Origin of the sequence: Parasaccharibacter apium (genome assembly GCF_002917995.1) — a bacterium.
Taxonomy (GTDB): Bacteria; Pseudomonadota; Alphaproteobacteria; order Acetobacterales; family Acetobacteraceae; genus Bombella; species Bombella apis.
Map to the genome: position 1 here is coordinate 1 of NZ_LMYH01000017.1, position 56,346 is coordinate 56,346.

The window sequence follows — 56,346 nt, forward strand, 5'->3', positions numbered from 1 at the left end:
GTCGAGCAGCAGCGTCCCGGCTGTCGTGACATTGCTCAGCTGGGCATTGTGGGCCTCCAGCGAGCCGGTGCTGGTGTTCGTGACCGTTCCGGTGACGGCTGAACCATCCTGGAGGGTGGAGTGGCCGCCATTGACAAGTGCCCCGGCAAGGGAGCCTGTCAGGGTCAGGTCACCACTCTGCCCGACGGTTGTGTCGCCGGTATAGGCCTGATGGTTCGTGAGGGTTTCTTTCCCCCCGTCAAGGGCCAGTCCGCCCTTGCCGGAGAGGATACCGTTATAGGTGTCATGGGCATTGGTGAGATGCAGGGCACCATCCAGCGTGCCGTTGCCGTTTCCTGCGAGAGAACCGACAGAGGCGTTTTTGTCCGTGACGGTCAGACTCTGGCCATCATGGGTGAGGGTACCGCCGATGGTGCTGTTGTCGAGCGTCAGGGACCCGTTGCCAGTATTGGTGGCATCTCTTGAAACTGTACTGAAGGCCCCCAGTGTCATGGAGCCTTGGTTGTCGGCAGAGCTGATCGTTCCGCTGTTCTGGAGGGTGAAGCTGGCCCCAGCAGCATTGATGACATGGCCAGCGGTAGTTCCGCTATCCAGCGTGGCTGTTCCGGCGTTGTTACTGACATCACCCAGCCTTGAGTTGTAGGTGGTGAGTGTGCCGGAATTCGTGGTCTGCCCGTTTACCGTGGTGTGGTCGAGTTTCATCGTGCCCGCATTGTCGGCGGAAGCGAGACTGTTGTTGACTGTCGTGCCGTCGGAATGTTGGCTCTGCTGGGTTGTGAAGGTGGCTCCCTTGGCGTTGGTGATGGCCCCTGCCGTCGTGCCGGTGAGGACCGTCTCCCCGGCATGGTTGTCAATGTCCTTGGTCTGGCTTTCATTCAGCGTGGTGGTGCCATCATTGTTGATGACCTTGCCCAGAATGGCATTTTGCGACGTGAAAAGGTGTGTATTGGTCGTCGTCCCGCCGATGCTGACTTGGCCTGCGGTGTTGGCATTGGGGTTGACGTAGGTATCACCCTCGTTTCTGAGGTCCCCGGTGATGCTGCCTTTCAGGGTGAAGGAGCTGTTCTGGCCGATATGGGTTTCACCTTTATAGGTGTTGTGGCCATTGAGATACTCACCCGTGCTCTGGATGTCGTTTTTGCCGCCCCCGAGGATGGTCAGGCCACCCGTGCCGGTGATGGTACCGTTATAGCCATCATGCCCACCGGTGAGTGTCAGGGTGTCATTGAGCGTGATTTTGGCGTCACTGTTCGTGCCTGCAAGCGATTCAGCACTGGCGCCGCCTTGACCGATGGTAATCTGGCCACCATCAGAAGCAAGGGTGTGGGCAATGGTTGTTCCCTGGTCGAGCAGCAGCGTCCCGGCCGTACTGGTATTTGTGGCAGCCCCCAAGGCAGCACCATGTGCTTCCAGAGAGCCCTGATTGGTGTTTGTGACCACTCCGTTGACAGCGGAACCGTTCTGGAGAGTGGAGTGGCCGCCATTGACAAGTGCCCCGGCAAGGGAGCCTGTCAGGGTCAGGTCACCACTCTGCCCGACGGTTGTGTCGCCGGTATAGGCCTGATGGTTCGTGAGGGTTTCTTTCCCCCCGTCAAGAGCCAGCCCGCCCTTGCCGGAGAGGATACCGTTGTAGGTTTCATTGGCATTGGTGAGATGCAGGGCACCATCCAGCGTGCCGTTGCCGTTTCCTGCGAGAGAACCGACAGAGGCGTTTTTGTCCGTGACGGTCAGACTCTGGCCATTATGGGTAAGGGTACCGTCGATGGTGCTGTTGTCGAGCGTCAGGGACCCGTTGCCAGTATTGGTGACATCTCTTGAAACTGTACTGAAGGCCCCCAGTGTCATGGAGCCCTGGTTGTCGGCAGAGCGGATCGTTCCGCTGTTCTGGAGGGTGAAGCTGGCTCCAGCAGCATTGGTGACATGCCCGGCAGTGCTGTTGCCATCCAGCGTGGCTGTTCCGGCGTTGTTGCTGATGTCACCCAGTTTTGAGGCAGAGGTGGTGAGTGTGCCGGAATTCGTAGTCTGCCCGTTTACCGTGGTGCGGTCGAGTGTTGTTGTGCCGGCCTCGTTGGTAAGGTCCTGCGTGGTGCTCTGATGCAGGGTTGTGGTGCCACTCTTGTTGCTGACATTGCCCAGGATGGCACTCTGTGCGGTGAGCTGGTTCGTGTTGGTTGTTTTCCCGCCGACACTGGCCTTGCCTGCCGTTGTTGCGTTGGGGTTGATGTAGGTCTGCCCATCGTTGTTGAGGTCCCCGGTGATGCTTCCCTGCAGGGTGAGGTTGGCATTGGGGCCGACATGGGTTTCACCTTTATAGGTGTTCTGGCCGTTGAGATATTCGCCACTTCCCCCGGTGATGTTCAGGCCACCATTGCCGGCGAGGGTGCCGTTATAGCCGTCATGACCATTGGTGATGGTCAGGGTGTCATTGAGGGTACCCGTGCTTTTACTGCTGCCAGAGAGAGAGCCGACACTGGCCCCACCTTCACCAATGGTGAACTGGCCATCAGAAGCAGCCAGCGTGCCAGAGGCGGTTGTCCCCTTGTCGAGCAGGATCTGCCCGGCCGTACTGCCGTTGGTGATGTCCGCCAGTTTTGCGTCATGTGCCGTCAGCGTGCCGCCATGGTCGTTCGTTACTGTCTTCGTTATCTCGGCACCGTTCTGGAGAACGGACGTGCCGTTATTGAACAGCTGGCTGTCGAGCTTTCCGCCATCCAGGGTCAGGCCTGCCTGCTGGGCGACGACCGTATCACCTGTGTAGGTATTCTGCCCGGTGAGTGTTTTTTCCCCGGCAAGGATTTTCAGGCCGCCGGTTCCAGAGATGACACCATCATAGCTGTGCTGTGAATCAGCCTGCGTCAGGGACAGGGAGTGGTCACCAAGAGCCACATCACCGCCACCCCGGATGTCGGTCAGATTCTGGTCATTGGCGGACTGGCTGATGTCCAGCTTTGCCCCCTTGTTGACATCAACAAAGGAGGAGTTGGTAATGGTACCCTGGCCAGCGAGGGCAAGGGTACCGTTGTTGACGGTCGTGGAGCCGGTGTAGCTGTTGTTGCCTGTCAGTGTCTGGGTGCCCGTTCCCGTTTTGACAACGGATCCCTTGTGGTTGCCAGCATCCCATATGATGGCGGAAAGAGTGTCGTCCTTGTTGAGGGCACCGACTGTCAGTGTCTGGTCGCCCAGAGACACGTTGCCATTGCCGGACAGGGAGCCGATGGACACACCATTGGTCGCTTTCGTGATATCAACAGTGGCCCCATCGCTGTTGTTCTGGACTGTGGCCTGGTCTGCTGTTGCATTGTCCGCAAAGAACACATGCCCGGCATTGCTGATGGTGGATTGAGAGGCCGAGCTGTCGTTCCTGAAGGTGACGCTGGCGTTGTTCGTGTTCGTGATGTTGGCCGTGTCGGCAACGCTTCTGTTGTTGAAATACAGGGCGCTGTTGTCATTGATGACGACGTTGCGGTTGCCCATGGAGGCAGATTTGTCCTGCCCGCCATTCATGTTGACGATGGCCCCTGCCGTGATGTTCAGGTCGCCACCTTTTGTTGTGCTGTCAGAGGTGCCAAATGGGGTTTTGTCATTGGCATTGACAACGACATTGGACCCACCAATACCCCAGTTGCCCTGGATGTCCGTCCTGCCCAGATAGGTGTTGTCGGCATTGAGGTTGAGCACCGGCACAGTGCCGCTCTGGGGGCCGCCAGCATTCTGCAGGGCCGTGCTGAGCCCGGAATTGTCCGTGGTGCTCCTGATGGCTATGTTGGCCCCCCGGGGACCAACGATGGAGCCATTGTTGTCGTAAGTATGACCATTGAGGTCAATGGTGGCGCCGTTATATCCCAGAACAGTATTGCGGTTGGCGTTGGTGGCGAGGTCCTGGCCGATCCGCAGCGTCCCCCCGCTGATGCCCAGAGTGCCGTTCTGGGCGCCCAGGCTGGCATCGGAGGTGATTTCCAGCACACCATTGGTGATGACGGTTCCGCCATTGTAGCTGTTGTTGCCGTCCAGAACGAGCGTACCCGTATCCGTTTTTACGAGGGTCGTCGGGTTGCTGGGATCATCCTTGATGGGTGTCTTGATGATGGCAAGGTTGGTGTCACCATAGCCTGAACCATCCCCCACACGGATTGTGGAGACAAGTCCTGACTTGTTGACCAGGGTACCGTTGTTCTGCTCGTACTGCTTGATGTCAGCATCAGTCTGGGTGCCAGACTGGCCTGTGCTGTCGGTGATGTAGAAATACCGGTTGAGCTTGTCCGGGTGCTCCTTGTCCGTATAGCGGTTGCCATACAGTGTGATGGAGCTGTTTCCATCCTTGGGGATGACGGAATAGGAGGACGGGCGGGCATTCTGGCTGAACTGCATGCCAGCCACATCGACATTGCCATCCACCGTCACGTTCTGGGCAGCGTTTTTGCTCTGTTGGATGGCATCATCGGAAGGCTGGCCAAAAATGGCGTATTCCTTGCCCTGCCAGGCGGAACTCTGGCTGCCGTTGGCCGTGGTCCAGTTGGTGGCGCTGTTTGCCCCCTGGGACCAAGTACCATCGCCTGCCCGTATCTGGCCATCAGCAGTTGTCTTGCTGCCATTCCAGAACGCCAGATTGTCCCCGGCATTGGCTGTGACCAGATTGACCTGATGGTTGCCTGTCTGAAGGTAGCTCGTACCCTTGGTGTCTGGCGACAGGAAGGGCTTGCCAGTCTCATCTCCCGTGAACTGATATACATTCAGGGTTGGATTGCTGGTTGTCAGCTGCTTTGCGTAGCGGAAGAGAGTCTGGACACCGGAGCCCTGCTGTGAGGAGAGGTCAACCGCCTTGACTGTTCCGCCCAGATCCAGGTTGCCACCGACATAGATGGATCCATTGGAAAGTCTGCTGGAGCCATTGTCCTGGAGACCGCTGAAATCGGATGTGCCCCGGGTTGTGAGATCATTGCCGATGGACAGGGTCTGCCGGTAGGCAGCAGGCGTGCCGGGGTTGATGCTCCCACCCTGTTCGATTGTTGTCGTGCTGCCTGAGGAACCGATGGTGCCCGTGCCATCCAGCTTGCCGCCGTTGCTGACAGTGACCTGCGGCGTACCGATGACAGCACCGTACACATGCAGCGAGCTGCCATTGTTGACGGTCGTGCTGCCTGTGTAGTCGAACTGCTTGCTGTCATACATGTCAACGATACTGGCATTGGCGACGAGGCTGGTATTGCCGGTGATGGTGCCGTTGAAGCCCTGTTTCTGACCCGAAACATTTAGGGTTGCTCCATCCCCCTTGAAGGTCGCTCCATTTGTATCATTGGAGCCACTGTTGGTGATGTTGAGCGTGTTGCTGCCTAGATTGACGACAGCGCCATTGTTGCCCCACATGATGGACTGGACATCAACCGGGTGTGAGGCCTGCGAAATGTCAAAGGTTGAAGGGCCGGAAACATCCCGGTTGTTCAGCTGGACACGGGTGTTGGCGAGGTTGCCATTGCCCGTCAGGGCAAGGGTGGCCCCGTTGTTGATGCTGGTATCACCGCTGTAGGTCTGGGCATTTGTCAGGGTCTTGGACCCACCGTCAACGGTCAGGCCGCCCGTCCCGGAGATGACGCCGTCATAGGGGCTGCCAGCCTTGGCTGATGAGAGGGTGAGTCCGTTCTGGCCGAGAGTGACATTGCCTGCACCGGACAGGTCCTGCACCGTGACGTTGGAGCTGCTCCCGCTGATGTCGAACGTGGTGTTCTTGCCCACGGTGACACCGCTGGAATTGGCGATGCTGCCATTGCCGGAGAGAGCCAGCGTCCCCTGCGTGATGTCTGTTGCCCCGGTATAGCTGTTGGCGGCGGAAAGGACAGTCGTCCCCGCACCAGCCTGCTCTACGGAGAGGGGGGTGTTTCCTTTACCATCCGTAATGGTGTCTGTGACTGTATCAGTCTCTCCAGCAGCAGGGGAAAAGGTGCGGACAGTACCGCCTTGCTGGGACTGTGCCGTATCATCCGAACGTGCAGGTGTGCTGATGATGGAGAAGGACGATACGCTTGCCAGAAGCAGCGCAATCCTGGCCGATACCTTCATGGAAGAAGATGCCTTCCGCCCATAGGCTGGCACCTGTTCTGAGGGGGCCAGTGTGACAGATGTCGTTTTCCCGTACGAAAAGTTGAGGTCTGTCATTGTGATCGCACCTTCCTGTAGATGTTGCACACGCTGCTCTGTCCGTCTGATGAGATGTACGGACGGGACGTACAGATCATGACTGAAGTAGACTGGGTTTACTCTTACTTAAGGAACACTTTAAAGAAATTCAAGATACAATTTTGTTAAATCCAAACAACTTGTTGGGATAAGTAATTTTATAGTGGATGCAATATGTGGTTGTAGTGAAGAAGTTTTTGTAAAATTGGCATTTAAGAGAATATATACATTGCTAATTAAAAATTTTATTTGATATTTAGCCTTCATAAAGTCTGCATGAATGGTTTTCCATGGATATTTTGCGTTATTTGTAAGGCGTATCGAGCAGAGCGACCCGGCACTCGGCCTCATGGGTTCTTTTGTGCGTTTTTTTCACGGAGACTCCATCATTCTACAGAGATAGTATTCTGATACCAGCAGGAAGGCAGTCAGAGATCATGCCGACTGCAGGTCGTGATGTAGGTGGAATATTTGTCTTTTTCATGGCTTTTATAAACCATGCATTGGAAAATTGTCCTTGTGTCGGGGAGAGCCGAATGGAGGCCGGGGCATGTTGGTGCTTGCAGGCGTCTCGGGCAGGGGGTCAGGGCAAGCTGGTCTGCAACCAGGCTTCTTCGGCTTTGTTCAGGGGGCTGTTGCGGCGGACAGCGAGTGAAATGGTGATGCGGATGGTCGGGTCCTGCAACGGGCAGCAGTACAGCCCGTCATTCTGGGCCGGATTGTGGAAGGCCGCCGGAATGATGGTGACGCCGACACCCGCCTGAACCATGGTCAGCAGGAGGGTTGTGTCACCCGTGCGCCCGGTGACATGGGGTGCGGCCCCGTGACTGGCAAAGGCCTCCGAGATGAAACGGTTTATCTTGAAGTTCTCATTCATGAGGACGATCTTCTCGTCCAGAATGTCCGTGAAGGAGCAGCTCTCCCGGCCTGCGAGCCGGTGTGAGTCGGCTATCAGCAGGCAGAGTTCTGCCTCTGCAAAGGGGATGGTGCGCAGCTGCCTGTTCTGGACAGGCCCTATGAGGGCGGCGATGTTCGTGTGATGGCCGAGAAGCTGGGCCACCAGCCTGTCGGAGGGATGTTCCTCGATGTTCAGCACGACATCGGGATAGAGGCTGCAGAACTGCCGGATGATGGGACGGAAATAGATCGCCCCCAATATGGGTGGGAGTGCCAGATGGACCGTCCCCTTCAGGGGGCCTGAATCATCCGCCATCGCCCGGTGAAGATTCTGTTCGGCCTCAAGTAGACGTTCAGCATGAAGAAAGAAGGTCTTGCCCTTTTCCGTCAGGGTGATGGTCTTGTGGGACCGCTCGAAAAGGCGGACGTCCAGTTTGTTTTCCAGAGAGCGTATGCCCATGCTCAGGGAAGGCTGGCTGATGTGCAGCTGGTCACTCGCACGGCTGAAGCTGCCCTGTGTGGCAACGGCCATGAAGTAGTGGAGTTCCCGGAGAGTCAGTTGGGGGTATGGCATAGGGAAAAGGCTATAGTCTGTATAGAAATATAATATTATCATATTGAAGATGGGCTGGATAGGCTTTCCTCAGAGGCACGGACTGACGTGCCAATGATGAAAGGAACGTACGATGGCAAAGGTTGTCGATTATCTTCTGGACCAGCTCTCCCGGCTGGGTGTGGAGCATGTCTTCGGTGTCCCGGGTGACTATGCCTTCCCGATCAATGACGCCATCACGGCCAGGGCGGACATGCGCTGGATTGGGTGCTCCAACGAACTGAATGCCGCCTATGCGGCCGATGGCTACGCCCGCATACGGGGGATTGCGGCCCTGAACACGACCTATGGCGTTGGCGAGCTGAGTGCCATGAACGGCGTTGCCGGGGCATATGCGGAGCATCTGCCGGTCATCCATCTGGTTGGCCTGCCCAAGCGGGCCGTGCTGGATGAAAAGCGGCTTGTGCATCATACCCTGGGCAACGGGCAGACCACGGCCTTTTATGATGCTGCCGGTCATGTCGTCTGTGCCCGTACCATTCTGGATGGCCAGAACTGCGTGCAGGAGCTGGAACGTGTTCTGGCCACGCTGCGCCGGGAGCGGCGGCCGGTCTATATTGGCATCCCGTTCGATGCAGCTCATGATGATGTGGTCATGCCTGATGGTGACATGGCCCTTCCGGAAGTGCGGAGCGGGAAACAGGCCGCCATCGTGGCACGGCGCATCATGGCCGAGCTGGAGCGCAGCACGTCTCCCTGTGTCCTGCCGGGTATCCTGACGGCCCGGTTTGGCTGCCGGGAGGCGATGAGACGGTTCCTCAGCCGGTCCGGTCTGCCCCATGCCACCATGTTCATGGACAAGGGCGTGGTGGATGAACAGGCTGAAGGGTTTGTGGGGATGTATGGCGGGCATCTCGTGCAGGAAGATGTCGCCGACTTTGTGGAGCAGGCCGATCTCGTCCTGACGCTGGGTGCTGAAATGACGGATTTCAACACCGGGCTTTTCACCCAGAAGCTGGACCCGGAGCGCATCATCAGTGTCATGGCGCATGAGGTGCGCTTTGGTGATGGTGCCGTTCATGCTGTCGATCTGGCTGATGTGATCGAAGCCTTGGCCGATCTGGCCGATACCGTATCCTGCCCCGCCGGTCCCGGCTATCTGGGGATGGAACTGCCCCCTCGGCAGGCTGACGAAGGGGATGATGGGGTGATCAGAACCCATACCTTCTATGCCGCCATACGGGATCATCTCCGGGCTGGGGATATCGTCGTGAGTGAGACGGGGACGGTCGCCATGGGCATGGGCTTCATCCGTCTGCCTGAAGGGGTCGACTATGAGGAGCAGAGCCTGTGGGGGTCCATCGGCTGGGCCACGCCGGCGGCGTTCGGCATGGCCATCGCAGCCCCTCACAAGCGGATCATCCTGCTGACCGGTGAAGGGTCACATCAGCTGACGGTACAGGCTCTCGGTGAGTTTGCCCGTTTTGACTGTCATCCGCTCATCCTTGTCCTGAACAATGATGGCTATCTGATCGAGCGTCTGCTCTGTGATGACGGGGAACGTTATTACAATGACATTGCCAGCTGGGATTACACGGCTCTGGCCCGTGGGTTCGGCGGCAAGGACTGGCAGTGCGAGCGCATCAGCACACCCAAGGCTCTGCGTCAGGCTCTGGACGCTGTCAGGCCGGGGCAGGGTACCTATCTGGAGGTCGCCGCACCCCGTTATGATGCTCCCGTCATGGCCGAGGCTCTGGGCGAGATGCAGTAAGGTCTCGTTCTGAAACCGGGTGGGCAGGCGCACTCCGTGTCTGCCCACCAAGGGGAAGAACGGTACGTCAGGATGATGTCCAAGAGATGCCTGTCAGGCCAGATTGTTCAGAGTTTTCATGAAATGTCTGGCGTCCCGTACGGGATTCGAACCCGTGTTGCCGCCGTGAGAGGGCGGTGTCCTAGGCCTCTAGACGAACGGGACTAAAGGCGTGAGCCCTCTCTAGAGGGAACGGCGGGGAAGTGCAAGAGGGAAAGATACCTTTTGTAAAAAAAGGTTTTCCAACCAGTCCCGAAAGGGGGGGGGGAAGCCGCCCAGAGGCGGCTTCCCCGGATGGGGCGGTGCCGTTACTGGTCAGCCGCCAGGATGGGGCCGAGCGGTCGCCCACCCAGAAGATGGACGTGGAAGTGCGGCACTTCCTGTCCACTGTCGCGACCCACATTGCTGATGAGGCGGAACCCGCTGGGGATGAGGGACTGCTCGGCGGAAATTTTGTCCACCAGTTTCCAGAAATCCAGAATCTCTTCATCGCTGGCACGGGAGATGAAGTCGTGCAGGTCCGTGTAGGCGCCACGGGGGATCACCAGAACATGGATCGGGGCGAGGGGAGAGATGTCGTAGAAAGCGAAAGAATGTTTGCTGTCGCAGACACGTTCAGCGGGAATCTCTCCCCGCAGTATCTTGGCGAAGACATTGTTGGGATCGTAAGCGGGGGTAGCGGTCGGCATAAGATGGGTTCCTCCTCTTCCTCCATGATTGGGGAGTGAGGTGGGGGGAAGTCAAGGGAGGGGGAGGCAACCCACCTATGAGCCGTGCCTTCAGAAGGCCGGTTTCGGCCGGGAGGCTTTTTCCTCGATGCCGCTCGTGCCTTCACGGCGTTCCAGCTCGGCCCAGACATCCGCCGGATCAATGCCCGCATCAACCCACATCACGATCAGATGATAGAGGACATCCGCACTTTCGCTGATGAGGCCCTGCCTGTCGCCCTTGATGGCCTCGATGACACATTCGACGGCTTCTTCGCCAAATTTCTGGGCAATCTTGCTCCGCCCCCGAGCCATGAGACGGGCCGAATGGCTGACGGATGGTGAGGCTCCCTTGCGGGCCAGAACCGTATGGTAAAGTCGTTCCAGAACCTCTTTGCGGCCTGTCTCACGGGAGGGGGTATTATTCTGGGCCATATGTTTCCTGTCCTTTGTCATGCCAGTCCCTAGCGGCCCAGCCTGACGGGCAGCCGGGCATCGTGCAGGGCCTGTTTGACCTCACCGATCCTGAACTGGCCGAAATGGAACACGCTGGCGGCCAGCAGACCGCTGGCACCCGCCCGGGCTCCTTCCACGAAATGGGCCAGTTCCCCCACACCACCGGAGGCGATGACGGGAACGGAAACACGTTTGCAGATGGTTCCCAGCAGATCAAGGTCAAAGCCGGACCGTGTACCGTCACGGTCCATGCTGGTGAGCAGGATTTCTCCGGCTCCCCGTGTGGCCATCTGCTCGGCCCAGGCGACGGCATCCAGTCCGGTTGGTTCCCGTCCGCCCTTGGCGTAGACCTCCCACCCGCCATGGCCATCGGAGCGGGCATCTATCGCCACGACGATGCACTGGCTGCCAAACCGTTCCGCTGCTTCATTGATGAGCTCTGGCGTGCGGATGGCGGCGGAGTTGATGGCACACTTGTCGGCACCGCTCAGCAGAAGTCTGCGGATGTCCGCACAGCGTCGCACGCCACCACCAACGGTGAGGGGCAGGCGGACTTCGGCGGCGGTACGTTCGACAACGTCAAGAATGGTGTCCCGATTGTCCGAGCTGGCCGTGATGTCCAGAAAGGTCAGCTCGTCCGCTCCGGCGGCATCATAGAGGCGGGCCTGTTCCACCGGGTCTCCGGCGTCCCGCAGGGAGACGAAATTGACCCCTTTGACGACCCGTCCGTCATGGACGTCGAGACAGGGGATGACACGTAGCTTCAGCATGATCCCTCCAGTACGGACAGGGCTTCCGGCAGATTGATGCGGCCATCATACAGGGCGCGCCCCACGATCACGCCGGTGATGCCGGGTGTTTCATCGGCCGCCTGTCGCAGGGCCCGGAGATGGTCCAGCGTGCCCACGCCGCCGCTGGCGATGACGGGGATGGAGACATGGCGGGCCAGCTCGACCGTCTGATCAATGTCCAGACCTTCCAGCATGCCGTCCCGGGTGATCTCGGTGAAGATGATTCCGGCGACGCCTGCCTCTTCCATCCGGCGGGCGAGGTCGGTGGTGGTCAGCTCGGAGACTTCGGCCCAGCCTTCGGTGGCAACACGGCCCTGCCGGGCGTCGATCCCGGCGATCACGCGGCCCGGCCAGGCACGGGCGGCCTGCCGGACAAGGCCGGGGTCTTTCACGGCGGCAGAACCAAGGATGACCCGGCTGACACCGGCTTCCAGCCAGCGTTCAATGGCTTTCATGTCCCGCAGCCCTCCGCCGAGCTGGACAGGAAGAGATGTGGTGGCGATGATGTCCTCCACAGCCTTCACATTGGCCGACCGGCCCGCAAAGGCGCCGTCCAGATCGACAATGTGGAGGTGGCGGCACCCGGTCTGTTCGAACAGCTTGGCCTGGGCAGGAGGATTGTCGGAATAATGGGTGGCAGCATTCATGTCCCCCTGCCGCAGGCGGACACAGGCCCCGCCCTTGAGGTCGATGGCCGGGTAGAGGGTCAACGGTTTGCGGAGGATTCCGCCTGGTGCGGGGCCATGGTGTGGCACGGAGAGCGGTGTGCCGGCAGGCTGCCACTGCATGGCTCTTTCTTCAGGGACGAGGAGTTTTGAGAAGAATAGTCCGCGCACTGTCCGGTCTCCGATTCGTGCAAAATAGGGGTGTGTGCCCCAGTGGGTGAAGTTGAATGAGGTGAGCAGGGTTATGGCGTCGTGCAGTGTTTCACGCACACGGCAGTCCAGTACCTTGGCGCCCCGGGTCAGTGCCCTGTTGATGATGGCCTCCATGAGGAGGGCGCCCAGACCTTTTCCCCGCTCGTAAGGAACGATGAAAAAGGCGGTGATGGTGGCGCTGGCACCGTATATTTCGGACCGGGACGTGGCATGAGCGAGAACAGCCGCCCCGCAGATGCTGCCATCCGGTGCCCGGACGATGAAGACGTCCCGGTCCGGTACCAGCAGGAGGCCCTCGAAGAAACGCCTCAGGACGGCACTTTCAGGGGGCGTGTGCCAGTCGAACACGCCCTCGGCCAGAATGGCGGCCACGGTGCTTTCCATCAGGCTTTCGAGGTCATCCTCGCTGATGGTGTGGCCCAGCCGTTCGGCCCGGTAACTGTCTGGAGGCTGGTTCCATGGCCGTCCCTGCATCAGCCAGGCTGCCATGTCAGGAAGTTGCCCAGGATGGTCAGACCTACATCCTGGCTTTTTTCCACGTGGAACTGTGTGCCGCAGCGGTTGCCCCTGGCCACGATGGCCGGAATGGTCATGCCGTAATCCGCCGTGGCGATGGTTTCTTCTGCCCGGGCGTCCACCAGGGCATAGGAATGGACAAAATAGCCGTGATTTCCCGGCTCAAGCCCTTCTGTCAGCGGATGGGCACCGGGTGTGAAAGAGAGAGTGTTCCACCCCATGTGCGGCAGCCGGAATCCCTGTCGGGTACTGTCATCCATGGGAGCGATGTGGCCATCAATCCAGCCCAGCCCTTCCGTGCGGCCATGTTCCAGCCCGTACTGGGCCATGAGCTGCATCCCCACGCATATGCCGAGAAAGGGCGTGCCTTCTGCTGTTGCCTTTTCCAGCAGGGGGCGGAGAGCGCCCTCGTCCAGCCCTTTCGCACAGTCGGCAAAGGCACCCTGGCCAGGCAGGATGAGACGGTCGGCAGCAAGGATGTCAGCCTCGTTGCGGGAGATGGCGATGTCGGCTTCCAGCCCTCGCAGGGCTGCGGCCCTTCGTGCTGCCTGTGCAGCAGAAGCCAGGTTGCCGCCATTGTAGTCGATTACAACAACACGCATGAACACTCTCCATACTGCAAGCTGCCCGGTCCTGTTTCAGGCAGGTGGGGGAGACAAATCAAGGAAAAACCGTGAGGGAGCCTTACAGCACCCCTTTGGTGGATGGAATCTGCCCGGCGCTGCGGGGGTCGCGGGAGAGCGCCATGCGCAGGGCCCGGGCGAAGGATTTGAAGGCACTTTCGGCAATGTGGTGGGCATTGGTTCCGGCACGGCCATTCATGTGCACGGTGATGCGGGCGGACATGCAGAGAGCACGGAAAAACTCTTCCACCATTTCCGTGGCCATGGCGCCGATCATCTCACGGGGGAAGGTGATGTTCCAGGCTAGGAAGGGGCGGCCTGAAATGTCCACAACCGCTTCACAGAGCGCTTCATCCAGAGGGACAAGGGCAGAGCCGAAACGTTCGATGCCCCGCTTGTCGCCGATGGCCTTGTGGAGGGCCTCTCCCAGCGTGATGCCCACATCCTCGATGGTGTGGTGGTCATCAATATGGAGGTCGCCTTTCACCTGTACGGTGAGGTCCAGCCCGCCATGCCGGGCCAGGGCATCCAGCATGTGGTCGAAGAAGCCGATGCCTGTCTGGATGCTGTTCTTCCCGTGTCCGTCAATGGCGAGGGAAAGGGTGATGTCGGTCTCGCCTGTCTGGCGATTCAATGTGGCGGTTCGTGATGTCTGAGTCGTCATGTCTTTCTGCTATACCAATATGGGCTGCTTTCCAAACTTGCTTATTGTGACGCTGTGGGTGAGACTGTCCAGTTAACAGACCATGACAAGATTTTCAGGAGAGCCGTCATCATGGCGCAGGCTTCATCCGTTTCCCCGCTTGATGTGTTGCTGGAGCGTTCCTCGACAGGCGATCTGGTCGCTCCGGTTCCGCAGGGAGAGGTGCTGGCCCGCATCCTCTCCGCCGGGCTGAGGGCTCCGGATCATGGGCATCTCTGCCCGTGGCGGTATGTGGTGATTGCTGGCGATGCCCGCCCGGCCTTTGCCGGACATGTTGTTGCCGCCGTGGCCCGGCAGGAGCCTGATGCCCCGGAGAAGAAGCGTGAGAAGCGGCGCAGGCGTTTTTCCGAGACGCCGATGGTCATTGCACTGGGGATGCATCTCCGGCCGGAGCACAAGGTTCCCGTCATGGAGCAGGAAATGGCTGTGGCCGCCGGGGCCATGAATGTCCTCAATGCCCTGCACATGGAAGGATTCGGAGGGGTATGGATCAGCGGGAGGTTCTGTGAGGACCGGTCCCTGCTCAGCCAGCTGGGGCTGGAGGCCCCGCACCGGCTTGCGGGGTTCCTGCTTGTCGGTACGCCAGAAAAGCCGGAACGGGCCCATGTCCGCCCGGATGTGGGTGATCATGTGGCTTTCTGGGATGGGCAGACACCTGTCACATTCGGTGCGGATGGCAGGCAACGCTGAGGACGGGGACGGGCTGCTTGCCGGGGCATGCCTGGTAGGTTAAAGCCGTGACCAGGGAGAACTGGGGGACAGGGGCTGCATCATGACACGACATGGTAATGATCATCAGGCAGAGGGGCCAGAGCAGAAGGGGGGGGCCGCCTGTGATGTGGTGATCGCTGGTGGTGGTCCTGCCGGTCTGGCGGCCGCCCTGTCTTTTGCCCGGGAAGGCTGGCAGGTGAGCGTGGTGGAAAAAGCTCCCTGCAGCGTGCTGGAGGCTCCGTCCTTCGATGGGCGGGAAATTGCCCTGACCCACCATACCGTGCATTGGCTGAAACAGCATGGCGTTTGGGACGAGATTCCGGCAGAGGCCATCTGCCCTCTTGATGTCGCCCGGGTAGAGAGTGGCAGTCTGGGCGGCCCTCCTCTCATTTTCCATGCGCCGGATGGGGGAGGGGCTGCCTCGTCCGATGCGGGGCCAGAAGGGGAACCGCTGGGCTTCCTGGTGGCCAATCATCTCATCCGTCGTGCCCTTCATCGTGTCGTGAGCCGGACAGAGGGCATCACCCTGCTCTGCCAGACAGGCGTGACAGGGTATCAGACCGGGCGGGATGCCGTGCAGGTCCGGCTGTCGGATGGGCGGGCCATGCAGGCCCGTCTTCTGGTCGGGGCGGATGGCCGCTTCTCCCAGATACGGGAGCTGGCCGGGATCGGGGCCATCGTGCATGATTTCGGCATGAGCATCCTTGTCTGCCGGATGCGGCACCTTACACCGCATGACAATACGGCCCTGCAATGGTTTGATGAACGCCAGACGATCGCCCTCCTGCCGGTCGCCCCGGATGGGGGTATGGGCGATATTTCGTCTCTGGTGCTGACCCTGCCGCCGGATGATATTGCCCGACTTCGTGTAGCGGCTCCGGATGATTTCAATGCCGAGATCACCCGTCGGACGGATGAACGGCTCGGCCTCCTGCGGGTGATGAGCGACCGTATCACCTACCCGCTCAAGGCCGTCTATGCCCATCGCTTTCAGGCTCCCCGTGTGGCCCTGATTGGTGATGCTGCCGTGGGTATGCACCCCATTACGGCACATGGTTTCAATTTCGGCATCCGGGGGCAGGAAACATTGGTGCAGGAGTTGAGCGCTGGACCTGGGGACCCGGGTGATGCGGCGTCGCTCCAGCGTTTTGAGCGGCGACATCGCAAGGCAACTTTCCCGCTCTTTACGGCGACCAATGCCATTGCTGTGGCCTACACCCGGGATGATGGACCATTCCCTCTGGCCCGCCGGGCCGGACTTATGCTGGCCAACCGTCTGGCCCCTTTCAAGAAGGCCGTGACACGGATGCTGATGGACCCCGTGTGAGGTTCATGCCTGTTCAGGGGATCAGCTTCCCTCTGTGGGGATGGTTTATTTTTAATTAACAAAATGACTTGCCTGATATGGCTTTCCACGGTGATACTGGTCGTGGGAGCAATCCGGTGAAGGAAGCTGTCCCATATGACAATGTGGGATGAACGGATCGGGACAGCCCAGTGTATCTGATTGTCAGGTTCCAGAAGCTGGCAGTTGCGTCATGTGTGGAGTACAGGGTGAGTTGTGATGTATGACGTCCTTATTATTGGTGCGGGATTTGCTGGACTGACACTGGCCTATCAGCTCAGGAAAAAGTCCAGTGACCTGCGCATTGCCATTGTGCATGATTCTTCCTTTCCCCTCGATGACATATCAGACAAGGTCGGTGAGTCCTTCAATGAAATAGGGGCTGTTTATTTTGATCAGATGCTCGGGCTGAAGGAATTCATGAAGGAGCGTTACCCGCGGAAGCTGGGAATGCGTTTTTTCAAGATCAATGAATCATCCTATCAGGAAATGGGTTACAATAATTTCACTCCCAACCATGCCTTTCATTTCGAGCGTGGGAAGCTTGAGAATGATCTTTTTGACCTTGTCAAAGACAAGGTGGATTTTTACCTGAACCATAAATATCTTGATTTCGAAACGGTTGATGGTGAAAAGCACGTTCATGTTCTGGACAGGAATGATAAAAGTTCCAGAACACTGAAAGCGCACTGGCTTGTTGATGCTGCCGGGCTGAAGAAGCTGCTGGCCCGTAAATTCGACCTCACACACAGGTTGCCACTCAACCATTCGTCTGTCTGGTTCCGGGTTGGGGGTGGTGTCAATGTGGATGATTTTCTGCCACTGACCAGCGACAACCCTTTCACGACGGAGAATCGGTCATGGAGCTCCATTCATCTGGAAGGTGTAGGATACTGGGTATGGATCCTGCGTCTTTCCGAGAACGTGACAAGTGTCGGCATCATTTTTGATGAGAACATGTACGAGTTCCAGGATCTCGCCACATGGGAGAAGACAAAGCTCTGGTTGAGAGACAATGTCCGGGTCCTGATGGATTATCTTGATGAGGAACAGTTTCCCATCATGGACTTCAGGATCTTGAGGCGGTTTGCTACCCAGTCTGATTATTGGGTGAGTGATGAGCGCTGGGCTCTGGTGGGGGATGCCTACGGAATATGGGACCCCTACTATTCCAATGGATTTGACCTGATTGGCATGCAGAATACGATCCTGACAGAGCTGATCCTCGCAGAACGTGCTGGCCAGGAGATCCATCAGCGCATCCAGGGGGCCAACCGGTTCATAAGCGATGTCATGAGGGGGTTTGCCGCCACCTTCACGGATTTCTACTCACGGAAAGACCGCTGGTACTACATCTGTTCAAAATATAACGTCGACATGGCCGTCTATTTCCCGATATTGGCCACCATCGTGCATAACTCCTTGGAGTCCATGTTTGTGGATGAAGACCCGGTATTCCGGGACAGGGTCCTGTTTTATCTTGAGGAGGGTGGAGGTATCTATTTTCAGCTGATCCAGCTCCTGGCGTCTGACGAGTTCAAGAACAATGGGGTGGACGGGTACGATTACATGCCGCTCAATGCGGATACATATCATGCCTTCGTCCCGGAAATGGATATCCCCTATCATGAGAAAGAGCGGGTATTTCCCATTCTGGAAAAGAACTGCAATCTGCTCTGGTGCGTTTTCCATTATCTGAAATCAGGCCGCAACTATATGGATTTCATAAAGAACGGGGCCTATTTTGCCATTACGGAACAGACGGACCCCGAGCGTTACAGGGATAACCCGGACCAGCTGGAAGCTGATCTGTTCCATTCTGCCTGAGGATATTACGGTCTGGCTGGGATGGCGTGGGCCTGGAGAAACCGCTCCAGTTCCACGTCTCCTGCTGTGGCCTTTATGCGGTATGAGCTGGCGATCTGGGGGACGGTTCTGTCCGTTTCCGGTGGAGAGACCAGCCTGACGGGCACTTCCAGGGAGCGGGCGAGCAGACGCATCCGGCCTGCATCATGGCGGCTGCCATAAAGACCATCCCCGATGATGGGTGTGCCCAGTGCGGCGCAATGGACACGGGCCTGGTGGGTCCGTCCTGTATGGAGGGTCAGCTCCAGCAGGCTGGATGTTCCGTCACTGGCCAGAACACACCATGACGTCCGGGCCAGACGGCCCTGGTCAGTCTGGGAAGGGTGTACTGTTTCGGGCATGGGGTCGGAGACCATTTTCCATCCCTGCCGGATTGAGGAAACACGTCGCAGCAGGGTTGTGAGAGTGCCCTGCTGTCTGGTGGGATGTCCTTCAACCAGTGCCCAGTACCGTTTGATGGTTTCATGTGTGGCAAAGGCCTTCTGCGCAGCAACAAGGGCTGATTTGCGTCGGGCTATGAGAAGGCACCCTGCCGTATCAGCATCCAGCCGGTGGACCAGCCACGGGCCGCCCCGCTTTTGGGGGAGCAGACGGCTCTCGACACTGTCCTGGACTTTGGGGCCGGGATGGGCGGCAAGTCCTGCCGGCTTGTTGATGACGACAAAATGACGGTCCTCCCAGAGGAGGGGCAGCTTCTTTCCGGGCTGGAAGAGGGGAGGGGGCGCCATGGGTCAGTCCTCGTCATCAGGATCGTGCCGGTCCAGCCCCAGAGAGGCCTTTGTTGCCAGAACATCCCGTTTTCCCACATGGTTGGCAGCGCTGATGATACCTTCCCTCTCCATCTGGTCGATGATGTTGGCAGCCCTGTTATAGCCTATGCGGAGATGGCGCTGCACGAAACTGGTGGATGCTCTCTGGGCCCGGACGACAAGTTCTGTTGCCTGTTCATAAAGGGCACTGTCCTGATCTTCATCAGAACCTTTGCCGCCCCCTTTGCCGCTGGAGGATGCCTCTTCCTCTTCCTGTTCGTCAGCCAGCACCTCGGTGTTGTAGACAGGGGAGCCTTTGGAGCGCAGGTCGGCCACCACGGCTTCGACCTCCTCATCACTGATGAACGGCCCATGCACACGGGTGATGCGGGCACCACCCTGCATGAAGAGCATGTCACCCCGGCCAAGAAGCTGTTCGGCCCCCTGCTCACCCAGAATGGTGCGGCTGTCGTATTTGTTGGTGACCTGGAAGGAAATGCGGGTTGGGAAGTTGGCCTTGATCGTTCCGGTGATCACATCAACAGAAGGACGCTGCGTGGCCATGATGACATGCACGCCAGCGGCACGGGCTTTCTGGGCCAGACGCAGCACGGAAGCTTCAATCTCTTTACCGGCCACCATCATCAGGTCAGCCATCTCATCAATGACGATGACGATGTAGGGGAGGTGTTCCAATGGCAGGCGATGTTCGTCAAAAACGGGGCGGCCCGTTTCCGGGTCGTAGCCTGTCTGGATGCGGCGGGTAGGTGTTTCACCGGAGGCTTTCAGGTGGCGTATCCGGTCATTGTAACTGCTGATATTCCGCACACCATGATCCGCCATCAGGCGATAACGGCGGTCCATTTCCTGTACGGCCCATTTCAGAGCACTGACAGCTTTGGGTGGTTCGGTCACCACCGGGGTCATCAGATGCGGGATGCCGTCATAGATGGACAGCTCCAGAATCTTCGGGTCGATCATGATGAGGCGGCAGTCTTCCGGGCTGAGCCGGTAGAGCAGCGAGAGGATCATGGCGTTGATCCCGACTGACTTGCCGGACCCGGTCGTTCCGGCCACGAGCAGATGCGGCATCCGTGCCAGATCGGCCATGATGGGCTCCCCGGCAATGTCCTTGCCAAGGGCCAGTGGCAGCTTGCTGCGGTTTTCTTTCCAGGCGGGTGAGAGCAGAAGCTCAGGGAAATAGACTGTCTCACGGGTCTTGTTGGGGACCTCAATCCCGATGACATTCCGGCCCGGCACTGTGGCGATGCGGACGCTCAGCACGGCAAGGGTGCGGGCGATGTCATCAGCCAGTCCGATCACCCGGGAGGAGCGCACGCCAGGGGCTGGCTCCAGCTCATAGAGTGTGACGACTGGCCCGGCCCGGTAATCGGTAATGGTTCCCTGTACGCCGTAATCATCCAGCACTTTTTCCAGCATCTGGGCATTGGCCTGGAGAGCCTCTTCGGAAGGACCAGTTTCGTTCTGGTCTGGCAGCGGGTTGAGCAGGCCAATGGAAGGTGGCAGCCAGGCGGAAGGGGCTGTCATGCCGGGCAGTGGTCCCGGAGCCATACCGGGTGGTGGCGGAACAGGGCGTGGTGGCATGACAGATGCCCCGCCCGGTTGCATGGAGCCTTCATGGGCCGGAGCCCCGTTCATGCCGACTGCATGATCCGTAGCTGCCTGCATGGTGGGAGCAGCATTGTAGGCTGTTTCTTCCACCATGCCGGAAGAGCCCGACCCGGCACCAGTCGCCGGGCTGGTGGCGGCCATGAAGCGCTTCAGGAAGCCGGGCTGCTGTGCCGGACCGGAAAGTTCCTGTGGCTGGATATCCAAGGGGGCGCCGGAGATGTCGTCATGGGTCTCTTCCGCATGGCGGCGCTGGACCGTGCTTGTCCGCCCGGGGTCGTGGCGGATATGGGCCAGCATACGGGCATAGGGATTGTCGGCTTCGTCTTCCGGCTGTGTGGCCTGAAGGGCGTCTTCTTCCTGGACAGGGACCGGGTCAGGCCGGGGAGGGGGTTGTGTCTGGGCGGAAGAGGGCTTCTGCCAGGGGGCCGCCCCCTGCTGCATGGGGGACCATGGCGTGGTGCCGGTGGGGGCTGGTGCTGTCCGCTCTGCCTGTCGGCTGAGGTTGCGCATGATGAAACCGGATGGAAGAGGGGCATTTCCCATGGCCGGGCGTCCATGGCGGATGGGACCGCCAGAGCCTGAAGGATAAGCGACATGCCGTTCTGCCTCGGGGGTTGCTCTGCGGGAGCGGAGCAGGGCCCTGACAGGGAGGCGCACCAGGGCGCTGAGGCCGCGGCCAACGGAGCGCCACTCCCGCCCCTGCAGCCCCATGGACAGGGGACAGAAGACGGCCAGTATGGCAAGGCTGATCAGGATGGAGAGAATGCCCCCCATGCTGCCAGTTTCACCTGAGACAAGATTCAACAGCTTCTGGGCAAAGAAAACGCCGGTTTCCCCTCCCAGCCCGCTGCTGGTAGGCCAGGCAATGCCCAGCCCGGGAACGGTCAGCTGTAACAGGCCGATCGTCATTGCGGCGGCCGGACAGAACAGTGCCGCAGCTACGAGGCGGAGCAGAGGCAGGCCAAGATGGTGATGGCGCAGGAGCTGCCACGTCCATGCCAGCAGGACGAGGACAGGGACAATGCCTGCCAGGCCGAGCAGCTGCATCAGCCCATCGGCAATGGTGGCTCCGAAACGTCCGAGCAGATTGGTCGGTTCAGTGCCTGTGGCGGTGTTGAAGGAGGGATCATGCGGATTGAAGCTGAAAAGGGAAGCCGCAATCGCCAGTGCCATGATGAGGAGAATGACAGCCAGTATTTCCATCATCCGTGCCGAGAGGATGCGGGAAAAGGGGGAGTCATGCCATGCGGGAATGTCCAGGGTGTCGTCCGCCATGTCATGCCCGGGAAATGGGTCAACGGTGCTGGCATGGCTGTGCCGTGAGGCAGGCAGGATGGCACGCAGCTTGGCGGGAAGGCGAAAGCGGGAAAGCACAGGGGCAGATCCTCTGGCGGGTCAGGAAGGCATGATCGGCCCGCAATATAGCCTGTCCGGACTGATTCTGGAAAGCGGAACCACCCGTTCGCCCGGATCAGGGCACAGGGCGGCTGCCTTTGACACTGCCATCATGGCGCCAGACATGCAGCGTGGCAGCGCCGAAACTGCGCTGTGCCAGCAGTTCTGGCGGGGGAGCCGCAAGGCTGGGCAGGAGATGGGCATGGAAGGGCTGGAAGGGCTCTTCAGGGTCCCGGCCATCATTCTGGAGAGGCGTGGTTTCCGTTTCTGCAACAATCAGGGCTCCGTCAGCCACCCAGCCTGCACGCCACAATGTGCGCAGGCCCTTCTGCACCAGCCCTTTGTGATAGGGAGGGTCGAGAAAAATGAGCGTATGAGGCTGAGGCGCCTTGGGGGGATGGGTTACGTCACAATGGCGCAGGCGGGCACGGTCCGCCATGCCGCAGCTGCGGAGATTGGCCTGGAGGGCGGCAATGCCGGGACGGCTTCCTTCCATGAAGGTGGCAAACCGTGCCCCACGGGAGAGGGCCTCCAGCCCCAGGGCACCCGTACCGGCGAAGGCATCCAGTACCAGCGCTTTTTCCAGCTCATCCCGGCCAAACCAGGGAGCATGCATGAGCATGTCAAAGAGGGTCTGCCGGGCGCGCTGGGCTGTCGGGCGGGTGGTCATCCCTGCGGGGACCTGAAGGCGACGGTTGCGGGCTGTACCGGCAATGATCCTCATGGTGTCAGGACCGTGTCCTGCCGGTCCTGCCGGACTTCAGGCCCGGAATCTGCTCCAGCAGGGTCTTGTGCGAGACCTCTTCCAGCTCATGGGGTTTGAGAGTGCCAAGGCTGAAAGGGCCGTAGGAGAGGCGGATGAGGCGGCTGACATGGAGGTTCATGCCCATCATGACCTTGCGGATTTCGCGGTTCTTGCCCTCCCGCAGGCTGACGGTCAGCCATGAATTGTCCCCTTTGGAGGAATCCAGCGTTGCCTCGATGGGACCATACTGCACACCATCCAGCACACAGCCTTTTGCAAGCTCTTTCAGCCGCCGTTCATCCACAAGACCGAAAACACGGACACGGTAACGGCGGATCCACTGGCGGGAGGGCAGTTCCAGCTCACGGGCCAGGCCGCCATCATTGGTCAGCAGCAGCAGTCCCTCGGAGTTCAGGTCCAGCCGTCCCACGCTGACAACACGGGGCATGGCGGCGGGCAGGGAGTCGAAAACCGTGCGGCGTTCTTCCGGGTCGTGATGGGTCGTGACCAGCCCGGCGGGCTTGTGATAGCGCCAGAGGCGGGTCCGCTGGGGCGGGTCCACGGGCTTGCCATCCACGCAGACAACATCACCCGGCTGGATGAAAGTGGCTGGATGGGTGACCGGGCTGCCACCAAGGGTGATGCGGCCTTCCCCTATCATCCGTTCGATGTCACGGCGGCTGGCCACCCCGCGGCGGGCCAGAGCCTTGGCAATGCGTTCACCACGCTGTGTTTCGGAGGAAGGGGATGCAACATCTTTCATAACCTGCGGACATACAGTGTCCGGCCTTTCCTTGGCAATCCATTTACGGCTCTATAAAGCAGTCAGGGAGGGATTTTGTGGTTGGTTTTCCAGTATCAGGGGTGCGTGTGCATGTCTTTTCCCGCCGTCATGACAACACAGCAGGCCATGCAGCAGGCCCTGGCCCTGGCGGATGAGGCTGCCCGCATGGGGGAGGTGCCTGTCGGGGCCGTAGTGCTGGATGGGCAGGGGCATGTTCTGGCCATGGCCCGCAACCATGTTGAGGATCATCACGATGCCAGCGCTCATGCCGAGCTGCTGGCCATGAGGCAGGCAGCACGCCATTGTGGCACGGCCCGGCTGGAAGGCTGCACGCTGGTCGTGACGCTGGAACCCTGCCCGATGTGTGCTGCGGCCATCACCCATTTCCGGCTCAGTCGCGTGATCTATGGCGCTTACGACCCCAAGGGGGGTGGGGTGGACCATGGGCCCCGTCTTTTTGCCCGGCCGGGCTGCCTGCACCGGCCCGGGGAGATCATCAGTGGTGTGCGGGAACGTGAGGCCGGAGCGCAGCTTCGGCGTTTCTTCCGGGTGCTGCGGCAGAGGGACTGATTACCCCAGTACGGCCCGGAGCAGCCCCGTCGTGATGATTCCGCAGAGCATGGTGGGCAGGAGGGAGAAACGTGTGGCGGCCAGAATGGTGGCGAGCAGTCCCAGAATGTCCGCCGGGCGGCCTGTGGCGAAGTCCGGGGCAATGACGGCTACCAGCACGCAGCCGGGCACGATGTCCATGATGGCCTGCATGCGGGGCGAGAGGCAGCGGCCTGCGAGCAGCAGATAGCCGCTGATGCGTGTCAGGTACGTCACCAGAGCCATGACGATAATGGCCAGCAGGGCAGGGAGATGGAGGATCATGCGCCCCTCACTACCAGCAGGGCCGTGATGATTCCGGCCAGCGTTCCAGCCGGGACATACCAGGCTCCGGGCAGCAGGTGATAGACCAGCACGGCAACGCCAAGGCTGACACACCATGGCAGGGCATTGCGGGCCCCTTTCCACATGCCCTTCAGCAGCATGATGAAGACGGCGGGAAAGGCCATGTCCACGCCATAGCGGGTCATGTCACCCAGCAGGTTGCCTGTATAGCCGCCCATGAAGGTGAAAATGAGCCAGCAGAGATACAGGCAGACCGTGATGCCGCCATAGAAGCCGGTGCTGAAGCGGCATCCCGGCCTGTCATGCAGGTCAGCCAGCGTGAGCGCCCAGACCTCGTCACACATGAAGAAGAGCAGCAGAAATATCTTCCAGCGAGGCAGATGGCGCAGATGCGGGGCCAGCGTTGCCCCCATGAGAATGTGACGGCTGTTGATGAGGAAGGTCACCCCGGCCAGCAGCAGGATGGCAGGGGGAATGGACCAGAGGCCGACAGCGGCGAATTCTGACCCACCAGCAAAGTTGAGGCCTGTCAGCAGGGGAACTTCCACAATGGAGAATCCCTTCTGTACGGCTCTGCTGCCCAGAAGGAGGCCGAACGGCACGAAGGCGATGAGCAGCGGCAGGGATGTCTTCATGCCCCGGAGAAATTCCGGCCAGAATGTGCCCTGCCTGATGGGGGGGGATGTGGTCTGCATGGTGCCTGTTGTAAAATCATGCCGCCCTGTCAGCAAGAGCCTTGGGAAAGGGCCGGAGAGGGGCATGGCTGGCCATGCCTTACATTTCTTTTATGTGGCACTTGCTTGCAGAGCGGCCTGCCCTGTTCCTATCTAGTAGGACAGTTCCAGTTGATAAGAGTTTAACATCTAGCGTCAGGAAATCTCTGCGATGAAATCGCCTTCCCGTCTGTCTCTGGCATGCATGGCCATGCTGCCCGTGTTGGGTCTGGCCAGCCTTCCACTGCCTGCCGTGGCCCAGAATGCTCCCATCCGTCCGCAGATGTCGGGCGGGCAGGGGATTCCCGACTTTGTGCAGATCGTAAAACAGGTCAAACCGGCAGTCGTGTCCATCACGGCCCATATCCGCGAGGGCGCTGATGATGAAGAAGGGGGACCATCCGGAGGGAATGGCGGGCCGCAGGGGTTTTCATTCCCGTTCCCGTCCTTTCCCTTCCCGTTCCAGATGATGCCAGGTATGCCGTCCAACCGCATGGTGGAGGCTCGGGGGTCGGGTTTCATCATTTCGGCTGATGGCTACATCGTGACCAACAACCATGTCATCAATGGTGCCACGAAGGTCAGCGTGAAGCTGGATGACGGGACGACCATGCCAGCAAAGGTCATCGGTCATGACGCCAAGACGGACATTGCCCTGCTGCGTGTGAAGGCCGACCATCTGCCTTATGTCGAGCTGGGCAATTCCGACGACGTGCAGCCGGGGCAGTGGGTCGTGGCCGTCGGCAATCCGTACGGTCTGGGCGGTACGGTGACGGCGGGCATCATTTCCGCTCTGGGGCGTGACCTCCATTCCGGTGCCTATAACGACTTCATACAGGTGGATGCGCCCATCAATCACGGCAACTCCGGTGGCCCGCTCATCACGCTGGATGGCAAGGTGATTGGTGTCAATTCCATGATCATGTCGCCCAATGGTGGCGGGTCCATCGGGATTGGTTTTGCCATTCCGTCCGCCACGGTGCGCTCGGTGGTGGATCAGCTGCGAGCTACTGGCCATGTGGTGCGTGGCTTCATCGGTGTGGAGACGCAGGACATAACCCCGACCATGGCCCGTGCCCTTGGGCTGGTCAGCAGCGACCATCCCGGTGCCCCGTCCCATGGGGCGCTGGTGGCCAATCTCATCAAGGGGGGACCGGCAGACAGGGCCGGGCTGAAGAGTGGCGATGTGGTCCTGTCGCTGGATGGTCACGATGTCCGCAGTGCGCACGACCTCGCCGTGAAGGTCGTGTCCATGGCGCCGGGTTCCAAGGGGACATTTACCGTGCTGCGGGATGGCAAGACGGTGTCCCTGACCGTTACGGTCGGCAATCAGGCGCGTAGCGGGCAGGAAGGGGCCGGTACGGATGGCAGCACGGCAGAAGCGCCGTCTGGCAAGCTCGGGCTGGCTCTTGGCGTGCTCACGCCCAAGATCCGTCAGGAGCTGGGGCTGGATGACAGCGTGCAGGGCTGTGTTGTGGCCGATGTGGGGCAGGGCAGCCCTGCCGACCATGCGGGCATCCGTCCCGGGGACATCATCGTGGCGGTAGGCAACCAGATGACAGCCAATCCCCATGCCGTGGTCGCGCTGGTGCAGAAGGCGCTCAGGCAGCACCAGCCTCCGCTGTTGCGGATCCTGCGGGATGGCCAGCAGCTCTTTGTGGCCGTTTCTCCGGATGGTTCGGGGGATGGTGATGAAGATGGCGAGGACAGCCAGTAAGATACCGGCCCGGTTTCTGCTGTCTTTCTGAGACTGCCGTGCAAATCCTGCTCTTCCGTAACGGGAAGGGCAGGATTTTCCGTATGGTCTGCTCCAGTCCCGGCAGCGGGGACCATTTACCAGAATGGATGGCCATGTGGCCCTCTGGCTGGACTTCCCGTAAATCCAGCGACCCAGTGCCGTGATGGCTTGTCAGGGCGCTGCTGCTTCCGGGCTCCGGTTCATGGTCGTGCTGTCTGGCGGCCTGTCAGCTGATGAGACTTTCCAGCAGGGCATCCACATCTTCAGGGCGTGTGTAGAAGCTGGTGACAAACCGGACCAGCTGCCCCGGGACTCCTTGGGGAGTGGGGTAGGTGTAGAATGCGTAGCCCTCGGAGTGGAGCTGCTTTACCTGTGCTTCTGGCAGGACAGCAAAGATTTCGTTGCTCTCCGTGGCAAAGGGCAGGTTTACGGCAGGGTGTTTGTACAGCCCGTGGCGCAGACGCTGGCACATGGCATTGGCGTGGCGGCAGTTTTCCAGCCAGAGGCCGTCATGCAGCAGGGCCAGAAGCTGGGCTGAGAGAAACCGCTGTTTGGACCATAGATGCCCTCCCCGTTTGATGCGGCGGGTCATGGTATCCACCATTGGGCGGGTCCGGTCATTGAGGAAGAAGACAATGGCTTCAGCGGCCATGGCTCCTGCCTTGGTGCCGCCAAAGCTCAGGACATCGATGCCCGCCTTCCAGGTGGTGTCGGCGGGGCTGCATTCCAGATGGGCAATGGCATTGCCCAGTCGGGCACCGTCCATGTGAACGGTCAGCCCGTGGTCATGGGCACTTTCCGACAGGGCGGCAATGGTCTCGCAGGAATAGGTCGTACCCCATTCCGTGGCCTGTGTCAGGGAGAGGGCCGTAAAAGGGGGGGCCAGAACACCCTTGCTGCGGTTCAGCTGGAGAGTGGGGGGCAGACTGGCCGGGTCCATCCGTCCCTCTGGAGAGGGAAGGCCGACCAGCTTGGCCCCCTGCATGAAGAATTCCGGCGCACCACCTTCCTCGGTGTTGATGTGGGCGCTCTGGTCGCAGAGGACACTGCCATAGGGTGGCACCATGGCCGAGAGGGCCAGTGAATTGGCCGCCGTCCCTGTCGTGACGGGGAAAACGGCAACTTCTGCCTCGAAGACATCTCCGAAACGCTGGTTCAGGGCCAGGGAAAGATCGTCGTGACCGTAGGAAGGAACATTGCCGGTATTGGCTTCAGCGATGGCCTGCATGACAGCCGGGCAGGCAGGGGTCACATTATCGCTGGCAAAATTCTTGCGTAGATCGTCACGCACGGGGTGAGTTCCTTCGTCTTTGGCTGGAGAGGCTGTCCATTTCCGTTTTCCAGTCTCTAGCGGAAAGATCGGGTCTTGTCATGTCTTGTCCAATGGGCATAGAGAGGCGGGAATACGGGTTTGGCAGAGGGTTACTGAGCATGACGGCAGCATCCAGCGTACACGCAGATGGCGGGGCGGCACTGATTGATGGCAAGGCCATGGCCGCCAGCATGACGGCCGGGATCCGGGAGCAGGTTGAACATCTGGTCGAGCAGGGGCATGAGCTGCCCGGTCTGGCCGTTGTTCTGGTTGGCAATGACCCGGCCTCGGAGGTGTATGTCAAGAACAAGGCGATCCAGACACATCGGGCGGGGATGAAGTCTTTCATGCAGATGATGCCGGAAAGCACTTCGCAGGAGGAGCTTCTGGCCCTGATCGAGGAGCTGAATGCCAATCCCAAGGTGGACGGGATTCTCGTCCAGCTGCCGCTGCCACCGCAGATTGATGCTGCTGCCGTGACCAACGCCATCCATCCTGACAAGGACGTGGATGGTCTGGGTGAGGTCAATACGGGCCGTCTGGCGCTGGGAATGGAGAATGGCATCGTGCCCTGCACACCGCTGGGCTGTCTCAAGCTGTTGCAGTCCGTCCATGAGGACATGACCGGGATGCATGCGGTTGTCATCGGTGCCTCCAATCTGGTTGGCAAGCCGATGGCGCAGCTTCTTCTCCGGGCCAACTGTACGGTCACGGTGGCGCACATCCATACCCGCAATATCGAGGCATTGGCCCGGGAGGCGGACATTCTCGTCGTGGCTACCGGCAAGGCGGGGCTGGTGAAGGGAAGCTGGATCAAACCCGGTGCCACGGTCATTGACGTGGGCATCACCCGTGTGCAGACCCCGGAGGGCAAGAGCCGTCTCGTCGGGGATGTGGTGTTTGAGGAGGCAAGCCAGATTGCCGGGCATATCACGCCTGTTCCGGGTGGGGTCGGGCCGATGACCATTGCCTGCCTGCTGCACAATACCTTTCAGGCAGCGAGTCGTCGCAGGGCTTCTTCAGAGGGCTGAACAGGTTCTGCTGGCCTGGCTGCCGCATGGTCTTTTCGCCCTGCGCAAGGCAGCCATGGCTGGGCAGATGATGGCACTGTCGTGGCAATTGCCCAACAATTGCTTGATTGTTCCACATGGATGGGATATCGCCTGTTCATGCACAGAATGACCGACTGGTCATTTTTCTCCCACAGCATTGCTGGTCCCATCATGCCACGAGGTTTCTGGCCGGGCAGGACGGGGGACGGATGATTTTCATATTCCAGAGGTGACCATGGCACAGTCCGCTACACAGTCTGATACGCAGTCTGCCACACAGGGTGGACAGGAGCAGCAGGCGGGCAGGCCGTTCAGGGACCGTGGGGCACGGAAGCTCATTCTGGTCCTTATTCTGGTCATGGTCGTGCTGGGGATCGGGCTGTATCTCTTTTTCAACCGGAACAAGGTCGAGACGGATGATGCCTATGTGACAGGCCGCAAGATTTCCATTGCGGCGCATGTCAGCGGGTATGTTTCCCGCCTGCTGGTGGATGACAACCAGTTTGTGCACAAGGGTGATCTCCTCGTGCAGATTGATGGCCGGGACTATCTGGCACAACTGCATCGGGCTGAGGCTGCCGTGGCACAGGCCGAGGCGGACATGGTGTCCTACAACCTTTCTTATGCCGTGGCGCAGAAGAATTATCCCGGCCAGTTGATGGCTGCCCAGGGTGCCCTGAAAGAAGCCAAGGCCCGCCTCTTCCGGGCGCAGACGGATTATGTCCGGCAGCATCGTGTGGAACGTGCTGCTACGACCCAGCAGAATATCGACTATGCCCGTGCTGCGCTGGATGAGGCGACAGCCTCCGTTCTTCAGGCACAGGGGCAGCTGACACAGGCTGAGCCGGTGGATGCGAACATTGGCAATGCCTATGCCCATTACACACAGGCACAGGCCACGCTGAAATCAGCCCAGGCCGAGCTGGAGCTGGCCCGCCAGAATGTGGACTGGATGGACATCCGGGCCCCACGGGATGGCTGGGTGTCGCAGCGTACGGTGGAGCAGGGCAATTTCGTGCAGACAGGGCAGGAGATGTTCTCCATCGTGGCCAGGGATGTCTGGATCGTCGCCAATTACAAGGAGACCCAGCTTGCCCACATGCGGCCGGGCCAGAAGGCCGAGATTGAGGTGGATGCTTACCCCCAGCTGCATCTGAAGGGCCATGTGGACACCATACAGAAGGGGTCCGGTGAATCTTTCAGCGCTTTTCCGCCTGAGAATGCAACGGGGAACTTCGTGAAGACCGTGCAGCGCATTCCCGTGAAAATCCTGATCGACAGCGGGCTTGATGATGAACGGCCTCTTTCCTTGGGCATGTCGGTCGAGCCAACCGTCCATGTGGATGAGTGAGGCCGGCGATGGCTGACACATCGACAGAGGAGCATCACAACTGGAAGCCCAGGCACAACCCCTGGCTTGTGGCGGTTGTCGTGACGCTGGCAGCCTTCATGGAAGTGCTGGATACCACAATTGTCAACGTGGCTCTGCCGCATATCGCAGGTTCGCTGGGCAGCTCTTACGATGATGCCACATGGGCGCTGACCTCCTACCTCGTGGCCAATGGGATCGTGCTGACGATCTCGAGCTGGTTGGCGAAGCGGTTTGGAAGGAAACGGTATTTCCTCATCTGCGTGGCGATGTTCACCATGTCCTCCTTCCTCTGCGGTCTCTCCACCTCTCTGCCAATGCTGGTAATTTTCCGCCTGATGCAGGGTTTTTTTGGCGGTGGATTGCAGCCGGTGCAGCAGGCCATCATTCTGGACATTTTCCCGCCAGAGAAACGTGGCGCAGCCTTCGGTCTGACGGCCCTGGCCATCGTGGTGGGGCCGGTTCTGGGGCCGCTGGTAGGAGGATGGCTCACGGACACCTATTCATGGCGATGGATTTTTTACGTCAACGTGCCCTTCGGCATCATGACGGTCATGGCCGTGATTGCACTGGTGGAAGATCCGCCATGGGTGAAGGCCGTGAAGGAGAGGGTGGATGTTGTCGGCATCAGTCTGATCTCGCTGGGTCTTGGCTGCCTGGAGATCATGGCGGACCGTGGTGAGGATGACGACTGGTTCGGCTCGTCTTTCATCACGACCATGGCCATTATCGGGGGGCTGTGCACTCTTGGGGCCATCATCTGGCTGCTCAAGGCCAAGAATCCTCTTCTGCGGCTCAGCGTGCTGAAGGATCGCAATTTTGCCCTCGGAACATTCATGATCGGGGCTGTGGGTGTGCTGCTCTATGCGTCCGCCGTGATTGTGCCGCAGTTCGCCCAGCAGGTGCAGGGTTACACGGCCACCATTGCAGGGCAGCTCATGGCACCGGGTGGCATGGCTGTGATGGTGCTGATTCCCTTTGTGGGAATGCTGATGAAGCATGTGCAGGTCCGGTATCTCATCGGGCTGGGTTTCTTCTTCATGGCCCTGTCCTGCTTCTTCGCAGCCACGCTCTATTCCGATGTGGACTTCTGGTATCTGGTACTTTGCCGCATGAGACAGACAGCCCCACTGGCTTTTCTGTTCGTGCCCATTTCCACCATTGCCTATGCGACCTTGCCGAGGGAGCTGAACGGCGATGCTTCGGCCCTGTTCAGTATGGTAAGGAACTATTTCGGGTCACAGGCTATTTCGCTCTCTACAGCGGCGTTGACGGAAATGCGTCAGGTTCAGCAGACGGATGTGTCCTCACACGCCATTGCCTCACGGCCAGAGTTCCGAAACTATCTTTTCCATGTCCAGCAGCTGGCGGAAGCGCATGGTCTGGCCCCGCTGCGTGCCCATGCTTTTGCCGTTGCCCATATGTATCAGGAGTTTCTGCGGCAGGTGGCCATGCTGGCCTATAATCAGCTCTTCAATGTCCTGGGGATCATGGCTCTCTGTATCGTGCCGTTCTGCTTCCTCATGTCCCCGATGAAGGGCGGTGGCCAGGGGGGAGGTGGCCATTGAGAGCGGAGCAGCCCCGCCGGATGATTGTTTCAGGGAGCGTACATCCTGAGAAAACTTTCCGCCACCATGGTAGCCACGCCATCTATGCTGTTCTGGCTGGTGTCCACGGGCAGGGAGAGGCGGCACCGGTGGATGATACGGGTCTGGCACATCGTGAGAAACTGCTCGGCAGCAAGGTCGATGTCAGAAATGACCAGTTGGCCGCCTGCATGTTTCTCTGCAAACCAGTCGGCAAGGCCGGTCAGTGTCCGGGAGACACCGTAATGCCAGAGCGTGTCTGCCAGATTGGGGAACTCGTTGGCCTCTGCCACGACGATGCGGTAGAGGCCTATGGCCTCCGGGTCGATCATCAGGGTGATGATGGTGGCTGCTGCCTGCCTGAGGGCCGTGCGCAGGTCAGGCTGAGGCGCCCGGGATACGGATTTCAGCGTGTTGAGGCGTGTGCGGCTGCGTTCTTCGAAAAAAGCCGTGAACAGATCAGCCTTGTTCTCGAAATGGTTGTAGAGCGACCCTTTGGAGACACCTGCCAGATGAGCGATCTGCGACATGGAGGTTCGCTCATAGCCCTGTTGGAGGAAAAGCTGTCCAGCACTCTGGAGGATCTGCTCGCATTTGCGGGAAGCCGCTTTGCTGTTGCGGGGCGGACAGGGGGCCGGGTGTTCGGTCTGGGTCATCGTTTTGTGGAAGGGTTGCTCCTGCGTATGGAGGGGCATGATAGGCTGCTGGGGCGGCATGGTCCATATGGGCGATCTGTTTCTGGCCCGTTTTATGTTGATAATTCTACAGGAGCTTCACAGTGAAAGACGCTCATTTGTTCCGTTCCGTCCGTAAGGGAGTGGGAAACCTGTCTTCACGCGGTTTCAGCTGGCAGCTTCTGTCTGGGGTGGCTCTGCTGGGGCTGGGGGGGTGCCTTATGGTCGGCCCTAAATATCATCAGCCGAAGGATTGGGCCCCGCCGCATTATGACCTGCATAATGGTAGCAACCAGCCGTCCGGCAAGGGGGCATCTGCCAAAGGAAATGGCCCTCATGGGGCCAATGCAGCGCCGGAGGACAGGACCAGTAAACAGGCCTCTCCCGCTTCTGTCGTGACAGAGCTGCCCATGGCGGATGCCTGGTGGAAGAGTTTTCACGACCCTGAGCTGACATCTCTGGAAGACCGTGTGGCCACGCAGAACCTGTCTTTCCTTCTGGCTACACAGAATCTGGCGCAGAGCCGGGCCCAGATGATCATTGCCGGGGCGGAGCGGTTCCCCAGTCTTTCAGCGTACGGAACCTATGTGCGCTCGCAGCACAGCTCCAAGCAGCTTCAGGAAATCTTCAAGCGTGTAGGCAAGGGGTTCCCAGACCTGCCAGCGCAGGAGGCCAATTTTCTTCAGGGCTCCCAAGAGGCCCAGGTCCCGCTGCTGAACCAGTGGCAGGACAAGATTGATGCAACCTATGAGATCGATCTCTGGGGGCGTGTGGCCTACCAGTATCAGGCGGCAAAATATCTGATGAAGATGAGCGAGGAGGAACGGCGCAGCATTCTCATTGCCCGTCAGGCCGACATGGCCCGTGATTATCTCCAGCTGCGGGGTGATCAGAAACGTCAGCGCATTCTGGCAGATAGCCATGCCACCGTGCAGAATCTGCTTTCGTTGGCGCAGAGCCGCTATAAGAGCGGGCTGGTTACGGAGCTGGATGTGGACAGCATGAAGGCCCGTCTTCATGGAATTGAGGCCCAGCAGGCCAATCTGGATGAGACGGTGGCGCGGGAGCAGAATGCCATAGCCCTGTTATTGGGCATGCCACCGCAAAGCCTGAATGAGGAGCTGGGACAGACGGCGGGTGTGCCGACTGTTCCCCCCTTCGTTCCGGCTGGTCTGCCATCGGAACTGGCCCATCGTCGCCCGGATATCCGGGAGGCGGAAGAGCATCTGCGGGAAACGGTAGCAGAAGTTGGTGAGGCCACAGCGGATTTCTATCCCAAGGTGACCGTGACGGCAGATTTCGGGTTCCAGACCCTGTCTTTCCGGGACCTTGGGTTCTGGAATGCCCGTGCCTGGAATGTCGGGCCCAGCATCTCTCTCCCCATTTTCCAGGGCGGGCGGCTTTATGGTCAGCTTCGTCTGAAAAAGGCAGCACAGCGTGCTGCAGCCGTGGAATATCGGCAGACGGTTCTTCAGGCCTGGAATGAGGTGGATAATGCCTTGCAGGCCTATCATGATGAGCAGATTCATCATGAAGGATTGGCAAAGACCGTGGATGACGAGAAGCGGGCTCTGTCTCTGGCAACCAGCCAGTATCGGGCTGGTCTGGCGACTTACCTGTCCGTTCTGGAAGCACAGGAGAAACTGCAGGAAGCCCAGCTTGATCTGGCTGCCAGTGACAGTGCGTTCGCAACGGATCTTGCCCGTCTCTACAATGCGTTGGGTGGGGGCTGGTCTGATACCCTGCCTGATAAGGAGCAGGTCAGCCAGGCAGCGCAGCCAACGACACACTGAAAAAGGGCGGGGAAACAGCCATGCAGGCGGGGAGGTTGTGCTGGCCTGCCAGCAGTGGCTGTGCATGGTTTTTTCCTCATGATCCTGCGACTCCACGGTCTTGCTGATGAGACTCGCTGTCAAGGGGAGCCATCTCTTGCCCACAGAGTTTTCCACAGGTGCGAGGGCGCAGAAAATGGCCACCTTCACTGTATTGTGTGAGTGATTATCCACACCTCTTTTCGGGGGTGTGGACTACGTGGATACCTTGTTGTGGGGCAGGATCAGGGGGGATGAATACAAGAAAACCGGCATGAATACATGCCGGTTTTCTTTTGGGGCAATCCCGTCTCCAGCAGAAACAGGAGAAAGCCTTATTTGGTTTTTTGGGCTGCAGCAGTGGCTTCGGTCACGACATTTTCGGAGACGAAGACCAGCGTGTTCAGGGCATCGTTCAGGGCCACGTTGGCAGCCTGGGGATTGTGACCCTGTGCAAAGATCAGGGCACGGTTCACAAAACCCTGGAGCTGGTTCAGCGGAGCCAGAGCAATGATGAAGTCGATGTCCTGCCCGACGAGTTGAAGGGTCTGGGCGGCCTGATCGGTCTGTCCGGCCTTCAGCTGGGCATTAGCCGTTGCCACGGCACTCTTTTTGCTGGGTTCCAGCATGTCTGTTGCGATGACCTCACCCCCGACCGGGACCCAGTCCGTCGGACCGTTCTGGGGTGTGTGGCTGCTGGAGACAGGATGCTGGGGAGCGGGGTGCAGGTCGGCTTCGGCGGCTGTGAACTGTTCACGGGCCTTGGCGGCTGCCTGGAGGTGGGTCACGGCGGCGTTGAGAGCCGGCAGGGCCTGCTCGCTCTGCCCGGCTGCGAGAAACTGCTGGGCCTGCACGATGTTCGCCATGGCCTTCTGGCCGTGTTCGGAGAGATGATGGAAGGCGCGATGCTCTTTTTTGCGCACGCTTTTCACATGCTTGCTGGAGACGGCGGCAGGGGCATTGTTGCTGGCCGGTGTGGCATCATCGGCGAAAGCGGATGTGGTCAGGGCGCCCAGGCCGAAAAGGGAAAGGGCCAGGCCCTTGTGCAGTGTATTGAAGCGCATGGAAATATCCTTGTTCATAGGATGGAGGATGCCCTCCCATGCAGATGGTTGCAGCCCTCTGCGCAGGATGCAGGTCATCCCGATCACAGTGATAACAGCTTAAAAACAGCTCATGTGCAACTGTTATGATCGGGCTGAAAATTCTCAGAAAATCTCGATATGGCTTTTGAAGCCAAGCAGAGCCGCATCCCGGAGATTGCCCTGGCCATTGGGGCGGAAGAAATATTCCAGCAGTGGCTGAAAAATGACACCCCGATAGACATGGATGGCGTAGTTGACTTCAAACACGGCGGCATGACGCTGTACGCCAGTTGCATGGTCCGGGAGACGGCTGAACTGCTGTGTGTCCAGCATCATCGTCTCGGTGGCCTGCACACCGGGGGCAATTTTCTCGTAGGTGAAGGAAAGACCAAACGTGTCAAAGGGGCGGGAGCGGAAAATTCCACGGTCTATGAGAGCCCCATAGGCTTCCCATTCCCGCAGGGCGATCCGTTTATCATTATAGAGGAACCCCCCCAGCAGCGTGATGCCCCGTTTGCTGCTGTGGTAATGGTTCAGGATATGCTGGTCGGCCATGAACCAGGCGCCGTAACCGTCATGCCGTGTGCGGGGTCTGCCATGGGTCAGGGCGTAGGGACGCCCCTGCTCATCAAGATAATTGTCGGGGCTGGGGGCGGTCATCATCACGCCGCCGATCTTGTAATGCCCGGGATGGTTTTTGCCGAAGAGGGGCTCCCATCCCATTTCAAAGGGGAGGCGGAACCCGTTGATGTTGCCGCCATTGAACTTGAAGCCGGTACGGTGCTGCTCGTTCTTGTAGATGCCGTTTTCTCCGGCATAGAGGCCGCTCTGTATATAAAGGAAGCGGGAGGGACGGACCCGGATGCGCCCAGCCCAGACAGCTGCAGGATAACCGCTGACAAAGCTGCTGTCCGTGGCGGCCTTGGGGCGTCCGCAGATGCTGCCATTCTGGAAGTTGCAGAAGAGGGGGCTGTTCTGGAAGTCCGACATTTCCGCCATGCGGCCGGCAGCGATGGCAAGGCGGCCATTGAACAGGTCTTCTTCACCATAGGCCATGACGAGATGGACAACCACATTGCCGCCACCGCCGTAATCTTCCGATGCATGGTTCAGCCAGTCACCAAACATGCGGTTGGCTGTTGTTCCATAGCGGCCGACAACAATGCTGTGTGTGGAAAAACCCCGCAGCCCGATGAGCTGTTCCCAGTTTATGTTGAGTGAGGCGGCATATTGCCCGGCATTGCTGGCACCCTGTTTGTAGGGTGCGAAATGCTGGGAGTTGGGATAGTTTTTCTTGGGCGGCGTGATGGCCCCGGCAAATTCATTCGTGTTGTCGAGGAGGAGGGCAATGCCCCGTTTGCGCAGCCAGTCCGTCATGCCAAAGCCATGGGGAAAGAGGGCCTCCGGCCTGCCAAAGGGAGGAACCGAGGTCGTATAGCCGCCATGGGCAGGCAGGGGGGTATCAACCCGGAGCAGGGGTTCGTTACCGACGATTTCATCAAGTACCTGTGCCTGCGCACCGGGGGTGGCGAAGCAGAAGAGGGCGACTGGCAGCAGCCAAGACCGGTGCCTGGCCAGCTTTTTGAGAAAAACTGATGAATAACGGCGTAGTTCTTTTAGAGAAATGGGTACGTTCTGCCATATGGGGCAAGAGAATATGGCAGGCATAATAGTCCCCATTTCTATAAAAAGAACCCTGATGGTACGAAATTGCCCCCAAGAAAGAGCGCATTGTTGCGGAATCTGTTAAAGAAGTTTGGGTAAAACTTCAAAGTCTATCTTCCGCCTCTGGATATTTTTCAGTCTGACCTGCTGTCTGGACGGGACTGCCATGAAGTAACCTCTTTTCACGCCTCTGGGAGTGTGGGAAAAGCGGGGCCATGAGTACCCATATGGAAACCCATACCATTCACCCCGTTCCTCAGGCGCATCGTCACGGGCGGGTAGCGGACCTGTTCTCGGTCTGGTTCAGTGCCAACATGACATTGCTGACGGTTGTTACCGGGGCCCTGGGGCCAGCCGTATTCGGGCTGTCGCTCATCTGGTCCGTTCTGGCGCTGGTGCTGGGTAATGTGGTGGGGGCTGTCTTCATGGCGCTCCATGCGGCACAGGGCCCGCGTCTGGGTGTGCCCCAGATGGTGCAGAGTCGGGGGCAGTTTGGCGTTTATGGGTCGGTGCCGATCATCCTGCTGGTCGTGCTCATGTATATCGGTTTTGCTGCTTCCAACTGTGTCGTGGGGGGAGAAGCCCTGGCGCATGTGCTGCCTGTCTTCCAGGGCAGCAGGGGGGTCTGGCTCATTGCGGTGCTGACACTTCTGCCCTGCATGATGGGGTACAGGGCCATCCATGTCTGTTCCCGTCTGGCCAGCTGGATTTCCATTGTGGCGGTCATTTACGCCATCGGTTGTGGGCTGGGCGGGTTTTCCCGCACATTGCTGGCAGACATGCACGGCACGGTAGCCGGATTCTTCGGAGCCTTTTCCGTTTCGGCTCTCTGGCAGATCGCCTATGCCCCTTATGTTTCCGATTCTTCCCGGTATCTGCCGGATGAGGCCGGGTCCGGCCGGCAGGCCTTCTGGGCGACCTATGGGGGAACTGTCATCGGGGCTGTTCTGCCCATGGTGCTGGGGAGCCTGCTGTCACTGAGCTATCCGTCCCTGCCGTTGGCTGGAGCGCTCTCCCTGACGGGCGGCCATATGGGCAATATCGTTCTTCTGGTGCTGGCACTGGCCATTCCGCTGGCCAATGCCATGAGTGTCTATTGTGGAGCGTTGTGCAGCCTTACTCTGGTGCAGACCTTTTGGCCGTCGTGGCGTGCCGGCCTGTGGGGGCGGCTGGTCATGACGGTTCTTCTGCTGGGGGCGGCCCTGGTCATGAGCCTCGGCATGGTTGGTGACTTCCTGCAGGCATACACGTCGTTTCTGGATGTACTGATGGCAGTGCTCGTGCCGTGGACGGCAATCAATCTGTGCGATTATTACCTGCTGCGCCATGGCGAGTATGATGTCATGGCCTTTTTCAGGGCGGATGGTGGACCGTATGGGCGGTTCAATCTGCCGGTCGTGTTGATTTATCTCCTGGGTGTGCTGGTTGAACTGCCTTTCATGAAGACCGGCCCGTATACAGGGCCGCTTGTGGAAGCCCTGCATGGAGTGGATATTTCATGGATTGTCAGTCTGCTGGTGACGGCCGTCGTGTATTATCTCTGGGTGAGACGATGTGACGGGGTGAGAGCCTGAGCTTTATCTGGTCGTATGAGGGGTTTCATTGGGGTCTGATGTAAGCTGTACTGACAGGGTACTATTATATTTGTAATTGATCTGACTTGTTAAAAGAGAACCGATCCTTCTATACAGGCAGAAGCCGTTTTAGACTGGCCATCCCTGTGGGGGTGGCAGGGGACGTGATGCAGCTCTTTTGTTGACGGCCGGGCCCTGCGTCATGTCTGCTCTGTGGGGAAGGCTCTGCATGCTGTGGCTGAGGAGGGTGAGATCACCGGGTGGGCTGCTGGTGCTGGGTGGCATGGTCGTGTTCTGGCTGCTGTCGTCTGCTTCGGCAGAAGCATCGGACATCACGTTTGCCGTCATTGGTCCGCATGAATATGACCTGCCAGTGGATTTCAAGCCTTTCAATGTATTCGTCCAGTATGGTGACGGGAATGCAGCAGGAAATTATTATGATGGGCAGGGGGCCAGAAAGCCGGAACGGGGCAGCCATACATGGTCTGGCCTGAGCAAATACGTCCATTTCTGGACGTTTGATTCCATTCCTCATGTCGGTTTTGCCTATGAAGTCATCCAGACGGAAAGTTACCGTCTGGCAGATGGCACAAATTATGGTGGATTGGGGCCGACCATCACAGGGCCTGCGGTGTGGTTCAAACCGAATGAACACAGCACGTTCGGTATCCAGACCTTCATGCAGACACCCAGCGCCACCCGGAAAGTCCTGAACCCGCAATACTGGTCCAATCTTTCAAGCTTCATGTTTGATTATGAGTGGAAACATTTCAGTTTCGGTGGAGACCTCGGGGCTGTGGTGGCTTCGACCATGCATGTCAGAGGGGAACATTCCTATCATCCGGGGACGGCCTTTCACAGCAATCTGCGTTTCAGCTGGAAAGCCAGCCGCAGGTGGGAGCCATTTTTCTCCATGGACTGGCAGAACAATGCCGGCTGGCATGACAACACGCTGGGGCGCTCCGTGGCGGACAGCAGCAGCCGGGAGGTTACGCTGGGCGTGGGATTGATGTGGAACATCAATCCCCGGCTTAACATCACGACCCGCTATGCCCATTCGGTGGACGGACGTTATGTACCGGAGACCAACGCTTATTATTTCAAGCTGGTTTATCTGTTTGAGGGGGCCCTGTTCTCACATTACTGACCGTCTTGCAGGTGGTAGAGATTTTTTCCCCGGAGCGCTGTAAGAGGGGAGCGGTCTCGACAGCCATAAAAGGACGATGATGACGGCAACATGCAGACATCGGTTTCTGACGCCGGAAACAGGCGGCCCCTGCCTTCTGCTGGTCATGGCGCTGGCAGGTTTCATCCTGGCCAATTCACCATGGCGGTCTTTTTATGCGCTGCTGGCCAAGCCTCTGGGACCTGTCCCGTTGGGGGATGGCCTGTCACCCTTCTGCCTGCCCAGCGTTGCAGAGCTGGTCACCATTGGGCCGATGACGCTGTTTTTCCTCACCATTTCGCTTGAGCTGAAAAAGGAACTGACAGCCGGACACCTTGCAGAATTTCGCCAATGTCTTCTGCCCTGTCTTTCGGCTCTGGGAGGTGTGGTTGTTCCAGCAGGGCTGTATGCGCTGATTGCTGCACCTGACCCTGCCCTTCGGTCAGGCTGGGCCATTCCCGTTGCAACGGATGCAGCTTTTACGCTGCCTGTACTGTTGGCGCTGGGGCGGCGTGTTTCGGAAGGAGGGCGGGTCTGGCTGATGGCACTGGCCATTTTTGATGATGTGCTGGGCATTTTCATCATCGCCCTCTTTTATGGTGGAACACCGCATGCCATGCCGCTTTTCGGTACGGTCATCCTTGTGGGCATGATGGCCTGTGCCGGCTGGCGGGGTGTCCGTTGCCTGTGGTTTTATGGCATTGGCGGAGGGCTTCTGTGGATTTGCCTGAAGGAAGCGGGGCTGCATCCCACATTGGCGGGTGTCGTGGTGGGGCTCTGCCTGCCGACCGCCCGGCATGATGGCCCGTCTCCTCTGGAGCGTGTGGAGCATGGTCTGGCGCCGTGGGTCACATGGGGGGTGTTGCCGCTGTTCGGTTTTGTCATGGTGGGTGTGCCGTTGGCTGATACGTCTCTCACGAGCCTTGATCTGCGTCTGATCGTGGCTGTTGTGGTGGGGCTGGTATTGGGCAAGACGGCCGGAATTTTCGGCATGACGTGGCTTGCCATACGGTGCCGCCTGGCTTCTCTTCCGGCCCGGACATCATGGCCGATGCTTTTTGGTCTGTGCCTGCTCTGTGGGTTGGGTTTTACCGTCAGTCTTTTCATGGCTTCGCTGGCCTTTCCTGCTTCGGGCCTGCTCATATCCAGCAAGATCGGTATTTTTCTCGGCTCTTTCATGGCCGTGGCCAGTGGCTGGTTCTGGTTGAGATGCGTGGTGAAAGAGACGTGAAGCTCTATCTACTCGACAGTTCTGCTGTGCCTCTGTATGGGGGCGGGCGTGTGCTGATGATCGGATAGAGGAACTCACTGATGAGCCATGAGCGGACAGACCGGCCGGATGCCCTTCATGACCCGGCCTGTGATGGAACGACACATGCCGGAGTGGCCAGCCCGACCGGTAGGGAACGTGGCTATGCAGCCCGGAAAAAGCGCCGTGTGTCTGCTCCGCTGACACCGTCCGGCAGGCCGGTTCTGGAGCCTCCGGGTGGGCAGAAAAAGGTGCTGCTTCACTCCTGCTGTGCCCCCTGCTCTGGTGAGGTGATGGAGGCGATGACGGAATCAGGCATCGACTACACCATCTTCTTCTATAATCCGAACATCCATCCAGAGCGGGAATATCTTCTGCGCAAGGAAGAGAATGTCCGGTTTGCCGAGGCACACAACATCCCGTTCGTTGATGCCGATTATGACAGGGACAACTGGTTTGAGCGGGCCAAGGGCATGGAATGGGAGCCGGAGCGTGGCATACGCTGCACGATGTGCTTCGACATGCGTTTTGAGCGCACGGCCCTGTATGCGCATGAGCACGGGTTTCCTGTCATGACGAGTTCTCTGGGCATTTCACGCTGGAAGAACATGGCCCAGATCAATGATTGTGGTGCCCGGGCCGTGGCGCCCTATGATGGGTTGTCCTACTGGGATTTCAACTGGCGCAAGGGGGGAGGCTCTGCCCGCATGATCGAGATCAGCAAGCGGGAGAGATTCTACAAACAGGAATATTGTGGCTGTGCCTATTCCTTGCGGGATACGAACAATTTCCGGCGTTCAAAAGGGCGGCCCGCCATCGTGCTGGGAGAGGAATTCTACGGCGAAGAAGACTAGACCTTTTCCTGCCCGGGGAGCACCCTGAAGGCAGGAGGGACGTATGAAAATTGCCATTGTCTGTGATTCCTTCAAGGAAAGTCTGGCCCCACTTGAGGTGGCTGAGGAGATAAAAGCAGGTTTCTCCCGCGTGTTTCCTGAAGCATCGTATATCTGCCTGCCTATGGCAGATGGTGGAGAGGGAACAGTGGAAGCCCTCGTGCAGGGTACGGATGGTAAACTGGTGCATTGTTCCGTCACGGGGCCGCTGGGGATGCCGGTTCCTGCTTTTTTCGGCATCAGCGGTGATGGGCAGACGGCGATCATCGAGATGGCAGCAGCGGCGGGCCTTCCCCTGCTCCAGCCAGAAGAGCGTGATCCCTTGCGGACGACCACTTATGGAGTTGGGCAGCTCGTTCTTGCCGCTCTGGAACATGGGTGCCGACATGTCATTCTCGGCCTGGGGGGCAGTGCTACCAATGATGGAGGGGCCGGGTTTGCGCAGGCTCTCGGGGCCCGCCTGCTCGATCAGCAGGGGCAGGAGCTGCCGCCTGGTGGTGGGGCTCTGGCCAGGCTGGCGGATGTGGACCTTTCCGGTCTGGACAGACGCCTGTCTGACATCACGCTGGAAGGGGCCTGCGATGTGACCAGCCCTCTGACAGGGCCGCGGGGGGCCTCGCATGTTTTTGGTCCCCAAAAAGGGGCTGGACCAGAGGATGTGATTCTTCTGGATGATGCCTTGGCGCATTATGCCCGTATCCTGGCCCTTCGGTGTGGGAAGGATGTGGCGGCTGTGCCCGGGGCCGGTGCTGCGGGGGGATTGGGCGCTGGGCTTCTGGCTTTTACGAAGGCACGGCTGCGGCCAGGTGTGGAGATTGTTGCAGACCAGCTTCAGCTGGCTGCCCGTTTCAGGGATGTGGACCTTGTCATCACCGGGGAGGGCCGGATGGATGGCCAGAGTGCCCAGGGCAAGGCTCCCATGGGGGTTGCTCAGGTTGCCAGAGCCCAGGGGCGGCCTGTCATTGCCATTGTCGGTTCTACGGGAGAGGGTGTGGACAGGATGCATCAGGTGGGCATTGATGCTTTCTTTGATACGGTTCCCCGTCCCGAGGCGTTGCCGGTCGTGCTGGCGCAGGCCCGTGAGAATGTCCGTCGTACAGCAGAGAATGTCGCCGCTGCGATACGGACAGGGATGGAGATGGGACGGAACCTGTCGGGATCATCTTGAACGGTAACATAACTCTACCATATTTCTGTGTTCGTCTGCCCAGCAGGTCATGAATCAAGACATTGGAAACAAGCAGGTTTTATGAAGCGTTATTCTGTTCGTCAGATCATGGTGAGCATGGGGGCAGGCCTTGGGCTGGTTGCCATGCTGGCGGCTCCTGCGCAGGGCATGGCCGCCAGTGCTTCTGACAAGGTGGATTCCGGGTCAGCCCCGGCGCACGCTGCGCCCGTCGGGACAGTTTCCCTGCCTCTGGGGCAGCCGGAAGGTGATTTTGGCTGGGCCGGTGTGTCGGGGGCATTGCGGACCCAGCTGGACCAGGACCAGACGACCTTGCGGACGGTTGGTGCCGCTCTGGGGGGACTGAAGGGGCTGCCTGCCGGGCGGTTGCTGGATTCCTACACGCAGCAGGTGGCGAAGGTCCGCCAGCATGTGACGGACGGGATGGCGCAGATCCAGGCTTATGAGGGCTCTATCAATTCCCTGCTGAAGGTTCTTGGCGACAAGGCCGAGGATGGGGAGGATGCTTCCATCACCCGGCAGCGTGTCACGGCCCGCAAAACCTCCATGGGGATTACGGCTCTTCTGGTGCGGATGCGTGTCTGTGATCTTCAGACCCGCCAGCTGGAAGGTCAGCTGGACGACCTGCGCCGCAAGGTCCAGCAGGGAGCGCTGGTACGGCATGTCGATTCTCCTCTGGGGGTCGGTTTCTGGCGGCGGGCCCTGTCGGATGGTTATGCGACATTCCGGGATATGGGGCAGGATGAGCCGAGGGCACTGGTTGGTGTTCTGGGTATTGGCTGCCTGGTCATGCTGTTTGGCTTCGTGCTGAGGCAGCTGGCGACCCGTGTTCTTGCTTCAGCCCGGGGGCAGGCGAGCTGGGGGGGCGTGATCCGCAGCCAGCGTGCCCTGGGGAGCGTGTTGGCCGGTGTCTTGTGTGGTCTGCTGGCGGAAATCCTCTGGCAGGGCTGGCAGCTTGTGGGTTTCGACAGTGATGGCGTGCCCGCCATGCAGGGCGCGTATCTGACACAGGCACTGCCGGTGTGTGGTTTCATCATCGGGGCCGGGGTGTCCCTCAAGCGCTGGCTTCTGGGCAGGGCGTGCCTGCCGTGCAGTCTGCTTCTCGGTGGAGGAATTTTGTTCTACGGAGCGTTGCGGACGGCCGAAGTCAGCCGCGATGTCGGCCCCGGGCTGGATGCCGTGCTGGAAGGAGCATTTGCGCTTTCCACATCCATCCTGCTGTATCTGACGTGCCGCTCCAGCAAACGTGACCAGAAAAACGGGGCGGCTCTGGGGGATGTGGAGGCAGGCAGTACGGGGCAGGATATTGGTGCCGTACTGATCCAGCATATTCCCCTGCATGGTGTTTCTGCCCTGCTCATGGGAGTGACGGCCGTTGCCGTTCTGAGTGGTTATATCTCCTTTGCTTTCCTGCTGAATGACTGGGTGCTGACGCTGCTTTATGCCTTTGGGGCCGTCATGCTGCTCATGCAGGCGTGGCGGGACTTTTCACAGTTCCTCTTTTCGGCACAGAGCCGTCTTGGGCGGCTGTGGACCGAGCTGGAGCTGAGTGCCCGCCGTCTTGCGCAGATGGAGGTTATCACCACGGCGCTGGTTGGTCTCAGCCTTGTCATGGTATTCATTGCCCTGTTGCAGGGCAGAAATGGTGTTTCCTTCATCGGGACATGGCGGCAGTTGGAGCATGTCTTTGGTGGGGGTATCCTGTTTGGTGTGCCTGTCTCGCCAAGGACGATAGTGGGGGCGGCCCTGCTGCTGGTGGGCGTTTATTACGCCATACGGTTTTTGCAACAGTGGCTGCAGACACGTCTGTTCCCGGTCACGTCCCTGGATAATGGGGCACGGACATCCATCATCAGCATTCTGACTTATACATTGTGGATCGCTGCGGGGCTCAAGCTTCTGGCCATGATCGGCATTTCCGTACAGAATCTGACATGGGTTGTCAGTGCGCTGTCAGTGGGTGTGGGTTTTGGTCTCCAGTCCATCGTCAAAGACTTCATTTCTGGTCTGATCCTGCTGGCGGAACGTCCGGCCCAGGCTGGGGACAAGATCACCATCAGTGGCAATACGGGGGTGATTCAGCGTGTGAATGTCCGGGCAACGGATATCCGGCTGAGTGATGGAACGACACTCATTGTTCCCAACTCCCAGTTTATCACGGCGAATGTGCAGAATTACAGTGCGGGTCATAATCCGCTGAAGATGAGCCTTGTTTTCGCTGTACCGACCAATGTGAGTGTGGACAAGGTGAAGGCGCTTTTCATGCTTGTCGTGGCGGATCAGCCGGATGTTCTGAAGGACCCGGCCCCGCAGAGCTGGCTGGGTGACAAGGTGGGGGATACGGTTTCTGCGACGCTGGCGATCTATGTTGCACGGGGCACGAACAGTGATGCCGTGAGAACGGCTGTTATCTCCGGGGTGCTGGCACGTTTCAGCCAGGAAGGTATCAGCCTCATGGTGCCGCAGGTTTCTATGACGCTGCCATCTGATGATGGGTCCCAGACATGAAAAAAAAGCCAGGGTGACTGTCACCCTGGCTTTCCATGCCACTGTCGTGCGGGGAGGTTTTACTTGCCGTCGACGGAACGGGCAATTTCAGCCACGAGCTTGAGAAGGTAGGCACGGTCGATCTTGGTGTTCGGACCTTCGATGCGGACTACATCCTGCACCAGAGCGAAGATGAGGTCTTCGCGGGTCATGCTGCGGGCGATATTGTTTTCTTTCTGAGACATGCAGGTAAATCCTCTCATGTGGTGAATTGGCAACGCCGGGTAGACGGTACCGTGCCGGTATCCGTCCCAGCAATCTTTTAGCAGTTTTCATTGAGATAGGTCACGAGGTGTGGATGAAAAGATTGTAACCATAGTCATGGTACCGGTCTTCCATCTTTCCCGGGATTCTATTTTATTGGGGCCATACAGGCACCTTTTTGCTCAGGATAGGTCATGATAACGCGTTTCAGGAATTTCTTTGCTTCAGCCGAGGCTACGACCCGGGCTGCGGTCAGCCCGGTCCGGCCAGTACTGACCGCTCTGGCCGTGGGGCTTCTGCTTCTGGCCGCGGTATGGATCATCCATCCTTTCCTGCCCCCCATTCTCTGGGGGGCGACGATTTCTGTCACGCTCTGGCCGCTGGTTCAGCGGTTGCAGACCATATGCTTTGGCAGCCGGTCAGCGGCGGTCTTTTTTACCGTCCTGGCCGCCATGATCATCTTCTTCCTGCCTGCCGTGCTGGTGATCGTCATTTTTGCACGGCATGTTGATGCCGTGTCCCATTTCATTGGGATCCTGCCGACAATACAGCTGCCAGCAGCGCCCGCCTGGGTGGGGCGTATCCCTTACGTTGGGGGCAATATCATTCCGTTCTGGGATCATCTGCGGGAAAACAGCCTGCCGGAGCTGCTGAAACAGGTCATCCCGTCGCCAGAGAAGATCCTGCATGTCCTTCTGGCATCAGCGGGCAGCTTTGGGTCTCTTTTGCTGGAATTCGCTCTGACATTGATCGTCATGGTGCTGCTGCTGGGCCGGGCGGAGGGCATCATCATGCTTCTGGACCGGATTGGTGGTCAGCTTGGCGGCAGAAAGGGACGTGCCCTGCTGAAGCAGGCCGAGATCACGACACGAGGTGTTGCTCTGGGTGTCACGCTGACAGCCATTCTTGAATCACTGTTCGGCTGGGTTGGCCTGATGGCCGTTGGTATGCCGATGGGCAGTGTCGTGGCGGCGGTCATGTTCATTTCCTGTGTTCTACAGTTCGGTGGGGCATGGGTGATGATTCTCAGCACCGTCTGGCTTTATTTTACGGCACCGTTGATGCACGCCATCATCATGCTGCTGTTTGCGCTTGTGGTGATTGCAGGAGACAATTTCCTTCAGCCGCTCATCATTCGCCGGTATGTGCGGATTTCTGTCATCGTTATCATGGTGGGCGCTTTTGGTGGGTTGTCCACACTTGGTTTTGCTGGTGTCTTCATCGGTCCAACCCTGCTTTATCTGACGGAGACGATGATTCGGGACTGGGCGGGCCTGCCTGCTGACGATGAAAAGGCGGGTCAGGCTGATGCTTCAGCTGATGCCTCCGAGAGCTGAGCGTGTATCAGGCCGGCTTCCGCTGGGGGGTATCACCTGCCAGTGGGAGCGACCTGTTTCCAACGGTAGAGCGTGAGAAGACTCCCAGCCCAGAGGGCCAGACTGGCAAAGCTGAAGGCGATGGTCAGTTCTGCCGCAAGAGGGGTCTGCACGGCTGTATGACGCATAAGCACGATTGTGACGGCTCCCGAAAGACAGAAGGCCGCAAGGGCCAGAATGATCCCGCGGCATAAGGCTCTGGGCAGCAGACAGTAGCTGACCAGTGTCAAGGCAATCAGCCCATGGTAGGCTAGGCTGGTCTGCTGGTATGAGTGTTCCATGTCTGGCGTTGAGACGCTGGACAGATGGGGGATCGGTGTCAGATGGGTCATGAGGGGGCTGATGGCGATGATGCCGCACAGCCCCAGCAGGCAGCCCAGCAGTGTCCCTTCGCTCAGACGGCCCAGCCAGAGGGTGGCGGGTGTTTCCACGCAGGACGTCTGTTCCGGTTTCCTGCGGCGGTGGGTATTGAGCCAGAGCTGGTTGGCAGCATGGAAAAAACCGACGCCGCACAGACCCAGTGCCACATAGAGCCAGCGGACAAATTCGCCGCCAAAACTCCCGAAATGCAAGGCGAGGCACCATGTCAGGATATGGCGGGCGGGTGTTTGCTGGCCGGGTAGATTCTGGCTGTCGATCAGGTGGCCTGTTTCGGGGGTCAGCAGGACAGCGCCACGATCCCGGCCAATGAGCGGGTTCTGGAGGTCTGTTCCTTCTGCCAGCAGATAAGACTGTCCTGCCGGAGGCAGGCTCCGCTCCCCATTGGCATTGTAAAGCGGGGCATGGAGGGCAAGGCGCTCGGCCTGACTGTCCGTGCCGTGAGGGGGCAGGACATAATCCAGCGTGAGGGGATGAAAATCTGGTGCCAGTTCATGCAGGAAGGACAGGGCTTTTTCGGGGGGAAGAAGCGATGATGCTGATGGCATCTCTCTGGCAGTTGCCTGCTGGATGCCGTCATGCCTCGAGGAGACAGGGTACAGTAGCGGCGAGAAGGCAAAAAGCGCCGTTGTCAGGGCGATGATGAGGTGGAAGGGCAGGGAGCAGAGGCCGAGAAGACTGTGGAGGTCGAGCCAGAGGCGGCGGCTGTGGCCCAGCAGGCGGACGCTCATGAGGTGGCGCCATATGCCGGGCAGAAGAAGAATGACACCGGAGAGCAGCGCCAGGCCGTAAAGGAGGCAGACGGTACCGACAAGAGGCATGGCCCAGTTTTCGGGCAGTGGCAGGCCCAGACGGCGGTGCAGCCCTCCGATGAACGTGGGAACAGGGGACAGGGTCAGCTGGTGAAGGGAGGGAGTATGAGAGGCAGGCAGGCTGATGAGAATATGGGATGCTGGCAGGCCGAGGGGCAACTCTGGCCCTGTCGGGATGCTGAGGGTGGCCGTATCTGATGTTTTGAGGCCGACCCTGTAATGGAGGCCGGGGAAGATGGAGGGTAGGTCTTCTGTCCGGGATGTGAGAATCTGGTCAAGCGTCGCGGGGATGTCTGCCAGTGGGAGGGCTCCATGGTCCGGCAGGGGCGGCTGGCTCCATTGTTGGAGAGGGGCGGCAAACAGGGTCATGGTTCCGGCCAGAAAGCTCATGGAAAGCAGAGTGCCGGTTGTAATGCCGATCCAGCCATGCAGGGCGCGGTACCGGATGGCCAGATGCTGGAGCTTCTGCCATGGGCCGAGGCCGATACACAGGGTCAGCCCCGTAATCCCGGCCAGACAGGCGCCCGTCATCAGCAGGCAGAAGCCTGTCATGCCATAAGGGCGGAAACAGGGGAGGGTTATGTCTGCCCAACAGGCCGCCATGATGAAAAGAGCTGCCAGCAGGCCACCGATGCCCAATCGCAGCCACAATACGGCAGAAGGATGGGGCTGTGGGGGAACCGGCCGCCTGTCCCTGCCTTGTGATTCCTCCATCAGGACGTATGGGACTGGGTGGAAATGAGAATGGCCCAGAGGATGGGCATGATGCACAGCAGTACCATGCCAAGCCCACCAAGGCAGAAAAAGGCGGCCATGGCACCGAAGACATGAGCCCATAGCAGCCATGCCAGCCCGCTGGACAGGGCAATGCCGACCACACCGGCAGTACGGCCCAGCTTCTCGGGTCTGGGCGTATTGCCGGGGAGCTGCATCCACAGGAGCACGGCCCACACGGCCCCGGCCAGAAGGCCGCCCCAGAAGAAAACGGGCTCAGACGCAGTCTCCAGTCTCATGCTCCCTCCGGCTTCCCCGCATTCCGCCTGCTACAGGAAGGCTGGCAGGTGGATCATGCTCTGTAATGGGCCGGATTTTATGGGGAAGAGGGAAGATACGTCAAACCTGTATAATTTATACAGGATATAAGGAGTCCTGATGTCAGGCTTCCATGCCGCACTGCCGCCGCTTCTTACTGCCGCCGGAAGGGGAGGCGTTTGCGCAAGCCGCTGAGTGGTCCTGCTGCCGCAAAACCAACGAGCAGGGAAGCTGTGACGGTCAACTGAAAAAGAAAGTGATAGGAGGACGACATGATTCTGTTCTCCAAGGCGGGGGTGACGGATGTCATCTTCAGGCATCAGTAATTAATTTTACGTAATAAAGGAATGGTTTTTTGGAGGATTCTGCAAAAAATATGAAAGGGTGCTGTTTTTGCTGCCTGTTCTGTGGAACGTACTGCTATGGGCAGGCCCTCTGGCAGGTAGGGGAGCGGGCCTGGAAGAAGAGGAAGCAGGGATGAAGATTCGGCCAGCTGAAGACAGGGACATTGCCGCCATTACCGGGATATACAACCATGCTGTCAGTACGACGACAGCCATATGGAATGACAGGGTGGTGGACAGTGCCAATCGTGCCGCCTGGCTGAAAGCCCACGATGAGGCAGGCCTTCCCGTGCTGGTGGCCGTTGATGACGGGGGTGGAGTGGCTGGTTATGCCACGTTCGGGCCATGGCGTGCCTGGGATGGCTACCGTCATACCGTGGAACATTCCGTCTATGTTCACAAGGACAGGCAGAGGGCCGGGATCGGGAGGGCTCTGATGGTGGCTCTTCTGGAAGAGGCCCGCCAGCGGGGATATCATGCCATGGTTGCCGGGATTGAATCGGGCAATGTCGGCTCCATCCGACTGCATGAACAGCTGGGTTTTGCTGTGGTTGGGCAGTGTCGGCAGGTCGGCTGCAAGTTCGGGCGCTGGCTGGATTTGACCTTCATGCAGATTCTTCTTGATGATCGCTCCAGCCCGGGCTGAAAGTCCTTCTCTGTCGGAATCTTGATTTGCACGGCAAAGCTGATGTGTGAATGTTAATTCATGTTCCGGTTGGGGAACAAAATGACAGCTTGCCGGGAAGGAGACGGTCATGGTGACAGGCTGGGCCTCCTTTGGCATCTGTGCCCTGCCGGTCTGTGACAAGTGTGGAATGATAGGGAGGTCCTGGGGCTGATGATGGTACGATATGGGAAAGCCGGTCTTTATGGTGGGATGATGGCACTGGGCATGAGCTTAATGGCTGGAGCTGCCCAGGCAGAGGGCTTGGACCGTGTGTATGAGGTGCAGGCCCAGCTGTCTCCAACAGCCCTTGTGGCGGGCAACAGCACGCCAGTGGATGTGCTGAAGACCCAGATCGGCCCGAATATCCGGCAGGAACAGGATGAGAAGACGGTTTCCATCGGTCAGGACAGCTACAGGCTGGACCAGTACCGCATGAGGGTGCGTCTGCGCCATGGTGCTGGTGGCGGGTATGATGATGGTACGGTAAGCTATGTGATCTCTGCCAACCTGAGCCGGAAGAACAGCGATCATGCGACGTCCATTTTCACGCGGGTGAGAGGCGTCCTGAAGATGCATGATGGCCAGGCTGCGGCTGTTCTGCCAGCCAATCGTTATTTCAAGGGGACGGTGCAGGTTGGTGCCATTGCGGCGAAGCTGTTCTGAACGTGAAGGGAGACTGGACCGTGTGGCGGTTTACGAAAGGCAGCATGGCCCTCCTGGCCTGTCTCATGGTTCCGGCTGGTGCCATGGCGGCTGGGCTGGCCCTGCCGGCTTCAGGAATCAAGGCGCCGTACAGCCCGTTGGCCATTCCAACCCGGATGACGCCCCTTGAAGATTCCCTGGAAACCCTGCTGGACAGGCAATACCGTGTTGTTGCTGCCCATCAGGCCGGAGGGGAGGAGGTGCTGGTTCTGTTCCGGGGGGATATGCCGGACAGGGCTGGAAGTACGGTCCTGTGTGCCCTGACGATGCCTAATCCTGCCAGGGATCAGAATGTCGTGACATCACGTTGCTGGGCCCTGAACCATCCTAACCGGTAAAACATGCCGTCATGCCTGTGCAAGAAAGCCGTTCTGCTGTGTGTACAGGTATGTTACTCATTCTGCGATGTCATGTGGTCCGTCATGCCTCATGTCTCTGCCCTCGGGTAGAGAAGACGGCTCAGGGAGGGAGCTATCTTTATGGTTGATTCAGTTTACAGTCTGCTTGGTTATGAGGCGGAGGTGCGCCAGCTGGGGAAGAAGATCGGGCGTTTGTCCAAGCATGAGCTTTTTTCACAGGATCTGACAGCTTTCCCTACTGCACATCCACGGGTCGAGCCCCGGCATGAGGCTTTTTATCGTGAGATCGAGGCATCCCATCTCTTTTACCGGCAGATGGTCAGTTCGATGGAGCGGGAGTTTCATGCTCTTTGTGAGTGTTTTTCATCTGAGCGCTATTATGCGGTTGATGGTGACTTCAACCATCTGATGGTGAAATTCAACGGTGATGCTGCCAACGATACGCTGGCCTCCATGCGGTTCATGAATCGTTTTATTCTCTGCCTGAAGAAGGGAGCACCCTTTGGGGAGGATGACACGCATGTCCTGTTCGCCAATTACGGGCGGCTGGTGGTCCGCTAGGCGGCAGGGCTGCATTTTTTCTGGCAGAGTGGCGCATGGCAGGGAATCCGGCATGACCTTTGATCTCTACACCACGCTGTATATCGTGGCCATCATTGCCGAGGCCATGACGGCTGCCCTGCTGGCGGGCAAGCTGGAGATGGATCTTGTAGGGGTGTTCCTGCTGGGATGGATCACCGCCCTGGGGGGAGGGTCCATCCGGGATGTGCTGCTCAACCATTATCCATTGTCCTGGGTGCGGCATCCCAGTTACCCGCTCATTACCGGGTTTGCCGCCCTGGCCACCATCATGGTGGCCCAGCACATGCACAGGTTGCGCAAACTGTTCCTGTTTCTGGATGCAATTGGCCTTGTCGTCTTTACCGTTATGGGCTGCCAGGTAGCAATGACGGAACATCTTTCTGTGGTCTGTGTCATCATTTCTGGCATGATCACGGGATGTATGGGCGGCGTGCTGCGGGATATACTCTGCAATGACATTCCGCTGCTGTTCCGGTCCGAACTGTATGGCACGGTGTCTGTCAGTACGGGGGTCGTGTTTCTCTGCTGCTCCCATATTGTGGACAACAGGAACATCGAGCTGCTGATCTCCATGATTTTCGGCATCAGTTTCCGTCTGCTCTCCATCCGCTACAACTGGACACTGCCACGCTTCAGTTATCGGTCCTGAGGCAGGTGGTCAGGTCCGGCCATGGGGGGCCAGAAGAATGAGCAGGGCTCCCACCAGGCAGAGGGCAGCCCCTGCCATGTCCCATGCATCCGGTGCCAGACCCTCCACGGCCCAGCCCCAAAAGAGGCTGGTGATGATATAGAGGCCGCCATACAGGGCATAGGCCCGCCCGGCATGGTCAGCCGGGCTGAATGTCAGCAGGATAGCGAACAGGCCGAGGCACAGCCCGCCGGGCAGGAGCCAGAGCGGGGACCGCCCCAGCCGCAGCCAGGCCCAGACAGAGAAACAGCCTGCAATTTCAGCGAAGGCCGCCAGGCCGTAGAGCAGGCAGGCAATGAGAGCATGTGACATGGCCGATGGTCCTGACGTGATGACGCTGTCTGTTCTGTAGCAGGTGAGACAGCTCACAGGCGAGGGGGGGGGAGAGACGGTCTCTGCCTGGGGCTCAGGAATTATGTGAGGCTTCTTTCGCTGGGTGCCCTGGCTGGAGGTGATTTCTGGCCCAACCGACATTCAGTGCCAGCGTGGATATGCATCGGTATGGCAGTATCCAGCGGGAGCCGGCCGCTGGCGGGCGGATGAACACGGTCATCAGATTGCAGAGGATGATGACCAGTGCCACGTAGTTCTGGAGACCATCGGGAAGGGTGGTGAAAAAGGAGCTGATATCCATTGGCGGTATCTCCGTGATGATAAGGCCGCAGAGAGGCGGTCATGGGATTGATGTATGATGAGATGGAAGCGTCGGTCAGGTCGCTGGGGTCTGCCGGAGGGCAGGGAGGGCTGCTGCGACCTGGGCCACCAGCCGTCCATAAGGGTTCTGGCCATTTTCGTAGTGGATGATGGCCTCCATCAGGCTGGCAAGCAGGGTGGCCGTAGGCGGGCCGAGGACTGTATCCGGCGTCACGCCAAGGGCCTGCGCAACAGTATCAATGTAGCGTCGGGTATCGTTCTCGGCCGGGGGGGCCCATTGGCTGATGATGCAGGCGACGGTATCCAGCCTGTCCCGTACCATGTAACGGCAGAGCTGGTCCCGCAAGGCCATCAGGCCAGCTTCTGATGTGGAGAAGCGGGCGAAGCGGGGCGTGATGCCCGGTCCAGCAGGCTCCAGAACGGCGCCGGGCTGATGGGCGAAGGTCAGATTGCCCGGATTGTTGTTGCGGATGCCACGGGGTGGCCGGGTGGGTGTCTGGGGCATGGTCATCAGCCTCCGAAGAAATGGGGGTAGAGCGTGTGGATGAGTTGATAGAGCCCCACGGCGACTGCTCCGCCAACCGCACCGCCGCCTGTGATGGCGGCTGTAACAGTGCGTGACCGTAATGAATTGCTCTCCCGTATCTGTTCGCTCAGGGAGGCAATGCCAGCATGAAGTTCCAGCGCCAGATTATCGATCTTGTTGCTGAGCTTTGTGAGGTCTTCATCATGACGGGCCTGTACTGCCTCCAGGGCGGCAATCCGTTCGTTGAGAGGGGTGATCCTGTCAGGAAGGTGTGTGGGCATCATGGGAGCAGTTCCATAAAAAAAACCGCCTTGGCGGGCGGTCAATGTGGGGTGAGAGCGTGGTGGTCAGCTACAGATTTTTTGAATTTCATGGCGTTCATTTCCATAATCCAGAAGGAAGAGGGGCGTTTCCTTCAGGTCAGGATGGAGATGGAGCTCTCTGGCGACAGCCCGCTCTTCTTCTGGCGAATAATGGACAAGCGCCGGGCAGAGGGGACGAAAGGGAGGCTGGTTGCAGCCTGCCAGCAGGCACAAGGCCAGCCCTGCCAGTAGTCCCGCAGGCGGTGGAGCGGGGGCCATCAGAATTGTCCCTTTTCCAGTGTGTCCAGCAGCTGGGTGCGGGTCCGCAGGCCGTTGGTACGGGCTTCGAGCATGGTGCGGGCGACCTTGCTTGTGGCCTGGGCTGTTGCCGCGTCCTGCTGGCTGGACCGGACCCGTGCGCTGTTGCGTCCAGCCCTGTTGGCATAGGCAATCAGCCCTCCCAGAAAGGCCAGCATGGTGAGGAGAAAACAGCCTGCAAAATAGGGATTCATGGGGGCTCTCAATCTGTTGGTCTGGCGGGTAACGTGGGGAGGGACGTTGGTGTGTCAGAACCATCCAGGATGGCTCTCAGTGTGCTGACACAGGCCCGCATTTTGGGGCCGAAGGTTTCGCCCATGGCGGCAGTCATGGCTGCCTGTTGCTGAACCTGCAGCATCATGGCGGCGGCCTGGTCCCGCAGGGTGGTGGAGGGTGTTTTTCCCTGTGTGATGCCCCCCTTGGAGAGAACTGGATTTACAACAGGGCGGGCGTTCCAGTCTTCATCCGTGACATGCAGGCGGATGGCCCGGCTTCCCGCAGGCATGTGCGGTGTGACTTGCTGGTGCAGCTCTTCTTCCGTCAGGCTGTGGGCGGTTATGGTGCCATCGGCCTGTTTCCTGTCCTGCGTGAGGGGAATGATGGTCCAGCCACGGATGGGGACAGGCTCCATGGCGGCTCCTTCATCAATTATGGCGAAATAGGCCATGTTCTGGGTCATGACGAAAGCTCTCCAATGGCCATGACAGTAATGTCATCGGCCGGATCAATATTGGCACCTCCCAGTCCGACCCAGAATTTTCCAACCGTGAAGCCGGTGCGGTCCGGTGGGGAGAGGGTTGAGGGGCCACCAACAATCATGTTGGTTCCGTTATGGAATGGCGGAACCATTACCGACACGGTGTCGCTGGTGAAGGATTGCGGAAAGGTGACCCTGTCTCCATGGGCTGCCTTTATGGTGAAAACCTGCATCATGAGCGGTGCGCCGGATGGGCTGCGTATGTTCAGCAGGACGTGGCCGTTCGGTGTGGTGATGGCCCCGTTCAGTGAGAGGGAAAAGACCCGGAAGATGTTGCCCTTGTTCAGGACAATATCGCCGGAAACGGCTCCCGTGGTCTGGTTCCGTGCTGTCTGGAGGAAGAGGCCCGTATCATCGGTCGTGGCACCGATCTGCCTGCTCAGTGTACGGCCATCATAGTCATAATGGCCTGATGCCACGATGTTGCTGCTTCGGGGGAGGGTATCCAGCAGTCCGCCCATGCCATCTGGCTGGCTGATGAAAGCTGTATCAGTCTGCCATGCCAGAGCCAGCAGGGGGCCGGCCATTGGTCCGGCCGCTACATTGCCGCTGATGAGGCCAGCAGCACCGACCGTTCCGCCAAGGCCTGTACGGAGCGGGCCGGAGGTACCAGCCGTGTTGGCAAATATGTTGTTGCGGATGATGGCGCCAGTGGGCCTGTTGAGATAGATGGCCGTTCCCGGATTGGCAGTGGAGCCGATATCCTCAAAATGATTGCCTTCAATTTCGACAAACTGGCAGCTGTCCGAGACATAGGCGGCATAGACCGGGTTGCCCGTTCTGGCGGTTGATCCATCACG

The 56,346-nt window shown here is 59.1% G+C and carries 51 protein-coding genes and 1 tRNA gene (1 of these 52 only partly in view); 22 read left to right on the top strand and 30 right to left on the bottom strand.

Features of this window, described 5'->3' with window-relative positions:
* The coding region (locus ASO19_RS08215) for an autotransporter-associated beta strand repeat-containing protein (protein WP_146046935.1) at positions 1-6,150 on the bottom strand (6,150 nt) is incomplete at its 3' end.
* A 604-nt stretch (positions 6,151-6,754) separates the two neighbouring features.
* Complete coding sequence (locus tag ASO19_RS08220) at positions 6,755-7,684, bottom strand: LysR family transcriptional regulator (RefSeq protein ID WP_103765783.1); 930 nt, start codon at positions 7,682-7,684, stop codon at positions 6,755-6,757.
* A 70-nt stretch (positions 7,685-7,754) separates the two neighbouring features.
* On the opposite strand from ASO19_RS08220, the gene ASO19_RS08225 reads away from it, so the two are divergent.
* Positions 7,755-9,392 (top strand): alpha-keto acid decarboxylase family protein, encoded by a 1,638-nt coding sequence (locus ASO19_RS08225; protein WP_086431754.1) that lies wholly within the window; start codon positions 7,755-7,757, stop codon positions 9,390-9,392.
* Positions 9,393-9,520: 128 nt separating this feature from the next.
* On the opposite strand, the gene ASO19_RS08230 is transcribed toward ASO19_RS08225, so the two are convergent.
* From ASO19_RS08230 to hisB, 7 genes are all read right to left on the bottom strand, one after another.
* Positions 9,521-9,596, bottom strand: a tRNA-Glu gene (locus ASO19_RS08230).
* A 143-nt stretch (positions 9,597-9,739) separates the two neighbouring features.
* A complete protein-coding gene (locus ASO19_RS08235) occupies positions 9,740-10,120 on the bottom strand; it encodes an HIT domain-containing protein (RefSeq protein WP_043562011.1) in 381 nt (126 codons plus the stop codon).
* A gap of 90 nt (positions 10,121-10,210) precedes the next feature.
* Positions 10,211-10,573: a phosphoribosyl-ATP diphosphatase gene (locus ASO19_RS08240; protein WP_052349243.1), complete on the bottom strand. Its 363-nt coding sequence runs from the start codon at positions 10,571-10,573 to the stop codon at positions 10,211-10,213.
* A gap of 29 nt (positions 10,574-10,602) precedes the next feature.
* Positions 10,603-11,364 carry an imidazole glycerol phosphate synthase subunit HisF gene (gene hisF / locus ASO19_RS08245; RefSeq protein WP_103765784.1) on the bottom strand — a complete coding sequence of 254 codons (762 nt, stop codon included), beginning with the start codon at positions 11,362-11,364 and terminating at the stop codon, positions 10,603-10,605.
* A complete protein-coding gene (hisA, locus tag ASO19_RS08250) occupies positions 11,358-12,752 on the bottom strand; it encodes a 1-(5-phosphoribosyl)-5-[(5-phosphoribosylamino)methylideneamino]imidazole-4-carboxamide isomerase (RefSeq protein WP_258036047.1) in 1,395 nt (464 codons plus the stop codon). Before hisA ends, hisF begins: the two co-directional genes overlap by 7 nt.
* Positions 12,737-13,381: an imidazole glycerol phosphate synthase subunit HisH gene (gene hisH, locus ASO19_RS08255; RefSeq protein WP_043562021.1), complete on the bottom strand. Its 645-nt coding sequence runs from the start codon at positions 13,379-13,381 to the stop codon at positions 12,737-12,739. The genes hisA and hisH overlap by 16 nt, the downstream gene beginning before the upstream one ends.
* Positions 13,382-13,463: 82 nt before the next feature.
* On the bottom strand, positions 13,464-14,066 hold the full coding sequence (gene hisB, locus ASO19_RS08260; protein WP_086441412.1) for an imidazoleglycerol-phosphate dehydratase HisB: 603 nt from the start codon (positions 14,064-14,066) through the stop codon (positions 13,464-13,466).
* Positions 14,067-14,177: 111 nt separating this feature from the next.
* Between hisB and ASO19_RS08265 the strand changes: the two genes are divergently transcribed.
* From ASO19_RS08265 to ASO19_RS08275, 3 genes are all read left to right on the top strand, one after another.
* Positions 14,178-14,795, top strand: coding sequence for a nitroreductase family protein (locus ASO19_RS08265; RefSeq protein WP_103765785.1), 618 nt, complete (start codon positions 14,178-14,180; stop codon positions 14,793-14,795).
* A gap of 82 nt (positions 14,796-14,877) precedes the next feature.
* Positions 14,878-16,143 carry a 5-demethoxyubiquinol-8 5-hydroxylase UbiM gene (ubiM, locus tag ASO19_RS08270; protein ID WP_103765786.1) on the top strand — a complete coding sequence of 422 codons (1,266 nt, stop codon included), beginning with the start codon at positions 14,878-14,880 and terminating at the stop codon, positions 16,141-16,143.
* Positions 16,144-16,380: 237 nt separating this feature from the next.
* Positions 16,381-17,988, top strand: a complete 1,608-nt coding sequence (locus ASO19_RS08275; RefSeq protein WP_081562670.1) for an NAD(P)/FAD-dependent oxidoreductase — start codon at positions 16,381-16,383, stop codon at positions 17,986-17,988.
* Positions 17,989-17,993: 5 nt separating this feature from the next.
* Here ASO19_RS08275 and ASO19_RS08280 read toward each other — a convergent pair whose 3' ends face one another.
* From ASO19_RS08280 to ASO19_RS08295, 4 genes are all read right to left on the bottom strand, one after another.
* Positions 17,994-18,755, bottom strand: coding sequence for an RluA family pseudouridine synthase (locus ASO19_RS08280; protein WP_103765787.1), 762 nt, complete (start codon positions 18,753-18,755; stop codon positions 17,994-17,996).
* Between the two features lie 3 nt (positions 18,756-18,758).
* A complete protein-coding gene (locus ASO19_RS08285) occupies positions 18,759-21,683 on the bottom strand; it encodes a DNA translocase FtsK (protein ID WP_258036046.1) in 2,925 nt (974 codons plus the stop codon).
* 196 nt (positions 21,684-21,879) lie between these two features.
* Positions 21,880-22,527, bottom strand: a complete 648-nt coding sequence (locus ASO19_RS08290) for an RsmD family RNA methyltransferase (RefSeq protein WP_086441407.1) — start codon at positions 22,525-22,527, stop codon at positions 21,880-21,882.
* Positions 22,528-22,531: 4 nt separating this feature from the next.
* Positions 22,532-23,311 carry a pseudouridine synthase gene (locus ASO19_RS08295; protein WP_043562036.1) on the bottom strand — a complete coding sequence of 260 codons (780 nt, stop codon included), beginning with the start codon at positions 23,309-23,311 and terminating at the stop codon, positions 22,532-22,534.
* A 111-nt stretch (positions 23,312-23,422) separates the two neighbouring features.
* Here ASO19_RS08295 and ASO19_RS08300 point away from each other — a divergent pair, with 111 nt between their 5' ends.
* Positions 23,423-23,902: a nucleoside deaminase gene (locus tag ASO19_RS08300; protein ID WP_227431393.1), complete on the top strand. Its 480-nt coding sequence runs from the start codon at positions 23,423-23,425 to the stop codon at positions 23,900-23,902.
* On the opposite strand, the gene ASO19_RS08305 is transcribed toward ASO19_RS08300, so the two are convergent.
* Entirely contained in the window at positions 23,903-24,205 is a 303-nt protein-coding gene (locus ASO19_RS08305; protein WP_043562038.1) for an AzlD family protein, read from the bottom strand. It lies immediately after the preceding gene.
* A complete protein-coding gene (locus tag ASO19_RS08310; protein ID WP_052349255.1) occupies positions 24,202-24,921 on the bottom strand; it encodes an AzlC family ABC transporter permease in 720 nt (239 codons plus the stop codon). Before ASO19_RS08310 ends, ASO19_RS08305 begins: the two co-directional genes overlap by 4 nt.
* A 190-nt stretch (positions 24,922-25,111) precedes the next feature.
* On the opposite strand from ASO19_RS08310, the gene ASO19_RS08315 reads away from it, so the two are divergent.
* On the top strand, positions 25,112-26,656 hold the full coding sequence (locus ASO19_RS08315; protein ID WP_043562042.1) for a Do family serine endopeptidase: 1,545 nt from the start codon (positions 25,112-25,114) through the stop codon (positions 26,654-26,656).
* Positions 26,657-26,903: 247 nt separating this feature from the next.
* Here the strand turns inward: ASO19_RS08315 and ASO19_RS08320 are convergent, their stop codons facing one another.
* Complete coding sequence (locus ASO19_RS08320; protein ID WP_103765788.1) at positions 26,904-27,968, bottom strand: threonine aldolase family protein; 1,065 nt, start codon at positions 27,966-27,968, stop codon at positions 26,904-26,906.
* Positions 27,969-28,108: 140 nt separating this feature from the next.
* On the opposite strand from ASO19_RS08320, the gene folD reads away from it, so the two are divergent.
* From folD to ASO19_RS08335, 3 genes are all read left to right on the top strand, one after another.
* The gene (folD, locus tag ASO19_RS08325) at positions 28,109-29,020 is read left to right on the top strand and encodes a bifunctional methylenetetrahydrofolate dehydrogenase/methenyltetrahydrofolate cyclohydrolase FolD (RefSeq protein ID WP_086431762.1); all 912 of its coding nucleotides are present in this window, start codon (positions 28,109-28,111) and stop codon (positions 29,018-29,020) included.
* A 256-nt stretch (positions 29,021-29,276) separates the two neighbouring features.
* Positions 29,277-30,392 (top strand): HlyD family secretion protein, encoded by a 1,116-nt coding sequence (locus tag ASO19_RS08330; RefSeq protein ID WP_043562047.1) that lies wholly within the window; start codon positions 29,277-29,279, stop codon positions 30,390-30,392.
* A gap of 8 nt (positions 30,393-30,400) precedes the next feature.
* Positions 30,401-31,978 carry a DHA2 family efflux MFS transporter permease subunit gene (locus tag ASO19_RS08335; RefSeq protein WP_043562050.1) on the top strand — a complete coding sequence of 526 codons (1,578 nt, stop codon included), beginning with the start codon at positions 30,401-30,403 and terminating at the stop codon, positions 31,976-31,978.
* Between the two features lie 29 nt (positions 31,979-32,007).
* Here the strand turns inward: ASO19_RS08335 and ASO19_RS08340 are convergent, their stop codons facing one another.
* Positions 32,008-32,691: a TetR/AcrR family transcriptional regulator gene (locus tag ASO19_RS08340; protein WP_227449770.1), complete on the bottom strand. Its 684-nt coding sequence runs from the start codon at positions 32,689-32,691 to the stop codon at positions 32,008-32,010.
* Positions 32,692-32,774: 83 nt separating this feature from the next.
* On the opposite strand from ASO19_RS08340, the gene ASO19_RS08345 reads away from it, so the two are divergent.
* A complete protein-coding gene (locus ASO19_RS08345) occupies positions 32,775-34,463 on the top strand; it encodes an efflux transporter outer membrane subunit (RefSeq protein WP_248630302.1) in 1,689 nt (562 codons plus the stop codon).
* Positions 34,464-34,816: 353 nt separating this feature from the next.
* On the opposite strand, the gene ASO19_RS08350 is transcribed toward ASO19_RS08345, so the two are convergent.
* Together ASO19_RS08350 and ASO19_RS08355 are read right to left on the bottom strand one after the other, a co-directional pair.
* On the bottom strand, positions 34,817-35,545 hold the full coding sequence (locus ASO19_RS08350) for a YfdX family protein (protein ID WP_181005245.1): 729 nt from the start codon (positions 35,543-35,545) through the stop codon (positions 34,817-34,819).
* A gap of 144 nt (positions 35,546-35,689) precedes the next feature.
* Entirely contained in the window at positions 35,690-37,234 is a 1,545-nt protein-coding gene (locus ASO19_RS08355) for a carbohydrate porin (protein ID WP_103765790.1), read from the bottom strand.
* A gap of 212 nt (positions 37,235-37,446) precedes the next feature.
* Here ASO19_RS08355 and ASO19_RS08360 point away from each other — a divergent pair, with 212 nt between their 5' ends.
* The 6 genes from ASO19_RS08360 (at position 37,447) to ASO19_RS08385 (ending at position 45,806) form a co-directional block, all read left to right on the top strand.
* Entirely contained in the window at positions 37,447-38,805 is a 1,359-nt protein-coding gene (locus ASO19_RS08360) for a purine-cytosine permease family protein (protein WP_103765791.1), read from the top strand.
* Between the two features lie 283 nt (positions 38,806-39,088).
* Complete coding sequence (locus ASO19_RS08365) at positions 39,089-39,952, top strand: transporter (RefSeq protein WP_081563390.1); 864 nt, start codon at positions 39,089-39,091, stop codon at positions 39,950-39,952.
* A gap of 76 nt (positions 39,953-40,028) precedes the next feature.
* Positions 40,029-41,201 carry a Na+/H+ antiporter NhaA gene (nhaA, locus tag ASO19_RS08370; protein WP_081847779.1) on the top strand — a complete coding sequence of 391 codons (1,173 nt, stop codon included), beginning with the start codon at positions 40,029-40,031 and terminating at the stop codon, positions 41,199-41,201.
* Positions 41,202-41,281: 80 nt separating this feature from the next.
* Positions 41,282-42,073 carry an epoxyqueuosine reductase QueH gene (locus tag ASO19_RS08375; protein WP_086431766.1) on the top strand — a complete coding sequence of 264 codons (792 nt, stop codon included), beginning with the start codon at positions 41,282-41,284 and terminating at the stop codon, positions 42,071-42,073.
* A 43-nt stretch (positions 42,074-42,116) separates the two neighbouring features.
* The gene (locus ASO19_RS08380; RefSeq protein ID WP_103765792.1) at positions 42,117-43,280 is read left to right on the top strand and encodes a glycerate kinase; all 1,164 of its coding nucleotides are present in this window, start codon (positions 42,117-42,119) and stop codon (positions 43,278-43,280) included.
* An 81-nt stretch (positions 43,281-43,361) separates the two neighbouring features.
* Positions 43,362-45,806 (top strand): DUF3772 domain-containing protein, encoded by a 2,445-nt coding sequence (locus tag ASO19_RS08385; RefSeq protein WP_103765793.1) that lies wholly within the window; start codon positions 43,362-43,364, stop codon positions 45,804-45,806.
* 59 nt (positions 45,807-45,865) lie between these two features.
* Here the strand turns inward: ASO19_RS08385 and ASO19_RS09135 are convergent, their stop codons facing one another.
* Entirely contained in the window at positions 45,866-46,030 is a 165-nt protein-coding gene (locus tag ASO19_RS09135; RefSeq protein ID WP_156878809.1) for a hypothetical protein, read from the bottom strand.
* A 213-nt stretch (positions 46,031-46,243) separates the two neighbouring features.
* On the opposite strand from ASO19_RS09135, the gene ASO19_RS08390 reads away from it, so the two are divergent.
* Positions 46,244-47,386 (top strand): AI-2E family transporter, encoded by a 1,143-nt coding sequence (locus ASO19_RS08390; RefSeq protein WP_103765794.1) that lies wholly within the window; start codon positions 46,244-46,246, stop codon positions 47,384-47,386.
* Positions 47,387-47,418: 32 nt separating this feature from the next.
* Here ASO19_RS08390 and ASO19_RS08395 read toward each other — a convergent pair whose 3' ends face one another.
* Complete coding sequence (locus ASO19_RS08395; protein WP_181005246.1) at positions 47,419-49,329, bottom strand: PepSY-associated TM helix domain-containing protein; 1,911 nt, start codon at positions 49,327-49,329, stop codon at positions 47,419-47,421.
* Complete coding sequence (locus tag ASO19_RS09140; protein WP_181005247.1) at positions 49,329-49,628, bottom strand: hypothetical protein; 300 nt, start codon at positions 49,626-49,628, stop codon at positions 49,329-49,331. Before ASO19_RS09140 ends, ASO19_RS08395 begins: the two co-directional genes overlap by 1 nt.
* A 496-nt stretch (positions 49,629-50,124) precedes the next feature.
* Here ASO19_RS09140 and ASO19_RS08400 point away from each other — a divergent pair, with 496 nt between their 5' ends.
* From ASO19_RS08400 to ASO19_RS08420, 5 genes are all read left to right on the top strand, one after another.
* On the top strand, positions 50,125-50,637 hold the full coding sequence (locus tag ASO19_RS08400) for a GNAT family N-acetyltransferase (protein WP_081562651.1): 513 nt from the start codon (positions 50,125-50,127) through the stop codon (positions 50,635-50,637).
* A gap of 192 nt (positions 50,638-50,829) precedes the next feature.
* The gene (locus tag ASO19_RS08405) at positions 50,830-51,321 is read left to right on the top strand and encodes a hypothetical protein (RefSeq protein ID WP_103765796.1); all 492 of its coding nucleotides are present in this window, start codon (positions 50,830-50,832) and stop codon (positions 51,319-51,321) included.
* 20 nt (positions 51,322-51,341) lie between these two features.
* Positions 51,342-51,698, top strand: a complete 357-nt coding sequence (locus tag ASO19_RS08410; RefSeq protein WP_146046936.1) for a hypothetical protein — start codon at positions 51,342-51,344, stop codon at positions 51,696-51,698.
* 141 nt (positions 51,699-51,839) lie between these two features.
* On the top strand, positions 51,840-52,280 hold the full coding sequence (locus ASO19_RS08415) for a hypothetical protein (RefSeq protein WP_043562073.1): 441 nt from the start codon (positions 51,840-51,842) through the stop codon (positions 52,278-52,280).
* Positions 52,281-52,332: 52 nt separating this feature from the next.
* Entirely contained in the window at positions 52,333-52,950 is a 618-nt protein-coding gene (locus ASO19_RS08420; RefSeq protein ID WP_043562075.1) for a trimeric intracellular cation channel family protein, read from the top strand.
* Between the two features lie 9 nt (positions 52,951-52,959).
* Here ASO19_RS08420 and ASO19_RS08425 read toward each other — a convergent pair whose 3' ends face one another.
* The 8 genes from ASO19_RS08425 to ASO19_RS08460 form a co-directional block, all read right to left on the bottom strand.
* The gene (locus tag ASO19_RS08425) at positions 52,960-53,301 is read right to left on the bottom strand and encodes a YnfA family protein (RefSeq protein ID WP_081562647.1); all 342 of its coding nucleotides are present in this window, start codon (positions 53,299-53,301) and stop codon (positions 52,960-52,962) included.
* 94 nt (positions 53,302-53,395) lie between these two features.
* A complete protein-coding gene (locus ASO19_RS08430) occupies positions 53,396-53,623 on the bottom strand; it encodes a hypothetical protein (RefSeq protein WP_052349246.1) in 228 nt (75 codons plus the stop codon).
* 75 nt (positions 53,624-53,698) lie between these two features.
* Positions 53,699-54,148: a structural protein P5 gene (locus ASO19_RS08435; protein WP_258036045.1), complete on the bottom strand. Its 450-nt coding sequence runs from the start codon at positions 54,146-54,148 to the stop codon at positions 53,699-53,701.
* A gap of 5 nt (positions 54,149-54,153) precedes the next feature.
* Positions 54,154-54,453, bottom strand: coding sequence for a hypothetical protein (locus ASO19_RS08440; RefSeq protein WP_043562083.1), 300 nt, complete (start codon positions 54,451-54,453; stop codon positions 54,154-54,156).
* A 63-nt stretch (positions 54,454-54,516) separates the two neighbouring features.
* Positions 54,517-54,750: a hypothetical protein gene (locus tag ASO19_RS08445; RefSeq protein WP_043562086.1), complete on the bottom strand. Its 234-nt coding sequence runs from the start codon at positions 54,748-54,750 to the stop codon at positions 54,517-54,519.
* Positions 54,750-54,983, bottom strand: coding sequence for a hypothetical protein (locus ASO19_RS08450; protein ID WP_103765799.1), 234 nt, complete (start codon positions 54,981-54,983; stop codon positions 54,750-54,752). The genes ASO19_RS08445 and ASO19_RS08450 overlap by 1 nt, the downstream gene beginning before the upstream one ends.
* An 8-nt stretch (positions 54,984-54,991) precedes the next feature.
* Positions 54,992-55,468 carry a hypothetical protein gene (locus ASO19_RS08455; protein ID WP_103765800.1) on the bottom strand — a complete coding sequence of 159 codons (477 nt, stop codon included), beginning with the start codon at positions 55,466-55,468 and terminating at the stop codon, positions 54,992-54,994.
* Positions 55,465-56,346 carry the final stretch of a right-handed parallel beta-helix repeat-containing protein gene (locus ASO19_RS08460; protein ID WP_103765801.1) on the bottom strand. The gene runs 1,128 nt beyond the window's last position, so the window shows 882 of its 2,010 coding nt (coding positions 1,129-2,010); its start codon lies beyond the right edge, outside the window; the stop codon is at positions 55,465-55,467. The genes ASO19_RS08455 and ASO19_RS08460 overlap by 4 nt, the downstream gene beginning before the upstream one ends.

What these genes read in the sequence shown, in the direction of transcription:
- ASO19_RS08275 (WP_081562670.1), top strand. Translation starts at nt 16,381, where the DNA reads ATGTATGACGTCCTTATTATTGGTGCGGGATTTGCTGGACTGACACTG.
- folD (WP_086431762.1), top strand. Translation starts at nt 28,109, where the DNA reads ATGACGGCAGCATCCAGCGTACACGCAGATGGCGGGGCGGCACTGATT.
- hisH (WP_043562021.1), bottom strand. Translation starts at nt 13,381, where the DNA reads ATGCGTGTTGTTGTAATCGACTACAATGGCGGCAACCTGGCTTCTGCT.
- ASO19_RS08445 (WP_043562086.1), bottom strand. Translation starts at nt 54,750, where the DNA reads ATGGCCCCCGCTCCACCGCCTGCGGGACTACTGGCAGGGCTGGCCTTG.
- ASO19_RS08365 (WP_081563390.1), top strand. Translation starts at nt 39,089, where the DNA reads ATGGTCGTGTTCTGGCTGCTGTCGTCTGCTTCGGCAGAAGCATCGGAC.
- hisB (WP_086441412.1), bottom strand. Translation starts at nt 14,066, where the DNA reads ATGACGACTCAGACATCACGAACCGCCACATTGAATCGCCAGACAGGC.
- ASO19_RS08300 (WP_227431393.1), top strand. Translation starts at nt 23,423, where the DNA reads ATGTCTTTTCCCGCCGTCATGACAACACAGCAGGCCATGCAGCAGGCC.
- ASO19_RS08355 (WP_103765790.1), bottom strand. Translation starts at nt 37,234, where the DNA reads ATGCCTGCCATATTCTCTTGCCCCATATGGCAGAACGTACCCATTTCT.
- ASO19_RS08225 (WP_086431754.1), top strand. Translation starts at nt 7,755, where the DNA reads ATGGCAAAGGTTGTCGATTATCTTCTGGACCAGCTCTCCCGGCTGGGT.
- ASO19_RS08280 (WP_103765787.1), bottom strand. Translation starts at nt 18,755, where the DNA reads ATGGCGCCCCCTCCCCTCTTCCAGCCCGGAAAGAAGCTGCCCCTCCTC.
- ASO19_RS09135 (WP_156878809.1), bottom strand. Translation starts at nt 46,030, where the DNA reads ATGTCTCAGAAAGAAAACAATATCGCCCGCAGCATGACCCGCGAAGAC.
- ASO19_RS08435 (WP_258036045.1), bottom strand. Translation starts at nt 54,148, where the DNA reads ATGCCCCAGACACCCACCCGGCCACCCCGTGGCATCCGCAACAACAAT.
- ASO19_RS08350 (WP_181005245.1), bottom strand. Translation starts at nt 35,545, where the DNA reads ATGCGCTTCAATACACTGCACAAGGGCCTGGCCCTTTCCCTTTTCGGC.
- ASO19_RS08290 (WP_086441407.1), bottom strand. Translation starts at nt 22,527, where the DNA reads ATGAGGATCATTGCCGGTACAGCCCGCAACCGTCGCCTTCAGGTCCCC.
- ASO19_RS08400 (WP_081562651.1), top strand. Translation starts at nt 50,125, where the DNA reads ATGAAGATTCGGCCAGCTGAAGACAGGGACATTGCCGCCATTACCGGG.
- ASO19_RS08455 (WP_103765800.1), bottom strand. Translation starts at nt 55,468, where the DNA reads ATGACCCAGAACATGGCCTATTTCGCCATAATTGATGAAGGAGCCGCC.
- ASO19_RS08295 (WP_043562036.1), bottom strand. Translation starts at nt 23,311, where the DNA reads ATGAAAGATGTTGCATCCCCTTCCTCCGAAACACAGCGTGGTGAACGC.
- ASO19_RS08360 (WP_103765791.1), top strand. Translation starts at nt 37,447, where the DNA reads ATGAGTACCCATATGGAAACCCATACCATTCACCCCGTTCCTCAGGCG.
- ASO19_RS08415 (WP_043562073.1), top strand. Translation starts at nt 51,840, where the DNA reads ATGGTTGATTCAGTTTACAGTCTGCTTGGTTATGAGGCGGAGGTGCGC.
- ubiM (WP_103765786.1), top strand. Translation starts at nt 14,878, where the DNA reads ATGACACGACATGGTAATGATCATCAGGCAGAGGGGCCAGAGCAGAAG.
- ASO19_RS08450 (WP_103765799.1), bottom strand. Translation starts at nt 54,983, where the DNA reads ATGAATCCCTATTTTGCAGGCTGTTTTCTCCTCACCATGCTGGCCTTT.
- ASO19_RS08330 (WP_043562047.1), top strand. Translation starts at nt 29,277, where the DNA reads ATGGCACAGTCCGCTACACAGTCTGATACGCAGTCTGCCACACAGGGT.
- ASO19_RS08420 (WP_043562075.1), top strand. Translation starts at nt 52,333, where the DNA reads ATGACCTTTGATCTCTACACCACGCTGTATATCGTGGCCATCATTGCC.
- ASO19_RS08340 (WP_227449770.1), bottom strand. Translation starts at nt 32,691, where the DNA reads ATGCCCCTCCATACGCAGGAGCAACCCTTCCACAAAACGATGACCCAG.
- ASO19_RS08335 (WP_043562050.1), top strand. Translation starts at nt 30,401, where the DNA reads ATGGCTGACACATCGACAGAGGAGCATCACAACTGGAAGCCCAGGCAC.
- hisA (WP_258036047.1), bottom strand. Translation starts at nt 12,752, where the DNA reads ATGGCAGCCTGGCTGATGCAGGGACGGCCATGGAACCAGCCTCCAGAC.
- ASO19_RS08220 (WP_103765783.1), bottom strand. Translation starts at nt 7,684, where the DNA reads ATGATAATATTATATTTCTATACAGACTATAGCCTTTTCCCTATGCCA.
- ASO19_RS08285 (WP_258036046.1), bottom strand. Translation starts at nt 21,683, where the DNA reads ATGGCGGACGACACCCTGGACATTCCCGCATGGCATGACTCCCCCTTT.
- ASO19_RS08310 (WP_052349255.1), bottom strand. Translation starts at nt 24,921, where the DNA reads ATGCAGACCACATCCCCCCCCATCAGGCAGGGCACATTCTGGCCGGAA.
- ASO19_RS08240 (WP_052349243.1), bottom strand. Translation starts at nt 10,573, where the DNA reads ATGGCCCAGAATAATACCCCCTCCCGTGAGACAGGCCGCAAAGAGGTT.
- ASO19_RS08395 (WP_181005246.1), bottom strand. Translation starts at nt 49,329, where the DNA reads ATGGAGGAATCACAAGGCAGGGACAGGCGGCCGGTTCCCCCACAGCCC.
- ASO19_RS08375 (WP_086431766.1), top strand. Translation starts at nt 41,282, where the DNA reads ATGAGCCATGAGCGGACAGACCGGCCGGATGCCCTTCATGACCCGGCC.
- ASO19_RS08390 (WP_103765794.1), top strand. Translation starts at nt 46,244, where the DNA reads ATGATAACGCGTTTCAGGAATTTCTTTGCTTCAGCCGAGGCTACGACC.
- ASO19_RS08385 (WP_103765793.1), top strand. Translation starts at nt 43,362, where the DNA reads ATGAAGCGTTATTCTGTTCGTCAGATCATGGTGAGCATGGGGGCAGGC.
- ASO19_RS09140 (WP_181005247.1), bottom strand. Translation starts at nt 49,628, where the DNA reads ATGAGACTGGAGACTGCGTCTGAGCCCGTTTTCTTCTGGGGCGGCCTT.
- ASO19_RS08315 (WP_043562042.1), top strand. Translation starts at nt 25,112, where the DNA reads ATGAAATCGCCTTCCCGTCTGTCTCTGGCATGCATGGCCATGCTGCCC.
- ASO19_RS08305 (WP_043562038.1), bottom strand. Translation starts at nt 24,205, where the DNA reads ATGATCCTCCATCTCCCTGCCCTGCTGGCCATTATCGTCATGGCTCTG.
- ASO19_RS08405 (WP_103765796.1), top strand. Translation starts at nt 50,830, where the DNA reads ATGATGGTACGATATGGGAAAGCCGGTCTTTATGGTGGGATGATGGCA.
- ASO19_RS08425 (WP_081562647.1), bottom strand. Translation starts at nt 53,301, where the DNA reads ATGTCACATGCTCTCATTGCCTGCCTGCTCTACGGCCTGGCGGCCTTC.
- ASO19_RS08440 (WP_043562083.1), bottom strand. Translation starts at nt 54,453, where the DNA reads ATGATGCCCACACACCTTCCTGACAGGATCACCCCTCTCAACGAACGG.
- nhaA (WP_081847779.1), top strand. Translation starts at nt 40,029, where the DNA reads ATGATGACGGCAACATGCAGACATCGGTTTCTGACGCCGGAAACAGGC.
- hisF (WP_103765784.1), bottom strand. Translation starts at nt 11,364, where the DNA reads ATGCTGAAGCTACGTGTCATCCCCTGTCTCGACGTCCATGACGGACGG.
- ASO19_RS08380 (WP_103765792.1), top strand. Translation starts at nt 42,117, where the DNA reads ATGAAAATTGCCATTGTCTGTGATTCCTTCAAGGAAAGTCTGGCCCCA.
- ASO19_RS08265 (WP_103765785.1), top strand. Translation starts at nt 14,178, where the DNA reads ATGGCGCAGGCTTCATCCGTTTCCCCGCTTGATGTGTTGCTGGAGCGT.
- ASO19_RS08430 (WP_052349246.1), bottom strand. Translation starts at nt 53,623, where the DNA reads ATGGATATCAGCTCCTTTTTCACCACCCTTCCCGATGGTCTCCAGAAC.
- ASO19_RS08235 (WP_043562011.1), bottom strand. Translation starts at nt 10,120, where the DNA reads ATGCCGACCGCTACCCCCGCTTACGATCCCAACAATGTCTTCGCCAAG.